Below are 57,671 nucleotides of genomic sequence, written 5' to 3'. Positions count from 1 at the left end.
GGCGCAGATAATCCAGACGCTCACGCAACTCATCCTTGATGGCATCAACTGCTTGCAATAGGGTTTCACGCGGGGTCACATAGTGGGACTTGGGATAGATGGTGTAGCGCGGTACCTTGCGCAGTACCTTGCCCGTGAGAGGATCAAACAGGCTGATCTGCTCGATTTCATCATCGAACAGCTCTACGCGTACCGCTTCGTTTTCTGACTCTGCCGGAAAGATATCAATGACATCACCACGAACACGAAAGGTAGCACGGCGAAAATCCAGATCGTTGCGCGTATATTGCAACTCAGCCATACGACGCAGCAGTTCACGCTGATTCATCGGCTCACCACGATCAAGATGCACCACCATCTTCAGGTAGGCAGCAGGATCACCCAAACCATAGATCGAAGACACAGTGGCGACAATGATCGCATCATCCCTTTCCAGCAGGGCCTTGGTCGCGGAGAGGCGCATCTGCTCGATATGCTCATTGATCGAGGCATCCTTTTCAATAAAGGTATCGCTCGAAGGCACATAGGCTTCTGGCTGATAATAGTCATAGTAGGAGACAAAATACTCAACGGCGTTGTCTGGAAAAAACTGCTTAAACTCGCCATAGAGTTGCGCGGCCAAGGTTTTATTATGCGCCAGAATCAAGGTTGGGCGCTGAACCGCCTCAATCACCTTCGCCATGGTGAAGGTTTTACCTGATCCCGTCACACCCAGCAGTGTCTGATGCGCCAGCCCTTGCTCTAATCCATCGACCAGCTGCGCAATCGCCTGAGGCTGATCCCCCGCAGGCTGATAGTTAGACTGGACTCGTAGCACCTGCTTCATCGCCATACCTCAGTCGTGCGGGTTTTCTCGCCAGCCTGCCGCCCTACACCATAGTAGGTAAAACCTATCGACTGTAAATACTGGGGATCATAGATATTGCGGCCATCAAAGATCACGGGCGTACGCAACTGGCGGCGCAACTGCTCAAAATCCGGGCTCCAATAGGTTTTCCACTCGGTCAGCAGCATCAAGGCATCGGCTCCATCAGCCGCTTCGGCCGCTGTTGCACAAAGGCGCAGATCATCGCGTTTGCCTGCCCAAGCCGCCAGCGCATCCAGTGCCTTGGGATCATGCACCTGTACGCTTGCCCCTTGTGCCCATAAGGCCTGTAGAAGGCGCAGCACAGGCGCGTTATCAATCCGATCGCTCCCGGGTTTAAAGGCCGCGCCCCAAATGGCAAAGGTCTTGCCTTGCAAGCGGGTCTCAAAGTGCTGCCACGCCTTACGAAAGAGGATTTCTTTTTGGCGCTCATTGATCACCAGCACCTCTTCCAGCAGCTCAGAACCCACGCCCGAGTCTTCGAGGGTGGTCGCCAGGCTCATCACATCGCGTGAAAAGCTGAGCCCACCAAAACCGCAGCCAGGATAGAGGTATTGATCGCCGATGCGTGGATCACTCCCCACCCCCTGACGCACAGCCTCGATATCCACCTGCAAAGCATCGGCGAGATTTGCCATATCGTTCATAAAGCTTAAACGTGTTGCCAGCATCCCAGTGATCGCGAGCTTGGTAAACTCAGCTTCACGCGGGCTCATCACCATAAAATGATCTTGGCGACGATTAAAAGGCCGCAGAATTTCTCTAAGACGCTCTTCTGCCCAAGCTGTCTTGCACCCCAGCAAAATCCGCTCTGGCCGCGTCCAGCCCGCTAAAGCGGCCCCTTCTTGCAACAAGTCGGGTAGGCAGACTGTCGCTTGATGCTGCGCATCTGGCAGCAAGGCTTGCAAGGCTTCGGTTGATCCCACAGGGAAGGTACTTTGATTGACGAGCAGAAAATCGGGCAGCATCTGACCAAGACGCAGGGTGATCGACTCAGCCAGCGACCATTGATTAGGTGCAAGTGCAAGAAAGACTGCCGCATAAGACTGGCTGCGCAGAGAGGGCCAGGCCTCCAAACTGCTCAGTGCCAACAGACCTTGATGCTGGACTTCCTGCAGTAAGCTGTCCAAGCCAGGTTCACGCCACAAGGATCGCCCCTGCTCTAAAGCCTGGTAATGAGCGATTTCATCGACAACAAGACAAACCTGATGCCCAGTTGAAGCCAAAGCCACAGCCGTGACCTGCGCCCCTAAACTCGAACCCACCACAAGTAGTTGCATATCCCTCTACCCTTGCTGAAGAAGACTCTGACGCAAATAGGCCGCAAAATCGGCCCCCACCTGAGGATGGCGCAGACCATAGGCCAAGGTGGCTTGCAAATAGCCCAGCTTATCGCCGCAATCATAGGTCACTCCCTGCATCCGATAGGCTTCAGCACCTTGCTCGCTCAGCAGTTGATCCAGTGCATCGGTCAGCTGAATCTCGTTGCCAGCACCTGGCTGGGTTTTTTCCAGCAGATGAAAAATACGGGCAGGTAAGACATAACGACCCACGACCGCCAAACGTGATGGTGCGGCTTCAGCACTGGGCTTCTCGACCATGGCCTGCATCGCTGCAAAATCACCTGCGGCCAGTGTCTGCCCCTGTTGCAAGGCCACAATGCCATATTGATGCACTCGCTCACGCGCCACTTCATCGACCAGAATCTGCGCCTGACCCGTCTGGGCAAAACGCTGGTTCATCAAAGCCAAATCCGTCTGATCCTGCTGATGGTTATCGACCAGCACATCCGGCAAGAGCACCGCAAAGGGCTGATCGCCGACCACTTCACGCGCACACAAGATTGCATGGCCTAAGCCCAAGGGTTGACCTTGACGCACACTGATCACACGCACATCGGAAGGCAAAAGTTCACGCAGGGTCTGCAACAGCTCCGTTTTACCCCGCTGGGCAAGGGTGTGCTCCAGCTCATAATGGGTATCAAAGTGATCTTCTATGGCTTTTTTAGCCGCATGGGTCACCAAAATGATCTCTTTGATACCCGCGGCGATAGCCTCTTCGACCACCAGTTGAATCACTGGCTTATCCACTACGCTCAGCATTTCTTTAGGAATGGCTTTACTGGCTGGGAGAAAACGAGTGCCTAAACCAGCAACAGGGAGTACAGCTTTACGGATCATCTTGCTTCCTTTAGTGTTCGCCGTGATCAAAAGGCCCAGTATGCCAGATCTCGGCCTTTTGGGCATGTTGGAGTTGATCCTGCAGCCTCTATTCAAACCACGACACTATGTTAAAATAGGTTAACTTTTGCACCTAAAAATTCTAATGTGCTGCTATTGATTGCCTTAAAGAATCTCTGATCAACGTCACGAGCGCAGGTCAGGGCGGCATTCATTCCAGACGAATTGCTGCACTTCCTACATCCATGTAGGTCGCAGGCGAAATTGATCGAAAAAGCGGAGTTTACACAGAGTAAATGAGTATTTTGAGACCAATTTAAACGCAGCATCACCAAGCGCAGTAGTTAATCAGAGACTTCTTAAAAAAAGAGTGTAATAAAGGATGCTTGCTCAGCCCCAGTACCAGAAGGTTGCCGTTCAGGACCTGCAAGTCGGCATGTGGATCTGCCGGATGGATGTCGACACTCAAGATCAACCCTTTGAAACCTGCGCCTTGCGTTATCAGCACGCCAGTCAGCTGCCAATGGCCTGTCGGCATGTCTATATTGATCTTCAACGCAGCGAAGCAGCAAAGACCAGCACTCAGCCACCGCAACGCAAGTTCTATTTAAATTTGCGTAATGAAATGAAGCGGGTGATGGGCGATATTCGGCTCGGTCATGCTTTGGAAAAAAAGCGCCTCCGTTACCTACTTGAGGAGATCATGCAATCAGTGGTGCACGACAGCCAGAACATGGTTTATCTGGCTATGCTGCATGATCATCAGGATGAGCTGGTCAGTAAATCACTGAACGTCGCTATCCTCAGTCTGGTGTTTGCCAAGCATATTGGCCTGCGCCAAGACCAGCTTTTTCCACTAGGTCAAGGCGCGTTGCTACACAGCATGGGGCTGTTGCAAGTTCCGGCTCAGGTGCTCAATAAAACCGCACCACTGACCGAAGCTGAGAAAGAACTGATTCGCGAATATCCACGCCGCGGCTACCAGTATCTACTCGAGCAAGGCGGCTTTGATGAACAAACGCTGGATATTGTGCTTCATCACCAAGAACGAACCAATGGCGAAGGCTATCCGGATAAGCTAAAAGGTCGCCAGATCGGCTTCTTGGCCAGAATGGTCGCCATCACCTCAGTTTATGAGGCCCTAACTCGAACGCGGAGTTATCGCCATGCCTTAACACCGACCCAGGCACTGGGTCAGCTTTACCGCTGGCGCTTTCATGATTTTGATGCGCGCCTGGTTGAAAAATTCATCCATAGCCTTGGTGTCTACCCTCCAGGCTGCCTGGTTGAACTCAATGATGGTGCTCTGGCCGTGGTGCATGCCACCCATGCTGAACAACGCCTGAACCCGCAGGTGCGTCTTCTTACCCGGCAGGATTTAGAACCGCTAGAAGTCCAGCATCTGATTGATCTAGCTACTGACCCTCAACGTAGCATCAAGAAAACCCTTGATCCTACTGACCCACGCCTAACACCACTGCTTGAGCGGATTATGGCCAAGCACCCAGGTTTTCCTCTTTAATAGGAAAACTAAGAACAGAAGCATCAATGCGTTCGAGGCTTCTGTTCTTACTAAAAAATATTCTGCAGCCAAACCATTATTACTCTAAGCGCACTCCGGTTTGGTTCTGAACTTCGATATAGGCTTCGCGCAGCATTTCATAACCTGGCAGAGTCGAAAGCTTGACGCGGCCTTCAGCACAGCGGGCTTCAAAATCAATAAACTTGTAGCCGAGTTCAAAACAAGCGGTGGGAATGTTTTGTATGCACTCAGGCCAGAAGACTTCACGAAAATCACGATACAGAGCTTCATGCACTTCCCAAACGGCATCGGCAACGGCCACAAACTGAGGATAAAAAGCAATGGCGTGATTCAGGCTCAGCAGACTGGCGTAGAGTGCACCCGGTTGACGTTTAAACCGATTAGCCAAAGTTTTTGCCTCATTCGCAAAATACTCGCTGGCAGGCCCGCGTTCGGCCAGATGTTCATGAAAGTAGGCTCCTGGCAGGAAAACCCCAACGCCGAGGGAGTTCATTTGACAGTTAATAATATGCTCATACTCACCACCAATACTCAACTGATAGACAAGCTCCCGATCAGCCTCTAATAGCTCGACATGATCCAAAGCTGGTCCCATCCCTCCCCAGTGAGGCCCGTACTGCATCAGATCATGGGTATAGTTGGGCGGAGGTACAGGCTCAGGAGGTGACTCTTCGTACCAGTCATCGTCATCATGCCAATCATCACTACCACTGCTGGATGAGCCATCGCAGCCCCCCTGCAGCATCAGCAAACAGAGCAATATAAAGCAACACAAAAAGTTTCTTCGCGCTAACATGATCAGCTTCCTGCAATCAATGAGGAAGCCTCTGATTAACTGTTGCGCTTGGTGATGCTACGTTGATCAGAGGTTCCTTAGGCTTTATTCCATAAAGAACGGATTGGAAAGCTGACTGAGCAACTCTAGAGATTGGCGCTTTTGCTGATCGGACATGCAGCGATCGAGCAAATCACCTTCGGGATATTCTTCAGCAAAAGTTAAGCCAAAGCCGGGGTTCTGCTGTGCTTCACGCTCTAGCATTTCTTTATTAACTTGATAAATGGGCCAGAACAGCATTCTGCTAAAAGCAAAATAGTCAGCCGGTGTCATACCATGCCTTTCCACCAGCTGCTGAAAATCTTCTAAGTGTAGAGGCGCTTCTTCTCGACTGAACTCCTGCTGATAGTAACGAGACCAATCACAGTGACCTTGATAACTGAGTTCAGTCTCATTTCCCCAGTCATCATCATCCCCCTCATCATTGAGAATATCAGAGGGAAGGTATGCGGCTGCTTCCTGATTGATCTGTATAAAGCGGGTAAAATTCTCTTGGCTCATCGCCAATGATGATCCAGCAACCAGCGGTGTACTGAATAGCTGCGCACTGAGCAGCAGTGGTAAAGCAAGGCGAATAGACGAGGATGCAGTGCGTTGTTTCGAGGCCATCAGCGGGTTTCCTTAGGTTAATCGCTCCTTTGTGTACCGAATCGTAACGAAAAGTAAATTTTAGGCCTTGATCTGTATCAAAAGCCACTTAGAGTGACAATAAAAAGACCAGCACTCAGGCTGGTCTTTTGCGATCGAGCATCACTTCACAGTGGCTTCTTAGCGATCTGGCTGCGCATTCCATTGCTGCCCCGTGATACCACGGCTGGCTGATCCCATCAGATACAGATAGGTTCCCATGACTTCCTCGGGTGAGCGCAGGCTGGCTGGGTTTTCAGCTGGATAGGCTGTGGCGCGCATCTGAGTCCGGACAGCGCCTGGATTCAAGCTATTGACGCGAATCGCACTGATCTGCTCTAGCTCCTGCGCCAGAGTTTGCATCAGCCCTTCCAAAGCAAATTTGGAACAGGCATAAGCCCCCCAAAAAGCACGGCCCTGACGCCCAACACTGGACGAGGTCAGAATCACCGAGGCATCTTCAGACTGCTGCAGCAGTGCAATCAGAGCCTGCAGCATCATGGCAGGACCACTGAAGTTCACCTGCATGACCTGCTGAAAAAGCTCTGGATTGTAGGACTGCATCGGCGTTAAACGGCCAAGCAATCCAGCGCTGTGTAGCACACCATCAAGACGACCAAACTCTTCATGGAGGCGATCCGCCATTTGCAGGTAGTCATTCCAGGTCGCTCCTTCAAAATTTAACGGATAGATCGCCGGCTCAGGGCCACCTGCGGCAAGAATCTCATCATAGACGCTTTCGAGCTTGCTGATAGTACGGCCAAGCAGAATCACCGTCGCGCCCTGCTGAGCATAGGCCTTGGCCGCCGCTCGACCCAAGCCAGCGCCCGCGCCTGTGACCAGAATAATCCGATCTTTCAGTGAGTCAGCTTCAGGCTGAAAATCAAAATAATGAGGATAAGAAGATGTCGATGAAGTATGCATAGCTCAGCCTTAACACGAGAAGATCAGTCACATCACAGGATCAATAAAACGACGAGATCGATAAAAGAAGAAAAGCCGGATTGATGCATCTTGCCTCAAGGCGCATCAAAGCTGCGCGCTTGAAGCAGGCACCAAAATCAGGATTGGCGTTCGAGATAGGCTCGGGCCAAAGCTGCGGCGGGTTCTTGTGGATGATCGGCAATAATGGCGCGCATCATGTCACGCGCACGACGCTGATCGCCATAACGGGCATAAATCAAACCCAACTTGTACTTAGAATCGGCCACTTTAAAGCTATCCGGATGGTTACGGACAACAATATCAAACATCCGCTCCGCATCTTGGGTACGGTTTTGTGCCATATAAATCTCGCCGATCCAGTAATAACCATTACCGACCAGACGGGATTCAGGGAAATCGAGAATAAAACGATTAAAAGCCGTAATGGCTTCATCAAAGCGCCGCTCTGGCACGAGAGCATAGGCTTCGGCATAGGCATCGCGTGCACTGCGATTTTGATCCTGTGCGACCTGTTGCTGCTCTTGGCGCTGGGCACTGGTAGGCGTGGGCAATAAAACAGGGGGATCGGCTTCTTCAAGCGCATTCAGGCGCTGAGTCTGATCTTGCAGGCGCTGATCCAAATCAAGATAGCGATTGCGTTGATCAGTTTGCATCCGCTGGATCGTATTGCCTTGCTGCTCAACCAGATTACGCAAGGCCTGCAATTCTTGTTGCATCTGCTCCATCTGCATAAAAAGCTCAGCCTGAATCACTGGGGTCGAGCGCTCATTTGCAGACAGGCTCGGCACCAACACGCTTCCCTGCAAAGCAAGGACACACAAACAAGAAACAAAACGGGGGGCTCTAAGAGCCCCCACAGGTTCTTGCTGCGCGATCTTCTGTTTGATCAGCTTCACGCTTCAGAACTCCGTTATTAGCGGTACATCATTTCAACACGACGGTTACGGGCATGGTCTTCGCTGGTACGTGCTGCACGCACAACAGGACGCTCTTCACCATAGCTCACGACTTCCATTTGTGCGGCACGAACACCCTGGCTTGCTAGGTAACGCTGTACAGCGGCACCACGACGCTCACCCAGTGCCATGTTGTACTCACGCGTACCACGCTCATCCGTGTGGCCTTGCAGCACAACGCGTGCATTGGGGTTGGCTTGCAGGTAAACCGCATGGGCGTTCAGCACATCACGGAACTCGCTGCGAATGGTTGATTGGTCAAAATCGAAATAGATGGTGCGGATATCTGGCAGTGCTGCAGCACGATCCTGTAAGGCTTGAGCTTCAGCCGCTGCGGCATCTTCTAAAGCCTGTGCTTCTGCAGCAGCCAGTTCAGCAGCGGCATCATCAACAAGCACTTCTTCTGCAACCACTTCATCTTCTGCATCTGTTTGTGTTGCCGCGCCACCACCACAACCAGCTACCAAAGCCAGAACGGCCGCTAATGCAAAAACCTTGCTGTGTTTCATCAGGTCCATAGTCTTCTCCCAAATCAGACATTTATTGTGCGCCTCAGACCCAGCGTCAGAGACCAGTACTTTAACTTTTTTGCACTCTAGGCTGAAAGTTAAAATCAATCAAGACAGAGAAAAAATCTCATATCTTTTAATTTAAATAAGGAGACCAAGCCGGTTCGCGCACATCTCCTCGTGCCGCAGGCAGCTCATACTGTATCCGCCCATCGGTTGAAACTACGCCCAGCACACCTTGCGTACCCTGTGTTAACGCATAAATCACCATCGAACCATTCGGGGCAACACTCGGTGACTCATCCAAGGGTGAAGTGGTGAGTATTCTTAACCGCCCTGTTTCCAAATGCAAGGCCGCGATACTGAACAGGCCACCCCCTTCTGCGCGATGCACCATAAAGACTTCACTGCCATCCGGTGAGTAGCGACCCCGTGCATTATAGTTGCCTTCAAAAGTCAGACGCGCAATCTGCCCACTTTCTAAATCAACTTGATACAGCTGCGGACCACCACTGCGACTTGAAGTAAAGATAAGGTTTTTTCCATCCGGCGACCATGCAGGTTCAGTATCGATCGCGTAATGATGCGTCACTCGCGTTAACCTGCGTTGCTCCAGATCATAGATATAGATTTCAGGGCTCGAATCACGCGACAAGGTCATCGCAATACGCTGCCCATCTGGCGACCAAGCAGGCGAGCCATTTAGGCCACGGAAGTTAGTGAGCTGAAAGCGCGATCCTGTTGCTAACTCTTGCACAAAAATCGCTGGCCGCCCCTGCTCAAAAGAGACATAGGCGAGGCGTCGACCATCAGGCGACCAGTCAGGCGAGAGGATCGGCTGCTCAGAGGTCAGAATAGTCCGCGCACGCTGACCATCCGCATCAGCGACATGCAGGCGATAACGGTATTCAGCTCGCCCTGCCAGGGGTTCGGCAGTGACGTAAGCGATACGCGTAGAGAAGACGCCACGTTGCCCAGTCAGGCTTTGATAAATACGGTCGGAAATAAAATGGGCGCGTGTACGCAGATCGGCTTGAGTGGCCATCACACTCTCGCCGAGCAGCCGCTCACCAGCCTGCACATCAAAAACCTCATAGGTGATGCGCAGGCGCTCACCTTCTGAGGCCATACGACCCAGAATCAAATACTGTGCTTGCAGGCGTTGCCAATCGCGAAAAACCACTTCAGATCTTTGTGAAGGCAAGCTGATCAAATTTTCACGCGGGATGGGATTAAAAAGCCCTGTTCGTTCCAGGTTATCGCTGATAATCCGCGCGACATCTTCAGGCAAACGCGCGCCCTGCCAAGCAAAAGGAATCACCGCTATTGGGGCGGCCTGATCATTCCCCTGTGTAATGCGGATCGTTAGATTAGCCTGCGCCGCCATCCCCCAGAAAAGCGTCACACAGAAGACCAGCAGCACAAGAGCAAAAGGCGTGCGTTTTACCATACTAAATCCTCAGGCTTGAATAATAGATTGACCACACGAAAAGCGTCGCGTTGGCGCGGTTCGAGCTGCAACAGCGGGAAGGGAGCAGCTCTTTCAATCGCTTGTAAAGTCGAGCGATCAAAGGCGGCATGGCCACTCGAACGCAACAGGCGCAGACCACCAGGAGCCAGCTCACCCGTACTAAGCAGGCGCACCTCGACCAGTGCTTCTAGATCCGCCGTGACACCTGGCGGACGTGTCCACTGCTGAGCCACCAGGGTAAAAATCACAGCTTCCATATCGGCAACCGCCTGAGCATCCTGCCGCGCCCGCTCAGCACGAGCTTCTTCTCTAGCGCGCTGAGATTCACGCAGGATTCGCTCTTCTTCGGCTCTTTGCGCGGCGGCTTCAGCAGCACGACGGGCTTCGACTTCGCGCCGAATGGCGTCTTCTTGAGCACGCACACGCTCAGCCTCGGTGCGCTGCCGCTCCTGCTCCTCACGCTGACGGCGCAATTGGAGCTGGCGTTCAGCTTCTTGTCTTTGCGCTTCTTGGCGCGCTTGTTCTTGTCTCTGTGCTTCTTGGCGGGCCTGTTCCTGTCGCCGCACTTCTTCTTGACGCGCCTGCTCTTGACGCCGAGCTTCTGCCGCTTGACGCTCAGCCTCCTGCTGCTGACGCCGCGCTTCTTCTTGGCGTCTTTGCTCACGCAAACGGGCTTGCTCTGCCTCGCGCTGGCGTTGTAACTCCTGCTGACGCAGACGCTCTTGCTCGGCAGCACGACGCGCAGCTGGATCTTGATCCACCACCTGCGCACGAATGATCTGCGGGGTTTCTGGCTGGGGTAAGGCGCGCGGGCTGATGCCATTCCAGGCCAGCAGACCCAAGGCCAGCAGATGCACGCCCAGCGCCAGCAGAACCGAGAGCGTCAGATTTTCAGCTTTCACAGCCTGAGTTCTCCATCGCCTAGGGCTGCTCGGGAGGACGCGAAATCAAGCCCACTTGCGTGACGCCAGCGCCTTGCAAACGACTCATCAAAATCACCACCTCGCCATAGGGCACGCGACGATCACCGCGCACCAACACTGGAATATCAGGGTTCTGACGCTTAAAGCGCGCCACCTGTTCGATCACTTGATCAAGTGGCAGAGCCTGATCACTATCGGCACCAAGTTCTATAAAATACTCGCCCTGCGCGTTTAAAGAGACCACCAGCGGCTCCTGCTCAGGCTGCGTCTCGATCGGCTCAGAAGTCACCTCTGGCAGTTCCACATCAACGCCTTGAGTCAAGATGGGAGCGGTAACCATAAAGATCACCAACAGCACCAGCATTACGTCAATGTAGGGCAGAACATTGACCTCAGCGATTGGCATTTTAGGCAGACGACGGCGCAATCTGGGTTTCGGCATACTGCCTCCTAGTCTGCTTTACGCACGATCAAGCTGCGATGCAAGATGCCTGAGAATTCATCGGCAAAATTCTCATAGTGATTCAGCAGGCTTTCGCTGGAAGCGACATAGCGGTTATAGGCAATCACTGAAGGAATCGCGACAAACAAGCCCAGCGCCGTTGTCATCAGGGCTTCGGCCATACCCGGTGCAACCACGGCAAAGGTGGCTTGCTGCACACCGGCAAGGCTCTTAAAGGCTTCCATAATCCCCCAGACAGTCCCAAAAAGACCAATATGCGGACTCACTGAGCCGATGGTCGCCAGCAGCGACAAACCTGAGTGGAGGCGATCCTGCTCCTCAGCCAGCGCTATGCGCATAGAGCGCTCGACGCCTTCTAAAATAGGCTCGGGTTCGGCTGTTTTTTGGCGGATACGATTGAAGGTTTTGAAGCCAGAGTAGACCACACGCTCTGCACCTTGCACTTCATAGGGATCGGTATCACGAAAGAGCTCGCTGAGTTCGATCCCTGACCAGAAACGCTCTTTGAAGGTTTCATGCTCTTGACGGGCCAAACGAAAAACCTGCCAGCGTTGGAAAATGGCCACCCAGGACAGGATCGAGGCCGCCAGCAGCACCAGCATTAAAAACTGAATAAAGAAACTGGCCCCAAAGACCATGTTCCAAAAAGTAAGCTCTTGCAAGGTTTCACTCCTTCACGACTCAAGCTTGACGACTCAAAGAATCAGATTCCACACTCTGTAGATCACGTTTGGCTACCCTGCGCTTTACAAGGCTTAGTGACAAAACGCTTTATTCAGGCAAGCATCATGCTGACTTCGGCTGTAAGGCCGCGCGTAGTTCAGCCGGTAAGCGACAGGGCTGATGGGTCTGCGCATCAATACAGGCCACCTGGATCTCAGCACGACAGAGGCAGACCTCATCGCGCCAGATTTGTTGCACAAAATGCAAGCGCGCTCCCTGCTGGTGGGTCAGCTGTACGTCTACCTTCAGCGCATCGTCCAGCAGTGCAGGCGCAACATAATCAATCTGCGCTTGGCGGACAACAAACAGCACAGGGAGTACAGACTGCTCCCAACCGAGGTCGCGTAGCCATTCAGTCCGCGCCCTTTCCATAAACTTCAAATAATTCACATAATAAACACGGCCACCAGCGTCAGTATCTTCGTAATACACACGCACTGGCCAGACGAATGACTGCGACAGCACAGAAGGCATAAAGGTTCCTTTAATTTGATCCCGACACAACAGGCGTCAGCCCAAAATGCGACCAAGCCAAATCTGTCACTTGGCGACCTCGTGCGGTGCGCATCATCAAACCCTGCTGAATCAGATAAGGCTCGAGCACATCTTCAATGGTGTCGCGAGATTCTGCAATGGCGGCTGCTAAACTTTCAACCCCAACAGGGCCACCGGCAAACTTTTCCATCATCGCCAACAGCAAGCGGCGATCCATATGATCAAGGCCGTGGGTATCCACATGCAGCATATTCAGCGCGGCATCGGCCATTTGTGCATCAATGCGACCATTGGATTTGACCTGCGCATAGTCACGTACACGGCGCAACAAGCGATTGGCAATACGCGGCGTCCCTCGCGAGCGACGGGCAATTTCCTCAACCCCAGCCCGGTCGGCATCCAAACCCAGCAAACGGGCTGAACGCGCCAAAATGGTGGTTAAGTCTTCAACGGAATAGAATTCCAAGCGCTGCACGATGCCAAAGCGATCACGCAAGGGCGCGGTCAACATACCTGAGCGGGTGGTCGCCCCGACCAGCGTAAAAGGTGGCAGGTCGAGCTTAATCGAGCGTGCCGCAGGGCCTTCACCGATCATGATATCCAGCTGATAGTCTTCCATCGCTGGATAAAGAATTTCTTCCACCGCGGGGCTCAGGCGATGGATTTCATCGACAAACAGCACATCCCCTGCATTCAGGTTGGTCAGCATTGCGGCCAAATCGCCTGCCTTTTCAATGACCGGACCTGAGGTACTCTTGATCGATACACCCATTTCTTCGGCAATAATATTGGCGAGTGTGGTTTTGCCTAAGCCGGGGGGGCCAAAAATCAAGGTGTGATCGAGGGCCTCATGACGAGCTTGCGCGGCACGAATAAAAATCTCCATCTGCTCTTTCACCTGCGGCTGCCCCGTATAGTCGGCTAAGGAACGGGGGCGGATCGCATGGTCTTGATGTAGCTCTGGGCCTTGCACCGTCGCGGCAACAAGACGATCGCTTTCTATCATAACGGCCTCTTTGCTGATGTCATACGGGCTCAGTGACAGCCGCCAAGAGCGCCTGTTCCCGCTGTGTGAGACGCAGGATCGCCGCCTCTCGCCAGAGTGCAAGAGGGCGCTGCCAAGCCACACACAGGGCCTCCAGCAGCTGACCTAAGCGCAGCGGCATAGGCTCCTGCCCTTCCAGCAGCCTTCTTGTCTGCTGGTGCACGGCCAGCTCAAAGGCGCGCGTATCGCCGGGGTCACCAGAAAGGTTATCCGCACTGATCCGAAAAGGACGCCCCAGCGCGAGCGTTAAACACTGCTCAAAAGCCTGAGGACGGATCTCCACCTGCTCAAAAGCACGCTGCTGCGTCGAGGAGCGACCATCGGGACAGTACCAGTAACCATAATCTTCGAGCAGACGCCGCTCAGGACCAGCAACGCACCAGTGCGCAATCTCATGCAGGGCGCTATTTAAAAAACCACGCGCATAGATGATCTGATGATCCTCATCGGCGCTGGCCGCGGGGAGATACAAGGGCTCATCGCCTCCACGGACCAAACGCGTGCGGTAGGTGGGATAAAAAACAGCTTCAAACACCGACTTGAGCTGTCGACAGGCTTGCTGTTCAGCCGCTTCAGCATCCCTCGCGCTGGCAGTTTCCAAAGACATGCCTCTTCTCTTTTTCTGATCCATCAAGGCAGCAGTTCAAAGACCAAACGCACGCGCGCCTGAGCTTCCAACTGACCTGCATCCAGCTCAGGCGGACTAGACAAGGTATCCGCCGCCATCATCACCTCGGCCCGCATCAAGGCAGCAGGCTGCGGGCTGGTGATTTCTTCTAACTGCAAGGGCGCACCCAAGCGCGCACCCAGACTCGTGGCCATCAATTCCGCCTTGGCACGGGCATCTTCGATCGCGGCTTGCAAAGCAGGGTGCTGCTGCGCAGACATCAGGCTAGAGCGATACTCGAAAGGGCCGAGCTGATGTGGCTCAGCCGCCACCAGCGCTTCAATCCAAGGCCCAGCCTCGGTGACATCAAGATTCAGCAAACGGATTTCACGCGTGGCGACATAACCGCTGATGACCCACTGATCCTGACGCCGTGCATGACGTGGCTGAATACTGATCTGGCTGGCCTCAAGACGCACGCCTTCAGGCAGCTGACGACGCAAACGGCGCTGCACTTCTTGAACACGGCGCTCCAAATCCTGTAAGGCCAAACGTGATTCACGATGCTCTGCGGTAAAGGTTGCACGCAGATCGACCCGATCGGCCTCCAGCAACAAGGTGGCCTGCCCTTCTACCTGCACGTGCGGCACAGGCGCCCACTGCTGCGCCGAGGCCGACATCCACACCACACTCAAACTCAAGATCAATAACCAACGCATCAGAGACTCCTTATTTTTCGATGAGGCACTCTATCACTGACTCACAGCTTCCAGCTGAGTTCGCCGACTGGTCACATTTAAGCGCCACAGCAAAAAGACCGAGGCGGCTGAAAGACCGGCGATCAAGCCATACCAGAAACCCTGTACACCTTGTGGTCCCCAAGGATTGGCACCAAAAGCCATCCACCAGCCGCCGCCTAAGCCGATCACCCAATAACAAAATAGCGTAATCAACATGACAATTCGGGTGTCTTTATAGCCGCGTAGCGCACCTGCTGCATTGACCTGCAACCCATCAGAGACTTGATAAAAAACCGCCAGCTGGATCAAAGCCGTGGCCAGCTGCTGCACATCCTGATCAGAAGAGTAAAGCTGCACCACCCAAGGCGAGGCGACCCACATCACCAGCGCACCCAGCAAAGACACTAAAAACGCCATCTCAACACCTAAAAAGGCCACTCGACGGGCGGTTGCAGGCCGTTGTTGTCCCAGCGCATGCCCCACCTTCACAGTCAAGGCCATGCCCAGGCTCAGCGGCACCATAAAGAGCAAGGTTGTAAAGTTAAACGCCACCTGATGGCCTGAGACCACCACCTCACCCAACGAACCAATAAACAGCGCAATAGTGGTAAAGAGCGAGGCTTCGACAAAGATAGAGAGGCCGATAGGCAGGCCCACCCACAGTATCTGCTTGATGCCCAACCACTGCGGCCAGCTCCAGCTCTTAAAAATCGCCAAAGGACGATATTCAGCGCGAAAGGTGACATAAAAACCGAGCATGATGGTCATAAACCAGAAACTCAGCGCCGTGGCATAACCACAACCCACCGCGCCCAATTGTGGCATCCCCAACTTGCCATAGATCAGGATGTAGTTTGCCGGAATATTGATCAGCAAGCCCAACACACTGATCAGCAACACAGGTCGGGCCTGATTGGATCCCTCACACAAACAACGCAACACCTGAAAAAAAGCCAGCGCAGGCAGGCCCCAGCTCATTGCGCGCAAGTAGGCCGAAGCCAGATTCGCGACATCCGGCTCCACCTTCATAAAATCAAACACCACCTGGCTGTAATAAAAGGCAAACCAAGCCGGTATCAGCAACAGCGCCCCCACCCAGCTCGCCTGATGAATCAGCGGCGCCATTTCATGATGCCGCTGCCCACCACGGGCATGGGCAACCAAAGGGGTCACCGCCATCAGTGTCCCAAAAATCAGCAGCATCATGGGGCCAAAAATACTGGCCCCAACCGCCACCGCAGCCAAATCCACAGGACTCAAACGTCCTGCCATAATCGTATCGACGACGCCCATCCCAGTTTGTGCCAGCTGCGCTCCCAGAAGCGGCAAGGCCAGTAGCATTAACGGACGGTTATGTAACCAAAACTCTTGATGAAACGACTTCATTTTATGCGCACCAAAAACCGAGAATACTACTCCTTTCGATCGCAGAACGCCAAATGTGTCTGCAAAACACCTTTCTGTCCGCGCAGGGCTTGAGCTCCAAGCCTTTAAAAGCTAAGCTTAGCGCCAAGCTACTGTATAGAAGACTAGGCTGTTTAACCAAACAGCTGTGCAAAAAAACATCTCTGGAGCACTGATGATCAAACTTACCAAACGCCAGCAGCAGGTGCTGGATATCATCAAGGATGCGATGAAAGAAAAAGGCATGCCCCCCACGCGCGCCGAAATTTCGCGCATTCTTGGGTTTCGCTCCGCCAATGCGGCCGAAGAACATCTGCGCGCTCTAGAACGCAAAGGTGCGATTGAGATTCTTGCGGGGACCTCACGCGGCATCCGCCTGACGCAAGAGCAGATCAACGAAGAAGGCCTGCCTGTTTTGGGGCAGGTGGCCGCCGGCAGTCCGCTTTTAGCCCAAGAGAATATCGAACGTCATCTGAATGTTGATGCCTACGCCTTCAGTCAAAAACCTGACTATCTGCTGCGCGTTAAAGGGCTGAGCATGAAAGACATCGGGATTTTTGATGGTGATCTGTTGGCGGTCAAGCGCCTGGATCAAGCCCCGCGTAATGGGCAATTGGTGGTCGCGCGCATCCACGATGAAGTCACCGTCAAGCGCTTTAAGCAAGAAGATCAGATCGTTTGGCTGCTACCAGAAAACGCTGATTTTGAGCCGATCAAGATTAATCTTGAAGAAGAAACTCTGAACATCGAGGGTTTAGCGGTCGGTCTGATTCGCGATCAGTTCAATCATAGCCTGCATTAAGCTCATCCAGTGCCGAGTGCCTTCTCGGCCTCAGCACGGATGATCAACTGAAGTTCTGCTCCAGCTTACTCCTCCAACAGACCAGAGCGCAGCATATCAACCTGCGCTTTGAGCTGCTGATAAAGCCGCTCCAGCTCCTCAAGCGGCTTGAGTTCTTCACGCTGCACCGCAATCTGCCCCGCAGGAACAGCGACCGCGACCTCTGCTGAACGAGGCAACCCCTGTTGGGCCGCCAGCATGTTCAAACGTGAACAGATTCCCAGACGATCAGCCCGCCAGACCTCCAGCTCATACAAACGCTGGTCACGCTGCTGCGCCTGCTGCTGTAGATCTGCCAGCGCGTGAACTCGCTGTGGCTGTAGACGATAGGCTTCAGCCAGCTCACGCAAAAAGCTCAACTCAATTTTTAACAGTGCGCCCAAGGCCGCCTCGTAGCAGGTTTCCTGCCAAGCCACCTCCACCAATGGATCATGCGGCTGATGGGCGGCATCCAGCAATAAGCGCACCTGATAAAAAAGTTGCCGCGTTCTGTGTGCCGCATCAGCCATGCTCTTCTCCTTCTCTGACCTCAGATCGATACTGGCACATTCGACTAGCCCTTGGATTTATCTTCTATCTGCCAGCGCCCATCCTTCCAGAAGGCACGAAATCCCGTCGGTTTACCCTCTTGCTCTGCCTGCACATACTGTTCTTTGGTTTTACGTGAAAAGCGAATCACTGTTGGATGACCTGCTGGGTCCTGCTCAGGTGCATCAAGCAGATAATGATGCTTAGGATCAATCTGCGCACGGTGTGGCTTGATCTCACGCACCTGCGGTGGACGCGTTTCACGGTTTTTCGGGAATTGGCTGGCTGCCAAAAACAAACCACTGGCCCCATCGCGCAGCACATAGTGATCATCCACCTTTAAGCAACGCAGCTCTGGCATTGGCACTGGGTCCATCTTGGGTGGTGCCGCCTCGCCACTGCGCAGCAGCTTACGCGTGTTTTTGCATTCAGTGTTGGTGCAGCCAAAATACTTGCCAAAACGGCCTGTTTTGAGCTGCATCTCACTGCCACACTTATCACAATCCAGTGTTGGGCCTTCATAGCCTTTCAAGCGGAATTGGCCCTCTTCGATCTGATAACCATCACAATCAGGGCTATTCCCGCACACATGCAGTTTGCGCTTTTCATCAATGATCAGGCTTTCCATCGCGGTGCCGCACTTCTGGCAACGTCGCTTGGCACGCAGAGCATCAACTTCGGCATTTTCATCAGCATCTTCGGCCACAAATTCATCACCGGGCACCAGATTGATGGTGGTTTTGCAGCGCTCCTTAGGTGGCAGCGCATAGCCTGAACAACCTAAGAAGGTTCCAGTGGAAGCGATGCGAATTTGCATCGGCCGCGAACAGGTTGGGCAGCTGATATGGGTTTCGACTGGCTGATTGGGACGCATACCCTGCTCAGACTGGGCCTGATCCAGCTGACGGCGAAAATCGCTGTAGAAGTGATTCAGCAGATCCTTCCAATCCGCCCCCCCTTCAGCGACGGCATCCAGTCCATCCTCCATCCGTGCCGTAAAGCTGTAATCGAGCAGATCATGGAAGCTCTCGACCAGACGATCGGTGACGATATCGCCCATCTTTTCTGCATAGAAGCGACGGCTTTCGAGCTTGACATAGCCCCGCTCTTGAATCGTCGAGATAATCGCCGCATAGGTGGACGGACGGCCGATACCGCGCTTTTCCAGCTCCTTCACTAATGCAGCTTCGGTAAAGCGCGCCGGTGGTTTGGTGAAATGCTGCTTGGGGTCCAGCGCCAGCAAATCCAGCTGCGTCCCCTTTTGCAAATCAGGCAAGACCTGGTCTTCGCCCTGCTTCCCTGCTGGCGGCTGAATCCGCGTATAACCATCAAATTGCAGCACACGACCCTTGGCCTTCAGTTCAAAATCAGCCGCCTGAACCGTCAGCGTCGAAGACAAATAGCGCGCGGGTGGCATCTGACAGGCCACAAACTGACGCCAAATCAGCTCATACAAACGCTGGGCATCCCGCTCCATATTTTTAAGATCTTCACCCTTCACTTTGACTTGTGAGGGACGGATCGCTTCGTGGGCTTCTTGTGCGCCTTCTTTGCTGGAGTAGGACACTGGCTGCTCTGGCAGATAGGCCGCACCCAGGGCTTCAGCAATCCACTCACGGCAGCTGGCAACCGCCTCTTGCGATAGGTTGGTCGAATCCGTACGCATATAGGTGATATGACCCGCTTCATAGAGGCGCTGAGCCAGCGTCATGGTTTTCTTGACTGAAAAACCAAGGCGTGTACTGGCCGCCTGCTGCAAAGTCGAGGTAATAAACGGCGCACCTGGACGGCTTTGGGTGGGCTTGTCTTCACGATCAATCAGCTGATATTGGGCTGTTTGCAAAATGGCCAGAGCGGCGTCTGTTTGCTGCTGATTCACGGGACGAAAAGCCTGACCGGCCTGACTGACCACCTGACAACGCAGCGGATGTTGATCCGAACGCAAATCCGCGTGCACATCCCAGTATTCTTCGGGCACAAAAGCACGAATCGCGCGTTCACGCTCTACGATCAAGCGCACCGCAACCGATTGCACACGACCAGCAGACAAGCCCCGAGCCACCTTCGCCCACAATAAGGGCGACACCATATAACCCACCACACGATCGAGGAAGCGTCGCGCTTGCTGCGCCTGTACACGGTGCAGATCCAGCTCACCTGGCTGCTCAAAGGCCTGGGTAATGGCTTTTTTGGTAATCTCGTTAAACACCACGCGACGATAACGCTGCGGATCACCGCCCAAGGTCTCGCGCAGGTGCCAAGCTATGGCCTCTCCCTCGCGGTCCAAATCCGTCGCCAGATAAATGGCATCGGCTTCTTTCGCTAGCTTTTTCAGCTCGCTGACCACCTTTTCCTTGCCGGGCAAGATTTCATAATGCGCTTTCCAGCCATGCTCTGGATCGACCCCCATGCGGGCGATCAACTGATCCTGAGCGCGCTGCTTTTTCTCGGCCGCTGTCAGCGCTTTTTTCGTCGCGCGCGCGGTGGAGCTCTTCCCGCCACCGCTGACAGGTAAATCTCTGATATGGCCTACGCTCGATTTGACGATAAAGTCGCTACCCAAGTACTTATTAATCGTCTTGGCTTTGGCCGGGGACTCGACAATAACCAGTGATTTACCCATTCCGTTCGCTATCCTGTTGACTTAAATAAAAATTTCTATATTTGAAAAGACAAAAGCTGTCTCAGACGATGAGATTTGCCGCATACAGTAACCCAGTGCTGGATGGGATGCCACCCTGATCACTGAGCAACGCGCCCTGCTGGCGATCTCAGCAGCCAGACCTTGGGCATCACTGGCATTCTATGCAGCAGATGCCTTATCCTGTCTTTTTTTCGCTGCTAAGGATCTATCTCATGCGTCGTTTGATCTTCTTTCCCTGCGCCCTGCTACTCAGCTGCGCTGCACTCGCTCATGATGAGCAACTGCTGGTCGGTCAATGGACCTGCGAGCACCACTTTCCCACTGAGCAAGGCCTGACTCTGCACTTTAACTACCATCAGCTTTTTACGGCTCAAGGCCATTTTAGCGTTGAAGGCGATATTCAAATGCGCCTACCAGGGCAAGAACTGGCCTATGCACTGGATGCCGCTGGCAACTGGTCACTAGAAGGCGATCAGCTGTCTCTGCGCACTGAGACGAGTCAGTTCCGCCCGAACAATCCAACAGCGCAACAACTCCATGACGCAGGTATCTTGAACGCCAGTGACTTTGACAATATGCAAGGTGATGACGTCTTTCAAGTGCTGGCACTAAGCGCTTCACGGATGCAGCTTGAATATCATGACGCCGAAATCGGTGATCGGATTCAGGTTGAGTGCTTTAAAAACTAAGCCGCTCGCGCGTTAATCTTCGGCGGCATGACGCCGCCACTCAACAAACTGATCAATCAAGCGTCTGGCAATCGACGCCGGCGGTGGCAAAAGTGGCAGATCCTGCCAATGAAACCAGCGTGCGTCTACCAACTCTGTCGGGTCCACCTGGATCTCGCCTTGGTGATATTCAGCCCAGTAGCCCAGCATCAATGAATGAGGAAAGGGCCAAGACTGACTGCCCAGATAGTGCAGCCGCTGAATCTCTATGCCGACTTCTTCCTTCACCTCTCGATGCACGGCTTCTTCGACGCTTTCTCCAGCTTCAACAAAACCCGCCAGCAGACTATACATCCCATTTTGGAAACGCGGGCTCTGCGCCAGCAGCAACTCTTCTTCACGCCACACCAGACAAATCATGCTTGGCGAAATACGCGGATACTGACGCAAGCGGCAACGCGGACACTCCTTGGCATACTCATCATAGCGCGCCTGGGTTGCAGCGCCACAGCGTCCACAAAACTGATGCTGCTCTTCCCACGCGGCCAAACTGACGGCGGTGATCAAAAGATCCAACTCAGGTGAATCGGCTTGCAACAACCAATGACGCGTGCCGGGCCAGCCTGCCGCCTTGGCCTGAGCATGGCGCACCAAAGACAAGAGCACCGAGCGACCCTGCCAGCGCCCAATCACCGGACAGCGCCGATGCACCTTGCTGGAATAAAGATCGGCCTCCGCCCAAGCCGGTCCATCTGAGTGACGACTCGGTGCAATCATGCCAGGGCTCAGGCGTATCACCCAGATAGGCTCTCCCTCGCTAGGTTGATGCAAACCCCGCTCAAAAACAGGCTGGAGCGCCCCACCCAGCGCAGGCGACTGAGCAGCAGAGAAGGGATGCAAGCTTGGCAAGGGGGGATTCACGACTGGGACTCCTGCGCCAGCCACACACAGCTACCCGCCTGTGCCTCTAGCTGCGCCAGTTTGGCTTGATGGGCGGCCAGTTCTTCAGCCTGCGCATAATAGATAGGTAGCGCCCCTTGGCGCTTTACAGGACGGCGACTCAGGTGCACATCCACTAAAGCGTCTTGCTGCTCTTCTTCATCCTGACCTAAGGAGAGAGCGGTTTGCCCACCGGTCATGCGCAGATAAACATCGGCCAGAATTTCCGAATCGAGCAAAGCGCCGTGCAGCGTTCGTCCAGTGTTATCAACATGGTAGCGCTTGCACAAGGCATCCAGGCTATTGCGCTGCCCAGGATGGCGACGACGCGCATAGGCCAGCGTATCAAAAATCTGGCAATAGTCTTCTAAACGCCCATAGCGTGCCTGACCCAGCTGCTGGTTTAACCTCTCTAACTCAGCATTGATAAAGCCAACATCAAACGGTGCGTTATGAATCAGCAGCTCGCTACCTTGCACAAAAGCCAGAAAATCATCGGCCACTTGGGCAAATAAAGGCTGATCTTTCAGGCCGTCCCAGGTCATCCCATGCACCTGAGTCGCTTCGATATCGATCTCGCGCTCAGGGTTGAGATAAACATGGTAATGGCGTTGAGTGAGCTGACGACGGACCAGCTCCACACACCCAATCTCAATAATCCGGTGACCTTCGCGTGGTTCAATACCGGTGGTTTCTGTATCCAGAACGATTTGACGCATAGTGAATCTCTTTTTGATCGGATTCAGGGCTTCAGGCCAGGCCGCCCTCTGGCTGTTCAACGCCACGATTGGCAAGTTGATCGGCCATTTCATTGCCTGGGTCACCGGCATGGCCCTTCACCCAAAACCATTCTATTTGATGCTGCTGCGCTAAGGCATCCAGCGCTTGCCAAAGGTCTTTGTTTTTCACTGGCTGACCTGCTGCCGTTTTCCAGTTTTTCTTTTTCCAGTTCACCATCCACTGGGTAATACCCTGACGCACATACTGGGAATCGGTATGCAGCTCAACCTGGCAAGGGCGCTTTAAAGCCTGCAAAGCTTGAATCGCGGCCATCAGCTCCATCCGATTATTGGTGGTCTGGGCTTCGCCACCCCAGAGGCTTTTTTGATGCTCGCCGCAGCGCAACCAAGCGCCCCAACCGCCGCGCCCCGGATTCCCCTTGCACGCACCATCGGTATAGATCACCACTGGGGGTTGATCGCTCATCGGCTTCCTCTCTTTCATTCTTTATGCTTTATGACTGGCCCTCTTGACCAACCGGACGACTCGATTCACTGACGATCTTTGGCTGACTGAGGGTTGAAGCCCCCACCGCCGCCTCTGGCATCCACGCCTGACGCCGCCAGGTGGGTCGAGGTCTCAGCGGACAGCCTACATTTTTACCCAAACGCATAAAATAAGCACCCTGCCAGGGATCGAGCCAAGGGCCGAGATGATAGCAGCTTCTGTTGCGGCCATAAGGGCGAATTTCAATACAATGGAGATCCAGCAGTTCACACCAGTCCTTTAAACGCGCCGGACTGATCCAATCACTCCCTGCCAGCGCGCGCAAGGATTTAGGCTGCATCCAGCGTGGCGTAAAACGCAACAGCGCCTGCCAGCTCCAAGGGTTGAGTGCACACACCCAGATCTCGCCTTGCGACAAGACCACCCGCGCCGCTTCTTTCAGCAGCTGATGCGGGCGATGATAGAGGGCTAGGCTATGGTGCAGAAAAACCCGATCCATCGATTCATCGGGGAGCGGCAGATAGGCTGGATCGGCAATCAGGCTACTTGGGCTGGTTGCCAGCGCCTGCTGCGGCCGCCATTCAATCACATGACGAATACTGCCACTGCGCAGCAGCCCCCCCAGAGGAGTAGTGCCCAGGTGAAGTAAATGGTAACCTCTGGCCTGCTCCAGCAGGGGCGTGAGCAAACGTGTCTCCTGCTCTAAAAGATGCTGCGCAAAGGCCGTCTCCCAAAAAATCTGCCACTGAGCCCAACAGGCCTCAGGAGAAGCCATGACGGTCTGGGAATCTTGCTGCCCTCGTTTCACCGCTCCCCCTTGTGCACGCTTGGCATCTTTTTGTCTCCCATTGCTTGCTTGATTGAGGTTAAGGCCATGTATTCAGTTCACCCTCTACCCGCCTTCAAAGATAATTATATCTGGGTCATCCAACAGGATCAGGACCCACGCTGCTGGGTGGTTGATCCAGGAGATGCCGCACCAGTGCGCGCCTACTTAGACGCCACGCAACGCCAGCTTGAAGGCATCCTGATCACGCACCACCATCCCGATCACATAGGGGGTGTGGCTGCGCTGAGTGCGGCCTATTCTTGTGCTGTGATCGGCAGTGCCGCAGATCAGGCCCGCTTGCCGCCACTGACTCAGGCCGTGCAGCAGGGTGATCGCTTTCAGCTGCTCGATTGGCAGGTGGAGGTGCTGGCGGTCCCTGGGCATACAGATCACCATCTTGCGTTTTCCTGCACCGACCAACAAGGTCAGCAGCATATTTTTTGTGGCGATACGCTTTTTGCGGCGGGCTGCGGCCGACTTTTTGAAGGCACCGCACAACAGATGTATCAATCGCTCCAAGCTCTGGCAGCTTTTCCTGATGCCACCCTCTACTACCCAGCCCATGAGTACACCCTTGCCAACCTGAATTTTGCCTGCAAGGTGGAACCCAGCTCCTTCGCCTTACAACAACGCCTTGCCCAATGTATGGCGTTGCGTGCGGCCCAGCGCCCTACGCTCCCCACCAGCCGCGAGCAAGAGGCCGCGACCAACCCCTATTGGCGCCTGAATCAGCCTGAGGTGCAGGCCTCGATCAGCCAGTTTGTGGCACAACAGGGCGAACCCCAACCTGAGACCCCAGCAGCCTGGCTACACTTTTTACGCCTCTGGAAAAACGCTTCCTAGCAAGCGTACAACAAGGCAGCCTGCTGATCTTGACGGCTGATTCGATCCAGCCTGAGTGAGCCTCAGCGGCCAGCCGCGCGGGCCAGTGGCAGCGCGCTTCTCTAGGCGCGTACTGAAAAAATAGTGTAAATTACTGCCCCAAGAGCCGAGTTATCCATTTTTCTGACCAACACGATCCTATTCTATGCCTTTATTTCAATCGATTTGCCAATGGTTTCCTCCCCTGCATTCGACCCCTTCTTTTTTCCTGCGCCGCTGGGGTCGCCCTTTCACTGCAGTCACTCTAGGGAGTGTTTTTTTAGCCGGTTGTTCCGCTTTTCCTCTTCAGCAGGCCTCTCAGGACCCCGCCACCAGTGATCCTGAATATCTGCTGGCCCAGCTACAGCAGCAGCAACAGCTGTTTCACTATTTAAAGGCCGAAGAAGCCAACGGCCTTGGGCAGCTGCTCCCCTTGCAGCAGCAGGCCGATTGGCGCTCTTGGGATGAACCCAGCCTCCCACCCTATGATCTCTGGGATCGCCTGCGCGCCAATATGCGTATGGATAACACCAGCCATGACCCGCGCGTACAAGCCGAGATCAACTGGCTGCTGCGCCATCCCAGCTATTTAGATCGGGTGGCCCAGCGCGCCAACCGCTATATGTTCCATATTCTTGAAGAGATCGAGCGTCGTGATCTCCCCAGTGAACTGGCCCTGCTGCCGATTATTGAATCTGCCTATGATCCCTTTGCTTACTCCCACGGTCGTGCTTCGGGCATGTGGCAGTTTATCCCCGGCACTGGGCGGCATTTTGGCCTAGAAAACAACTGGTGGTATGACGGCCGACGCGATGTCCTGGCCTCAACAGATGCTGCGCTGACCTATCTCACCCAACTGCATCGCCGTTTTGACGACTGGCACCTGGCCTTAGCCGCTTACAATGCTGGTGGCGGTAATGTGAACCGCGCCTTGCGACATAACCGTCAAGCAGGTGGCAATGGTACCTTCTGGGAGCTGAACCTACCGGCTGAGACCCGCGCCTATGTGCCGAAGATGGTCGCTCTGGCAAGGGTCATCGGTGATCCAGAAGCCTATGGCATCACCTTGAGCAGCCTGCCGAATGAGCCTTATTTTGCTGTTGTGCCCACTGGCGGGCAGATCGATCTGGCCTTGGCCGCCCAGATGGCTGAAATCAGCATCAATGAGCTTTATCTGCTCAATCCAGGCTATAGCCAATGGGCCACCGACCCTAACGGCCCCCATCGCCTTCTGGTGCCGATCGAGCAAGCCGATGTCTTTGCCCAAGCACTCGAAGCCCTCCCAGCCCAGCAGCGCATGAGCTGGCAGCGCTATCGCGTGGCCTCAGGCGACAGCCTGCTGACCATCTCACGCCGCTTTAACACCACGCCCAGCATGATCCGTGACGCCAACCAGCTCAATGGCGACATTATTCGTGCCGGACGCGAACTCTTGATCCCGATTCCCAGCCAAGGCGCAGGCCAGTATGCCCTCAGCGAAGATCAGCGCCTACAGCGCCGCCAAAATGTGCAGCGCAATGGCCAGCGCGTGGATCATCGCGTACAAAGTGGTGATAGCTTCTGGCTGCTCGCCCGCCGCCATAATGTCAGCGTGCGCGAACTGGCCGCTTGGAACAACATGGCCCCCGGTGATCCATTAATCGCCGGACAAAGTCTGGTGATCTGGTCACGCAATGCCCAGTCTGCCAACAGCCCAGCCCAGCGCAGTGTCGTGCGGCGTGTGAACTATCAAGTCCGCCGTGGCGATAATCTGGCCAGCATCGCCCAGCGCTTTCAAGTCAGCGTCAGTGATATCGCGCGCTGGAACAATATCAACCCCAACCGCTACTTGCAGCCAGGACAAAACCTGACGCTGCATGTGGATGTCACACGTAACTAAGCACAAGACCAAGGAGATACGGATGCCAAAAAAATGGGAGTGCGTCATGATTCGTCCAGCTGCCTACTGCGCGCTGTTGCTCAGCAGCAGCCTGCTCTGGAGCGCAAGCGCAAGTGCCGTGGAATGTCGCCATGCGCTGAGTATCTATGACGAAGCACCGCGCTATGCAGCGGACTTCTCCCATTTTGATTATGTCAATCCAGAAGCGCCCAAGGGCGGCCGCCTGCGCCAAACACCGCCCGGCGGCAGCTTCGATAGTCTGAATCCTTTTATTATTCAAGGCACACCCGCAGCGGGCCTGGGCCTGATCTATGACAGTCTGGCCGAATCCAGTGCCGATGAACCCTTCACCGAATATGGCCTGCTGGCCGAGTGTATGCGCGTTGATCCAGATGGCGGCTGGATCGAGTTCCAACTGCGCCCCGAAGCTCGCTTTCATGATGGTCAGCCGGTCACCAGTGCCGATGTTGCCTTTACCTTCGAAACACTCAAAACTCAGGGACGTCCCTTTTATCGCGCCTACTATGCCGATATCCTACGCATAGAAACCCCTGATCCTCTGCGGGTGCGCTTTTATCTCGGCAACCCAGAAAACCGCGAGCTTCCGCTGATTATTGGCCAGGTGCCGATTCTGCCTGCGCACTTCTGGGCCGAGCGCGACTTCACTCGCCCAGGTCTGGAGCGACCACTGGGCAGCGGGCCGTATCGTATTGCAGAAGTGGATGCCGGACGACGCATCGTCTATCAGCGTGTTGACAACTACTGGGGGGCCGATCTGCCCATCAACCGTGGCCGTCATAATATTGATCAGATGATCTATGACTACTTTCGCGATAGCAGCGTTGCCTTGGAGGCCTTTAAAGCCGGACGTCTGGATGTGCGCCTTGAGCATATCGCCCGCCACTGGGCAACGGGCTACAGCGGTCCAGCACTGAACTCAGGCGAGATCCTGCTGGAATCCATCCCCCATCAAAATTCCTCTGGCATGCAGGGCTTTTTCTATAACACTCGTCGCCCCGTGCTGGCTGATGCCCGAGTGCGTCAGGCGCTGACGCTGATGTTTGATTTTGAATGGACGAACCAGCAGCTCTTTCATGGCGCTTACACCCGCACCACCAGCTATTTCAGCAACTCAGAGCTGGCCAGTGCTGACCTGCCAAGCGGCTTAGAGCTGGAGATCCTCAATCGCTTTGCAGATCAACTACCGGCAAGCTTGTTCACCACCCCCTATCGCCTGCCTGTCACTGATGGCAGTGGCCAGCTGCGGCGTGAAATGCGCGAGGCGCTGAATCTACTGCGTGAAGCCGGTTGGACACTCGATGGCCGTCGTCTGGTCAATGCACAAGGCCAGCAACTGCGTGTTGAGCTGCTGATGCATGACAGCGCCTTTGAGCGGGTTGTGCTGCCGTGGCGGCAGAATCTGGAGCGCTTGGGCATCCGCCTTGATGTACGCCTTGTCGATACCACTCAGTTTTTGAATCGTGTGCGCCAGTTTGACTATGACATGATCATCTCCACCCTGCCGCAAAGCCTGTCACCGGGGAATGAGCAGCGTGATTACTTTCATTCTGCCTTTGCCCAGGCAGCAGATGGGCGCAATTTATCTGGCATTCAAGATCCAGTAGTGGATGCGCTGGTTGAACAGCTGATTGCCGCACCCGATCGCACCACACTGGTTGCTACCGCGCGTGCGCTGGATCGCGTTTTGCTGCATGGCCACTATGTGCTCCCCCATTGGCACCTGCCTGAGCACCGTGTCGCCCGCCATCGTCGTGTGCAGATCCCTGAAGTGCACCCACCCTTTGGTTTGGCGATGGACAGCTGGTGGATTGCTGAAGAATGACGCGTTATCTGCTCCAGCGCCTACTGCTGATTCCACCCACGCTGCTGGGTATTTTGCTGCTGAATTTCATCATTATTCAAGCTGCACCCGGTGGTCCCATCGAACAGATGATGGCGCAGATGCAGGATCTGGGCAGCATGAGCAGCACCCGCTTGGGAGGCGGTGGCGAACTGGCAGAATCGGCCCATCGCGGCAGCCAGGGTATGGAGGCGCGCCTGATCGCGGAGCTTGAAGCCCAGTTCGGTTTTGATCGCCCAGCGCATGAGCGCTTCTTGCTGATGGTGCGCCAGTATCTCACCTTTGATCTTGGCGAAAGCTTTTTTCGTGGCCGCCCAGTCAGTGAGTTGATCCTTGAAAAAATGCCCGTGTCCATCTCGCTCGGGCTCTGGTCAACGCTGTTGATCTATCTGATCTCGATTCCTCTTGGTATCCGCAAAGCCCTGCATCATGGCAGCCGCTTTGATGTGTGGACTTCTTCAGTGGTGGTGATTGGCTATGCCATTCCTGGCTTTTTGTTTGCACTGCTGTTGATCGTGCTCTTTGCTGGCGGCAGCTACTTAAGCTGGTTTCCACTGCGCGGCCTGACTTCTGATGATTTTGATCAGCTCAGCCTTGGCGGCAAGCTTCTCGATTACTTCTGGCATCTGACTCTGCCCGTACTGGCGATGACCATCTCTGGCTTTGCCACGCTGACGCTACTGACCAAAAACTCCTTTTTAGAAGAAATCCACAAGCAGTATGTGCTCACCGCGCGCGCCAAGGGGCTCAGTGCCTCACGCGTGCTGTACGGCCATGTCTTTCGCAATGCGATGCTGATTATTATTGCGGGCATGCCAGCGGCCTTGATCAGCATCTTCTTCACTGGCGCCCTGCTGATTGAAGTGATCTTCTCGCTGGATGGCTTGGGGCTGCTTGGCTTTGAGGCGGTGGTGCAGCGTGATTATCCGGTGGTGTTTGGCACCCTTTATCTTTTTACACTGATAGGCCTGCTGCTTAAGCTGATCAGTGATCTCACCTATATGCTGATTGATCCACGTATTGATTTTGCTTCACGGGAGCAGGGATGAACACCAGTTGGCTCCATCGACTTCAAGCTGGCTGGCGCGCACCGCTGAATCAACGCCGCTGGCAGATATTCAAAGCCAACCGCCGTGCTTGGTGGTCTTTATGGCTGTTTCTCGGCCTGTTTGGGATCACCCTGATGGCGGAGCTGATCGCCCATGAACGTCCCTTGGTGGTGCGCTACGAAGGCCAACTCTACTGGCCCTTATGGCAGCAGTATGATGAAACCACCTTTGGCGGCGACCTGCCCTTTCCAGCGGATTATCGTGATCCCTTTCTGCAAGAAAATATTGCCGCTGGTGACGGCTGGATGCTCTGGCCGCTGATTCCCTTTCATCATGCCACCATCAACTATCAACTCACTCAACCTGCCCCCACACCACCCAGCCGTGAAAACTGGCTCGGGACAGATGATCAAGGGCGTGATGTGCTGGCGCGTGTGATCTACAGCCTACGTCTCTCAATCCTGTTTGCCCTGCTGCTCACGCTAGGCAGCAGCGTGATCGGTGTGCTGATCGGCGCGATGCAGGGCTACTATGGTGGCCGCCTTGATCTCTGGGGCCAGCGGCTGATCGAAATCTGGTCTGGCCTGCCCACGCTGTTTGTGCTGATTATTCTCGCCAGCCTGATCACCCCCGGCTTTTGGTGGCTGTTGGGCATCCTGCTGCTCTTTAGCTGGCCTGCGCTGGTCGATCTTGTGCGTGCTGAATGCTTAAAAGCCCGTAATTTAGAATATGTACGCGCGGCCCGCGCCTTGGGCCTCTCCAACACCCGTCTGCTGCTGCGCCATGTGCTGCCTAATGCACTGGTTGCCACGCTGACCTTTTTGCCCTTTCTGTTTACTGGTGCGGTGACCACGCTGACCGCACTGGATTTTCTCGGTTTTGGCCTGCCGCCGGGTACCCCCTCTTTAGGCGAACTGGTCGCACAAGGTAAAAACAATCTGCAAGCCCCTTGGCTTGGCATCACCGCCTTTATGACTCTGGCGATCCTGCTCACCCTGCTGGTCTTTATTGGTGAAGGGGTGCGCGATGCCTTTGATCCACGCAAAGCCTTCACCCCCTCGACCGAGAAGACACCGCCACCATGACTTCTGGCCCTTTATTGCAACTGAAAGAGCTGACCATTCGCTTCGGCTCCACCCCTGTCGTGCAACAACTGGATCTGCAACTCAACGCAGGAGAAACCCTGGCTCTGGTCGGTGAAAGTGGCTCGGGCAAATCCTTGACGGCGCTTGCTTGCCTTGGCCTGTTGCCCGATACAGCCCAAGTCAGCGGCCAGATTCAGCTGGGTGATCAATGCCTTAGTGACTATAGCGAACGCCAGTGGCGCGGCCTGCGCGGACAAAAGATCGCGATGATTTTTCAAGAGCCGATGACCTCGCTCAACCCACTGCATCGTGTTGGCCGCCAAATCAACGAAACCTTGATCCTGCATCAAGGACTGAGCCAGCGCGAGGCCGCCGAACGCAGCCGTGAACTCCTGCAAGAAGTCCAGCTCGATCCGCAACTGGCTCAAGCCTGGCCCCATCAGCTCTCTGGTGGCCAACGCCAAAGGGTGATGATCGCGATGGCCTTGGCCAACAACCCCCAAGTGCTGCTCGCGGATGAACCCACCACCGCGCTGGATGTGACGGTACAGCAAACAATTCTTGATCTGCTGCGCCGCCTGCAAGCCCGCTATGGCATGGCGATGCTGCTGATCTCCCATGATCTGCATCTGGTGCGACGCTATAGTGATCAGGTTGCCGTGATGCATCAGGGCCAGCTGGTCGAGACCCAAGCTACAGCGGCTCTTTTTGCTCAGCCACAAGCCGATTACACCCGTCATCTGCTCGCCAGCGAACCCAGTGGACAGCCGACTCCTCTGGCAGCACAAGCCGAAGAGATCCTCAGCCTTGATCAACTCAGGGTTGAATATGCCCGCCCGCGCACCCGTCTCTGGCAAAAAGCGCCACCGCCCTTGGTGGCTGTTGCGGAGCAAAGCTGGTCCTTGCGTGCAGGGGAGACACTGGGCCTGGTTGGAGAAAGCGGCTCGGGCAAAACCTCGCTGGCCTTGGCGATCCTGAGACTACTGCCCAGTGCAGGCGGTGAAGTGCAGCTGCTCGGTCAAACGCTGACAGGTCTCACACAACGCGCACTACTGCCCCACCGTCGCCAGATGCAACTGGTGTTTCAAGATCCCTATGGCAGCCTGAGCCCACGTATGAGCGTGATGGAGATTATCGGCGAGGGGCTGGCGCTGCATCAGCCACAACTGCGCCATGATGAGCAAGAAGCGCAGATTATTCAGGTCATGCAAGAAGTCGGGCTGGACCCTGCCACGCGCTTTCGTTATCCGCATGAGTTTTCAGGCGGACAACGCCAGCGTATCGCCCTCGCCCGCGCGCTGATTCTCAAACCTCGCCTGCTGATTCTCGATGAACCCACCTCGGCGCTGGATCGCAGTATTCAGGCGCAGATTCTTGATCTCTTGCGCCAGCTGCAAGCCAAGTATCAGCTCGCTTATCTGCTGATCAGTCATGATCTGCGTGTGGTGCAAGCACTGAGCCACCGGATACTGGTCATGCGCCACGGCGAACAAATCGAACTCGCCCCCACCCATCAGCTGATCACCCAGCCGCAAGCCGACTACACGCGCCAACTACTACAAGCCGCGGGCTTGTGGCACGCCAACACCAATGCGGGGTAGGGAGGTGGCCCCTCCCCACAACCCACTGATGTCTTTTCAGCTCGTAATCTCTGAATAATGCGAGTAATACCACGCAATGGTCGACAACCAAAGTGTAGTGGTCAAGTAAAACTGGCCACGGGTTTATAGTTAATCCAGTATTTTTCCTCTGCCTGATTCGGACTCATGCCACCGTTATGCTGATGCGGCCAAAGCTGGCTGGTGTCTCTTTAAGCCGAATAATGGCTGAAGGTGTTGTTGTCTGCGGTCATGAGCTGAATCAGCTTAGGGTGCACAAAGAGCTTCTCTTTGCCCGACTGGATTTCGTTGAGCACGCCTATTGCGACAAGCTGTTTTAGGTAGGCCGATGCGGTTTGGCGCTTGGCGATCTGCTTTTCAGTGAGGTTGCTGATGCGGCAATAGGGTTGCTCAAAGATCACCTGTACCAGTTCATAGCTGTATATTTTGGGTAGTTGCTGCTGAATATAGGCGCTGGTGTGTTCGATCAGCTCCCGCACGGCGGCTATTTTAGCGGTTGTCCAGCGAGAAGTCTGCTCAACTGCTTGAAGCATATAGATAATCCATGCCTCCCAGTTCTGGTCGCTGGTGACCTGGGTGAGCAAACGATAATAGTCGGCGCGGTGTTGCAGAATGTAGCGGCTTAAATAGAGGATAGGCAGCGTGAGTAATTTTTGCTCTATCAGGTAAAGCGTATTGAGCACCCGGCCAGTGCGCCCGTTGCCATCGGTAAAGGGGTGAATGGCTTCAAACTGATAGTGGCTGACGGCCATTTTAATCAACGGGTCGATGCCATCGACATGAGTTGAATATAGGTTGATTGCATCAACATGAGAAGGTTACGTGTCGAAATTCTATGAAAATATCGACACGTCCAGCGTTTGTGTATAAATTCTCGCTTTTTTTACACACTAGGCGCTTTGGGGTGGCCAAATGGCCTCGCTGAGTTCATCCAATGCTATCGAGTTGGTTGCCCAGCAACTTGTCGAGCTGTTTGGCTAGAACCCTGTTTACCAAAGCGCTTAGCCTTCAAAAAGCGATATATCAAGCTTGTCCCCAACCCACCTGAGCGGGCTGGGGGTGCAGCGTTTCCCTAGATTTGATAACGCTGGTAGCTGGCATCCAAAGTGGCTGCTGTGCTGGCATTGGTAACCAGTGCACAACTGGCCAGCTCGGGGCGCAGGTAGGTGGCGGCCACACGCTGCAGATCAGCAAAGCGCACTTCCAGCAAGCGCTGGCGGAAGGCGCGCCGCTGCTCAGGTGTGCGACCAAACAAGCTGGCTTGATAGGTTTGACGCGCATCCCCCGCGGGTGAACCTGGCTTATCAATGCTGGAGATCACACCCAACACGGCTTCCTCAAGCTTTTGTGGATCTTCCTGCTGGGCCAATAGCCACGCCACTGCAGCATGAAAATCAGCCAGGGTGGCCTCAGTGCGCGGATCGCGGTAAGAGAAGAAGCGGAAGACAGCCTCAGCATGGTCCTGAGCCGCGCCAGCGCCATAGGCACCACCCTGCTCGCGGATAGCGCGGTGCAGATAACCATTGCGCAGGTATTCACCCAACAAGGTGAGCGCGGGGGCATCGGCATGCTCACCCACAACCGTCGGGAAGGCCAGCGCGCAGAAGTTGACCTGTGTATTGGTCACCCAGACCTGCTTCACGGCTTCACGCTGCTGCGGCAGGCTCAGCGCTTGAATGGCTTCGGCTGGGCAGGCTTGCCATTGCTGGTTCAGCGCCGCCAGAGCAGACTGCTGCTGTTCGGCCTCGCCCACCAACATAAACTGACGCGGTGCCAAGGCCAGTTTGCGGTGTAAGGCGGCCAGATCCGCCGCCAGCTTCTCTAGCTCGGCCTGATCTTGGGTGCGTTTTTCCAGTGCCAAACTGGCTTGCACGCCAGCCAAACCACGCGTGGCATGGGCAAAGGCACCTACTGGGCTCAGCGCTGAGCCAGCAGCTGTCATCGCCAGACTATGGCCGCGCCCAGTAATCGACTGCACACGGCGCGAGGCCTGCTGGGCAATCAACTCACGAATCCGGCTGGTTTCATCAAAGCGCAATTGGGTCAGCGTGGTGTAGAGCAGCTCTTGCAGCGCCAGATGCTTGCTGGCCAAGGCCTTACCAGATAAAACCAGATAGCCACGCACCTGCTGTTCACTGCTCAGCAGACTGCGTACTAGCACGCTGGCACTGACACCACCACTGACGGCACTCTGGTGGGCCTGCTGCTGGCGGTAATCCCGCTCACCGCATCCTAGCTCGGTCACACACTGGGTGTAGAGCGGCAGCAGCTGCTGTTCAGCTGCACTCAGTTGCGGTAATTCGATAAAAATCTGCTGATAGATCAATCCATTGGTGCCTGCGGTATACCAATCCACTGGCAGCGGTGCCTGGTGTTGGGCGCTGGGCTCTGGCAATGCCAGATGCGCGGGGATATCGTCAACCGTGACCTTGGGCAGCAGGCTGAGATCATCCTGCTGGGCCTGACGCTCTTGCAGCGCCAGCGTTTGCGCAATAATCTGCTGCTGCTCTTCTGGCGTTAAGCTGGCTTGACGCTTGGCGAGGCGGGCTTGCTCCATCGCCTGCTGACGAGCCGCCAGCTGATCATCAGGGCGCAGCGTCAGGCGCACACGGTGGGGGTTATCCAGCAGCCATGTCTGAATTAAATCGGGAATAAAGCGCGGATCTTGGACGGCTTCTCGCAGACGCAATAAGGCAGGATCGATATTCAGCAGCTCGACCGGATCACCATGATGAACCGCAGCAGAGAGGCTACCGATCAACAGCTGCAAACCAAAGGGCATACCATCGCCAGTGATCTCGCGCTGACTGAGCTCAAGTTGATGAAGCTGGGCTTCTACCGCTTGTTGATCGATCCCCTCTGCAACGACTTTTTGCAGTGTCTCGATCACCAGCGCTTCAAAATCAGCGGCCTGTTCAGGGTTTGATCCTTCCAGCGCACATAAAAAGCTCATCTCACGGTTAGAATCTTCAACACCACACAAGGGCGCAGGGCCAGTGCCCAGATCGGTTGATTCCAGTGCAGCCATCAGCGGTGAGCTGGAATTATCGAGCAGCACGCGGCTCAATAAATGGGCTTTGAGCAGATCATCCACCTGATAAGAAGGCGGCAGCAGCCAACCCAGTACATGGTAGGTGTGACGCGCCAGATCGTCCTGCTCCAGCGCATAGGCTTCTTCAACTCGCACTGGGGCGGCATAGCGTTTTTCATCCGGCACACTGAGGCGCTCTGGCAGGGCTTCAAAGCGGCTCAGGGCCTGCTGATGCATCTTGTGCTGTAGCTGCTCTAGCTCCAGCGCACCAAAGCTCATCAAAATCGCATTTGATGGATGATAGTGGCGCTGATAAAAGGCGCGCAGATCGGCATAGCTTAGATCAGGAATCGATTCTGGCTCTCCCCCTGAGTTATGGTGATAGGTGATGCTAGGGAAGAGATACTTGGTCAGGCTTTGATACAGGCGCGAGACAGGCGAACTCATCGCGCCCTTCATCTCATTAAAAACGACGCCCTTGTAAACCAGTGGCGTGCTGGGGTTCTCTGGCTCAGTAAATTCGACTCGATGCCCTTCCTGCGCAAAATCTAGTGGATCTAAGCGTGAAAAAAACGCCGCATCAAGATACACATCGAGCAGATTATCAAAGTCCTTGGGATTGAGCGTAGCAAAGGGATAGGCAGTCCAATCGCTGCTGGTCAGCGCGTTCATAAAGGTGTTTAACGAGCGGCGCAGCATCATAAAGAAGGGATCACGCACGGGATAGCGCTCGCTGCCACACAAGGCAGTATGCTCCAGAATATGAGCCACACCGGTGGAATCTTGGGGGAAGGTACGAAAGGCCACCATAAACACCAGCTCAGGCTGGTTGGTCTCAAGGTGATAATGCAGGGCACCGGTTTGCTGGTGGACAAAAGAATGGACAGTGACTTTTAACGAAGCCACTTCCTGGCTGGCTAACCAACGAAAACTGTCATGATGTGCGGGGGTATTGGACATCCACTTGACTCCTGCTCAGGGCCGGATGGGCGCGAGCTGATAAGAAATAAAAATAACGGCGGGGTTGCGCCCATTCTACCTAACTTCTTCTCATTCAACAAAAAGCCTTGGCGGGCGCGGCTCAAAGCTCGTGGTTTAATTCATCAATCAAGGCTTCATGGCGCTTTAAGCGCAACAAGGCCGAGCGCCCCAACTGACTGGCGACCAGTGCCATCCAGCCTTCAATCAACACCAAAAAAGCCGCCATCGAGTTGCTATACCAACTGCCCGATGTGGGCGCAATAAAGGTGTAGTTGGCTTCAGCAGCCAACGGAGAGCCATGCGAGTCCGTCAAGGCAATCACCTGCACTTGATGATTGGCGGCCATGCGCGCCGCTGCAATGGTGGCACGGGTATAGGGCGCCGCGCCGATCACCACCAGCACGTCTTCGGCTTCCATTTCAGTCAGCCCGTGTGCGATACCATGATGCGGATGTCCAAGCAGACTGACATCATCCCGCAGCATACCCAGCGCATAGGTCAGATAGTTCGCCATCGCATGGGCTTGGCGCAGGCCATAGACGCGCACACGCGGTGCACGAATCAACAAGGCGACCGTCTGCTCCACCACCTGAGCATCAAGATGTTGCAGCATCTGCGCAATATTCTGGCTCTCCTCCTGAGCCAACTGCCCCATCACCAGCTGTGGGCTGCGGGCTGGCTCGGCCTCCTGCTGCGGTTGATCGCTCAAGAACTGCCCAGCCAGATCGCTATAAAAGCGGGTGCGATCCCGCCGTGCCATCTGTTTGCGAAACAGCAGCTGAAATTCAGCAAAGTGGGCAAATCCCAGCTTTCTGACCAGACGACTGAGGGTCGAGGCGTTCACGCCTGTGCGCTCTGCCAAGCTGGAAATAGACGCCACCGCCACTTCTTCTGGCTGATCCATCAGCTGACTCAGGGCAGCCAGTGCACGCTGGCCGATTTTGATCTCGCTTCCAGAGGCCTGGGCAAGATGCAGGCGACGTTTGAGTTCTTCTAGCGTTCTGGGGGTATTCATCTTGGGTTCTCAAAAGATCAAAAAAAGGGCGTGATCGGGTGCCAGCGCGATGACATTCAGGCTGCAAGCCGTGTCTTGATCTGGCAGAATAGTCTGCATTCTGGTGCAGGCGTTGTTTTGTCCAACGTCGGCCTTGTTTCTACTCTTCTTTTTGCAGGTTTTTCATGTCCCAGCAACGTCAGATTCTTGTTACCAGTGCCCTGCCCTATGCCAATGGTCCGATCCATCTCGGCCATCTATTGGAATACATTCAAACCGATATCTGGACTCGCTTTCAAAAAAGCCGTGGCCACCAGTGCACCTATGTGTGTGCTGATGACGCCCACGGCACGGCTATTATGCTCCGCGCCGAGCAAGAAGGCATCACCCCGCAGCAGTTGATTGATCGCGTTCGCGCTGAGCATTATGCTGATTTTCAAGGCTTTCAGGTTCAGTTTGATCACTATCATTCAACCCATTCAGAAGAAAACCGCACTCTTTCTGAGCTGATCTATACGCGTCTGCGTGAACAAGGGCATATTGCCTCGCGCGAAATCGAGCAGATGTATGATCCTGAGAAGGGGCTGTTTCTTGCCGATCGCTTTATCAAGGGCACCTGCCCCAAGTGCGGCGCTGAAGATCAGTACGGCGATAACTGCGAAAAATGTGCCGCTACCTATACGCCCGCAGAACTCATCAATCCTCGCTCCGCCATCTCTGGCGCGACACCGGTGATGAAAAAATCTGAGCACTTCTTCTTCAAGCTGCCTGATTTTGCGACCTTTCTGGAAAACTGGACCCAAGATGGCCGCTTACAAGAGCAGATCGCCAATAAGCTCAAGGAATGGTTCAGCGCTGGCTTACAGGAATGGGATATCTCGCGCGATGCGCCCTACTTTGGTTTTGAAATCCCAGATGCACCGGGTAAGTATTTTTATGTCTGGCTGGATGCCCCTATAGGCTATCTGGCCAGCTTCAAGCACCTGTGTGAACAGCGTGCGGATCTGAATTTTGATGACTACTGGCGCGCAGATTCTGAGGCTGAGGTCTATCACTTTATTGGCAAGGATATTGTCTACTTCCATGCCCTCTTCTGGCCGGCGATGCTCGAAGGCGCAGGGTTTCGTACCCCAAACAGCGTGTTCTGCCACGGCTTTGTCACCGTCAATGGGGCCAAGATGTCTAAATCGCGCGGTACCTTTATCAAGGCGCGCACCTATTTGGATCACCTGAACCCTGAAGCACTGCGTTACTACTTTGCTGCCAAACTGACCAGCCGCGTTGATGATCTGGATCTCAATCTGGATGATTTTCTGCAAAGAGTGAACTCGGATCTGGTTGGCAAGCTGGTCAATATTGCGAGCCGTTGTGCTGGTTTTGTGAAAAAAGGCGGCGGCCAGCTGGCACCAATGAGCGCCCCTGAGTTGTATCAGCGTTTTGTGGAGGCAGGCGAAGCGATTGCCGCAGATTATGAGCGCCGTGAGTTTGGCCGTGCCCTGCGCCAGATTATGGAGCTGGCTGATGAAGCCAATACTTGGATCAACGATCAAGCGCCTTGGGTCTTAGCCAAGCAGGAAGATCAGGCCGCGCAGGTGCAAGCCATCTGCTCCACCGGCATCAACCTCTTTCGTGTGCTGATGGTCTATCTCGCTCCTGTCTTACCTGAAATGGCCGACAAAACAGCCCAGTTCCTGCGTCTGGACAAGCTGGATTGGGAGAGCCGTCACCAGCCACTAGAAAACCACGCCATAGAAGGCTTCAAGCCGATGATGGCGCGGATCGAGGCCAGCCAGATCGAGGCACTGCTCGCTGCCAGCCGTGAAGATATCGAACAGGAAGCCGCACTCAAAGCCGGCACCAACACCAGCACTGACCCCAGCCCGCTGGAAGCAGAGCCACTGGCCGCTGAAATCAATTTTGATGACTTTATCAAGGTGGATCTGCGTGTTGCGCGCATCGTGCAGTGTGAAGCCGTTCCCAAGGCCAATAAGCTGCTCAAGCTGACCTTGGATCTTGGCGGTGAAACGCGCACTGTCTTTTCTGGCATCAAAAGCGCCTATCAGCCAGAGGATCTGGAAGGCAAGCTGACGGTGATGGTGGCCAATCTGGCGCCACGCCAGATGAAGTTCGGCCTTTCTGAAGGCATGGTGTTGGCGGCAGGTGATGGCGAAGGCATCTATCTGCTCGAACCCCATTCAGGCGCTCAGCCTGGTATGCGCGTGGTTTGATCGATTAGGCCAACATCAAGGATGCCTTCTTAAAATGAAAGGATGCTATCGACGCCTGATGATAGATCGCTCTTTGTGGGTAGGCTGGCTAGTGCTGCTGTGCTGGGCGGCCAGCCCACTCCTTGCGGATCAAGGCGAGCTGGAGCCAGATTCACCAGAGGAGGCCCCCTACTGGGTCGCAGCCGAATCACGCTGGTCCATCGGCAGTCGCTTGGTCTATCAAGATTACCGTTTGGATTTTGCCGCCGATGATGATCTGCCCAGCTTGGCCTATCAGCCCAATAGTCCCTGGGGCTTAGAACTGAGTCTTGGCTATAACGGCTACAACCTCAGCTGGATTGTCTATGAGTACGCCGATCGCGATAAGGCCGATTATGTCAGCACCACGCGTCGTGATATTCAGTTTCGTTCCTATAAAAACCACTGGGGCTACGAAGTCTACTTTCAGGATTATCGTGGCTTCTATGGCGAATCAGAAGATCTGATCATTCAGCGTGATGATATTCGCAGCCGCAAGATCGGAGCGAGCGGCTTTTATCTTTTTAATGCTGAGCACTATAGTTTGCAGGCCGCATTTGAGGTCAATGAGCGCCAGCTTCGCTCAGCAGGCAGCTGGCTGCTCTTTGCTCATGCCGCCCAGTATCAACTTTCTGCCGAGCATCCCTTTATACCGCCTGAACTTCAGAAGATAGATAAGGCTTTTGTTGAGCTGAATGGTTTGAACCACTTCAGTAGTGAACATCTCAGCCTTGGCGCTGGCTATTCCCATACTTGGGTGCGTGAGGGCTGGTTCCTCAATACCACGCTGATGGGTGGTCCTGCCATACAAAGGCAGCGCTTTGAATGGCACAAGGATCAGCGTGATACTTGGGAGCTGGGCTATGATGTCGGTTTTAAACTGGGCGTCGGCTGGCAGCAGGAGCAGCTCAGAACCGCGCTCACCATGCATCTGCATCAGAGTACCTTTCGTTTACCCAAGGGGGAGCTCAATATACAAAGTGGCGCCATTGCCCTTGAGTTAGGTTATTTATTTTAAGCCTAAGAAGCAGCACCACGCTTTCAACTATCAGACCTTGTCACCCCAAAAGCGCCGCAGTTGACCTTGCCAGATCAAGCAGATCTGGCTCTTTGACCCTGTTCTTTGTTGAGACTTTCGTGTGTTTACTTTGCTTTCCCCATCACGTCGCCAAGAGATTCTGACACTCTGGTCCCGCGCCTGGCCGATTATTCTCTCTAATGCCAGCATTCCGCTGCTGGGCCTAGTCGATACTGCTGTGCTCGGCCATACCCCCGATAGTCGCTATCTGGCGGGGGTAGCCTTGGGTGCGGTGGTGTTCAGCTTTCTTTACTGGGGGCTGGGCTTTTTGCGCATGGGCACCACCGGCTTGATGGCCTTGGCCTCGGGTCGACAAGATTCAGCGGCGATGAGTCGTCTGCTGCTACAAAGCCTCACCCTTGCACTGGTGCTCGGTCTCTTGCTGCAGGGTGTGCGTCCTTGGCTAGGTGAGATCATCAGTTGGCTGGATGGATCGGCTGAGGCGCAACAACTTGCGACTGACTATGCCAGCCTGCGCCTATGGAGTGCACCGGCCGTGCTGATTCAGTATGTGGTTCTGGGCTGTGCGCTGGGGCTGGGCAAGACACGGATTGTGCTTCTGCTACTGGTGGTCGCCAACAGTCTCAATATTCTGTTGGATCTGATCTTTGTGCTTGGGCTGGGTATGGCCAGCCAAGGCGTGGCTTTGGCAACCTTGATTGCGGAGGTGAGTGCTGCGCTGCTAGGCAGCCTGTGGCTTGTGCGCCAAACCAAACAACTCGGCTTAGGCTGGCCAGCGTCCTGGTCGGAAGCCAGTCAAGGCTGGGTCCAGCTTGTGCGTGTCAATCGTGATTTGATGCTGCGCACCCTGACCTTGTTGCTGGCGCTGGCTTTTTTCACCCGCCAGGGAGCCCAGCAGGGCAATGTCGTGCTGGCGGCCAATGCCTTGCTGATGCAAATCATTATGCTCTCCAGCTATCTTCTCGATGGTTTAGCCCAAGCTATTGAAGGCCGCTTTGGTCAGGCCTATGCGCGTGATCAGCAGGAGGCTGTGCGCGTGGTCCAAGCTGGCATCCTGCTCTCTTTTGGTACTGGCTTCGCGATCACCTTAATGATTGGCTTGGGTGGTGAGAGCCTGATCCAGCTGCTGACTCAACTGCCTGAAGTGCAGGAGACAGCGCGTCAGTACCTACCTTGGCTATGGCTGATCCTGCCCCTCTCGGTGGCGTCTTATCTCTTTGACGGCGTGTTTATCGGCGCGACCTGGACACAGGCCATGCGCGATACGCTGTTCTTCTCTGCACTGGGCTATCTGCTGATCTGGTGGCTCTTGACCCCTTGGGGAAATCATGGGCTGTGGATGGCCTTTTTATGGCTCAACACCCTGCGCGGCCTCAGCCTTGGCTGGCTGCTGTATCGACGCCTACCGGCTATTTTTGTTTGGCGCTCAACCCCGTCATGAAATGAAAAATCCCCGCCAAAGCGGGGATCTGAACAACCAAGACAGCAACCCAGTGTTAACCCAGTTTACGGCCTTTTTGTGCGGCAATACGCAGACGCAAGGCATTCAGCTTGATAAAGCCAGCCGCATCTTTTTGATCATAAGCACCGGCATCGTCTTCAAAAGTCGCGATATTCTCATCAAACAAGGTATCCTCTGAGGCACGACCGACAGGAATCACATTGCCCTTATAGAGTTTGACACGTACCTTGCCGTTCACCACTTCCTGCGATTCATCAATCATGTTTTGCAGCAATTGACGCTCAGGACTCCACCAATAGCCGTTGTAAATCATCTCGGCATAGCGGGGCATCAGCTCATCTTTTAAATGCGCAACCTCACGATCTAGAGTAATCGATTCAATTGCACGGTGCGCCTTCAGCATAATCGTGCCGCCGGGTGTTTCATAAGCGCCGCGCGATTTCATACCAACATAGCGGTTTTCAACGATATCTAAGCGACCGATACCATTGGCACCACCCAGCTTGTTGAGCTTTTCCAGTACTTCATGCGGCTTCAGACGCTCGCCATCAATTGCCACGATATCGCCCTTCTCATAGGTCAGATCGATATAGGTGGGGGTATCAGGGGCGGCTTCTGGACTGACGCTCCAACGCCACATTTCTTCCTCTGGCTCGGCCCAAGGATCTTCCAGCAAACCACCTTCGTAAGAGATATGCAGCAGGTTGGCATCCATTGAGTAAGGCGATTTTTTACCCTGCTTGGCAAAATCGACTGGAATATTGTGTTCTTTGGCATAGGCCATCAACTTCTCGCGTGAGAGCAGATCCCACTCACGCCAGGGGGCAATCACCTTGACACCCGGTTTCAAGGCATAGGCACCTAGCTCAAAGCGCACCTGATCATTTCCTTTACCTGTCGCGCCGTGAGAAATGGCATCGGCACCGGTGGCATTGGCAATTTCAACCAGACGCTTGGCAATCAGTGGACGCGCAATCGATGTGCCGAGCAGGTATTCGCCTTCATAAATCGTGTTAGCGCGAAACATCGGGAAGACGTAATCACGTACGAACTCTTCGCGCAGATCTTCGATGTAAATTTCTTTAACACCCATCTGCTCAGCCTTGGCGCGCGCTGGCTCTAATTCTTCACCCTGACCTAAATCGGCGGTAAAAGTTACCACCTCACAGCCATAAGTATCTTCTAACCATTTCAAAATAATCGAGGTATCGAGGCCACCAGAATAGGCCAAGACGACCTTTTTGACTTCAGACATAAGGACTCCTGTTCACTGCCTGCTCTCAAGCAGTCGGCTGGGGTAAAGGCCCAGTATAACCTAAAACCCCCTCGCCTTTCCTAGCTCCCTAGAACAAAGGTTGTATCTCAAGTTCAGGCTCAAGCTGGATATGCACACGGCGGTTTAAGGAACGGCCCTCAGCCGTGCGATTATCAGCCATCGGGAAGCGCTGACCATGATACTGCACCGTCAATAGGCGCTCAGGTAAGCCACGCGCCACCAGATAGGCGCGCACGGCTTCCGCTCGCTCAAAAGAAAGTTGCCGATTCAGGCGGCGTGTACCTGTTGTATCCGAATGACCATCGACACTAATCCCCACAATCTGTGGATCGGCATAGACATAGCGCACAATCAGATCCAGCTGATCTTTATCCGCCTGAGTCAACACCGCACCACCGGTTCTGAAATGAATCATCACTTCGCGAATCTGATCAAAGTTGACCGGTAACAACTGAGCCTGACACTGCTGGAAGGAGGAATAGGCTTGATGAAAGGCAATCGGCGTCATGCTGGCGCGGCGGCGTTCGATCTGCGGATCAGCATCTTCTTGAACCAGTGAGGGCATCAGCCCTTGGCGCAGACTGGCCAACATGCGCTCTGTTTCTGGCGTTGCAATTCTGACTGGCTGATCAGTGGTTTCAAGATGATACTCACCCAGATGCTGGGTGCCTAAACCTGGCTGCCAAGCTGGTGCCAATGCAACCAAATGAACAGGGCCAGGCTGCAAAGCATGACGAAAAGGCTGGACTTCAAAGCGCACACTCTCACCTGCACGATGAATAAAACGCCCAACACCAAAATCTGGAATCACATGGATCAGTTCACAATTGAGGGCAGAAGGAGCCGTGGCTTCCCAGGCACCCGGCGTATAGCCAGCTTGCCAAGTGGTCGCCAGTGCCGATACTGACCAGCACAGGCTCAGGCCCAGTAGACCTGCAAGACCACGACGCACAGCCTGAGGATGAGGTGAAGAAGTTAAATGATTCAACATGTTAGTCCGACTCAGCTAGGCAAAGGGTGTGCACAAAAACACAGAGGGTTTCAGCTTAACTATTCGGCTCCAGCAGAGCAAACTTTAGCTGTCCTCGCGCGATGCCAGTGATGGAAGGTGTGGCAAAAAGCCCCCACGCCTGTGTTAAACTGCGCCACCAAAAACTTTTTGATGATTGATCAACCCCTAGGAGTCGAGCGTGAGCAGTCCTTCCGGCCCGAAACACCCTATGTCACAGCGTTTTCGCGGATACCTTCCTGTTGTCGTGGATGTCGAAACGGCTGGGTTTCATAGTGCGACCGACGCCTTGCTTGAGGTCGCCGCCACAACGCTGACGATGGATGAGCATGGGATGATCTTGCCAGATCAAACCATCTCACGCCATTTGATTCCTTTTGAGGGTGCGAACATCGAACAGGCGGCACTCGATTTTACCCAGATCGATCTCGACAGCCCATTTCGCCAAAGTATCGCAATTGCTGAACACCAGGCATTGAGCGAGATCTTTAAAGTCGTGCGTGCCGCAGTGAAAGCCCATGACTGCAATCGCGCCATCCTGGTTGGACATAATGCCCATTTTGATCTGGGATTTGTGCATGCAGCCGCCCAACGCTGCAACATCAAACGCAATCCCTTTCATCCCTTTTCAAGCCTTGACACGGCCACCCTCGCCGCGCTGGCTTTCGGCCAAACGGTCTTGGCCAAGGCCTGTAAAGCTGCTGGTATCGAATTTGATCATCAGGCTGCGCATTCTGCAGGCTATGATACAGAAAAAACCGCTGAGCTTTTTTGTGCCATCGTCAACACCTGGAACGAACTCGGTGGTTGGAATCTAACGCAAAAAACTCTCTAGCGCGCTGATGGCATCCACACAAAAAAAGCCCCAATCAACGGGGCTTTTTTCTTGAGCACATTTCTTGGCAAGATCAGAATTAGGCTGTTGCTTGGCCTTGTGCTGCGGCTTCAACCATCGCCAGCAGCTCGCCCTGCTGATGCAGATCCATAATGATATCGCAGCCACCCACCAGCTCACCGCTCAACCACAGCTGAGGAAAAGTTGGCCAGTTAGCATACTTCGGCAGTTCAGCACGAATATCGGGATGCTCAAGAATATTCACGAAAGCAAACTTCTGACCGCAGGCCATCAGTGCTTGTACCGCCTGTGAAGAAAAACCACACTGAGGCATCTGGGGCGTGCCCTTCATGTACAGCAGCACAGGATTAGTGCTAATTTGATCTTTAATCGTTTCCAGAGTTGAAGACATAATAGAGCCACCTTTTGTTAGTCTTACAGAACACGCTATCTGAAGTAGACACGAGCCAAGACTCGCGACACTCCACCTTGGGAGACCGACAGGCAGATAAAACCTGACTAAGTTAGTCAATTTTAACTGGCCGTTGCTAGGCAAAACAAGGGCCATACAAAAAAACAGCCTTATCTTGCCAGCCATCACACAAGTGCTTAGACTGATTTCTTTTTTTCGCTTGCCCTGCATCCAAGCGCAAGGCCTCGTTGATCGGGGTCAACCAGACTGATGCTGATTTTATTGATCGTTTATTTGGAGGATCTCGCACCATGGCCACTTCTGCCCTGATGCACACCTACGGCCGTTTACCCGTCGCTTTTGCTGAGGGCCAAGGCGCTTGGCTTACCGACACAGCTGGCCGACGCTATTTGGATGCATTAAGCGGCATAGCGGTCTGCGGGCTGGGCCATGCACACCCAGCGGTCACCCAAGCCATCAGCGAGCAGGCAGCGCGTTTAGTGCACACCTCCAACCTTTATCAAGTGCCGCTGCAAGAAGCCGCCGGAGCCAAGCTCACCCAGCTTAGTGGTATGGAGAAGGTGTTCTTCTGCAACTCCGGTGCGGAGGCCAACGAGGGGGCCATTAAGCTGGCGCGCCTCTATGGTCATAGCAAGGGCATCGATGTACCCCATATCATCGTCATGGAACAGGCTTTTCATGGCCGCACGCTGGCCACGCTGACCGCCACCGGTAATCGCAAAGTCCAGGCAGGCTTTGAGCCACTGGTCTCTGGCTTTATTCGTTGCGCTTACAATGATCTGCAATCGATCGAGCAGATTATGCAGCAACGTACGGATATTGCTGCGATTCTGATCGAGCCGGTGCAAGGTGAAGGTGGCTTGCGTGCAGCCGACGACGCCTATCTGACCCAGCTGCGCCAACTCTGTGATGCTCATCAGGTACTGTTGATGTTTGATGAAGTGCAGACCGGCAATGGACGCACAGGCCAGTATTTTGCCTTCCAACACTATGACTGGAAGCCAGATGTCGTCACAACAGCCAAAGGCCTCGGCAACGGCTTTCCTATTGGTGCGGTGATGGCCCAAGGCCAAGCCGCCGCCCTGTTCCAGCCTGGACATCATGGCTCGACCTATGGCGGTACACCACTGGGCTGTGCTGTCGTCCTCGCTGTGCTGGAAACACTCGAGCAGGACAAGCTTTGCCAGCGCGCCAACCAGCTCAGCGAACTGCTGCGTGCTGGTTTTGAACGCGAGCTGGCCAGTATCGATGGCGTTGTAGGCCTGCGTGGCCGTGGCCTGATGCTTGGTATCGAACTCGACCGCCCCTGTGCTGAACTGGTCGAACTGGCTCTTGAGCGCGGTCTTTTGATTAACGTGACCGCAGGGCAGGTGATTCGTCTGCTGCCACCGCTGATCCTGAGCGATGAAGAAGCCCAACAAATTATTGCTATCCTGAGCCAGCTGATTAAAGACTGGCTCGGGCAGCCTTTGCCTTCCCACTAAATTTTGAGCCTATTATGAGCGTTAGACACTTTCTTACCTTAACTGATCTTTCTCCACAGGAGCTGGAGCGTCTTATCCAACGTGCGATCGAACTCAAGCGCCGCCATCAGGCGGGGCTGATCGATGAGCCACTCAAAAACAAAGTGCTGGCGATGATCTTTGAAAAATCATCGACCAGAACACGCGTCTCTTTTGAAGCTGGGATGATTCAGCTCGGCGGTGGCGCGATCTTTTTATCGCCTCGTGACACCCAGCTAGGCCGTGGTGAGCCCATCGAAGATACCGGCCGCGTTCTCTCTGAAATGGTTGATGCCATTATGGTGCGCACTTATTCACACCAAGAACTCGAAAAGCTTGCCGCCTACTCCAGCGTCCCAGTCATTAACGCGCTGACCGATGATTACCACCCCTGCCAGCTGCTGGCGGATGTACAAACCTTTGTTGAAAATCGTGGCAGCCTGCAAGGCAAAACCGTGACTTGGATAGGTGACGGCAACAATATGTGCAACTCCTATATCAAGGCGGCACGCCAATTTGATTTCCAACTGCGCATCTGCTGCCCAGAAGGCTATGAGCCTGCGGCCAGCCTACTCGAAGAACATGCTGATCGCGTCACGCTGGTGCGCGATCCACGCGAGGCGGTTGATCAAGTGCATCTTGTCAGCACTGATGTCTGGGCTTCTATGGGGCAAGAAGAAGAACAGGCCAAACGCAAACGCGACTTTGCTGGTTATCAGGTCAGCCCAGCGCTGATGAATCTGGCTGCCAAGGATGCACTCTTTATGCACTGCCTGCCTGCCCACCGAGGTGAAGAAATCAGCCACGATATGCTGGATGATGATCGTGCCGTGGTCTGGCAAGAGGCTGGTAACCGCCTGCATGCACAAAAAGCGCTGCTTGAGTTTTTGATGGCACGCCGCGGCTAAACAACACCTTCGTTTCGTAGCATAAAAAAACGGCACCCTTGAGAGTGCCGTTTTTTTACTGCTGATCTTGCTGTCTTAGACTAGGTTTTGCACATCATCTGTGCTGAGATCACGCCCTCTGGCTGGGCTGGCCGGTTCAGCGGCTTCGCTGGCTGCCTGCTCAGTCTGCTGACGCTCTTGCGCAACACGCTCACTTTCTTGTGCCTGCTGGTTCACTGGAGCCGCTTGCTGTGCTAGCTCGATCGCCGGACGAATAATGCTGCCTGCGGGACGATTGCTTTCATAAAGCGGCACCTGCTCCGTGGTTTCACCTAAACGGGTCACCACATCAGCAGGCTGAGCCGACACAGGTGCCGCTGCTGCGCCTTCATTCGCGGCGGCCATAGGCTGGCTTGAGGCGGCGTCTTCAACCGCCTGATCATTGCGCGCCTCAATAGCCTGCTGGCTACGAACATCCTGACTCTGAACCTGGCGTAACGCAGCAGACACCTGATTATTCACATTGGATTCGATCATGATACACCTCGCTTGGCGATTTTCTCATCTCTTCTAGCTTAGATAATCGGCTGCGGCTTGGCAATCTTAAGCCTAGACAAAGGAGATAAAAAACCCCGACGCCTAAAAGACGCCGAGGTGAAGGGAGATCTTACTGACTTGATCGATGGCGATTTCTATCAGTGAGGGTGCGCTAAATCACCTTCATGCGCGTGACCATGCTGCACTTCTTCTTCGCTTGCAGCACGGACAGTTTCAACCTGACCTTTGAAATTCAGCTCAACACCTGCCAGCGGATGGTTGGCATCAATCGTCACTTCGCTTTCGCTGACATCCACCACGGTCACAACCATGGGGCCACCTGGGCCTTGAGTTTGAAACTGCATGCCGACTTCAATGCTATCCACACCTTGGAAAGCTGAACGCTGAACCTGTTGAACCAGGTTGTCATCACGCTCTCCATAGGCCTCTGCAGGAGCAACAACCACTTCAAACTCATCACCCGCTTGCTTACCTACGAGGGCATTTTCTAAACCTGGGATGATATTGCTGTGGCCATGCAGGTAGGCCAAGGGTGCACCGCCCTGAGAGGAATCCAACACCTGACCTTCTGGGTTGGTCAGCGTGTAGTGAATCGCGACGACTGTGTTGGCTGCAACTTGCATAAAAAATCCTATAACAAATGAATTGATCTTTCATTCTAGCGATTCCCTGCCCCAGTGCCAAATCTTCACTGAATTTTTCTGTGTTTTTATGGCCCAAACTTGTTCCTGATCTGGCAAAAAAGCTATGCTCAACAAAAACCATGCTCAACAAAAGCGATACTCAACAAGAAGCACCAGCCTCAGCAAGACAGCTCACCCACTCAACAGGAAGTCAAGTGCTGTGATTTTTTTGACTCTTTTGATCCATCCCTACCTATCTGCCATCAAAACTGGCGCGCTGGGCCTGTCTCTGCTGCTTGTCTTGCAAGGCTGTAGTCTGACCGCCCTCGATCAGCCACCCGCTGGACACCAGCCCTTTTATCAACCTCAAGCCAATCAAACCCTAGCGCAGATTGCACGCCAGCAGGGCATCCCCACTGAGGTGCTGGCGCGCTATAACCCACGCAGCCACCCCTTGCGTCCAGAGCCACAACACCGACTGAGAATCCCTGAACGGGCCAGCGATGTTCCTCTAGAAGGCCCCTATTTTTATCGCATTCAGGCTGGAGATACACTGAGCCAGCTGGCGCAGCACTTTCACATTTCTGTACTCAGCCTACAGCGAGCCAATCCGCACCTGGTTCCTGAAAGACTGATGATTGGCGAACGTATCCAACTACCTATTTATCGAGCGACACCGCTACGCTGGCCAAGCGCGAATCCTGAGGTCAAAATTCGCTACTCTCATCAGCCTTGGGGATTACACCAGGGCCTAGCAATTCGTACGGCAGCACGTGAAGAAATCTTCCCGATTGCGCCTGGCAGAGTGGTTTTTGCGGGTGAGCTGCGCGGCTTTGGGCGGGTCGTCATCGTGCAACACACGAATGAGATGCAATCGATCTATGCCTATTGTCGCGCGCTTTTTGTTGATCAGGGGGCGCAGGTCTCTGGTCGCCACCCCCTGTGTTCTGCTGGACAACAAAGACGACTGGACGAGCCTGGCATCTATTTTGAACTGCGCGTGGATGGGCAGGCTGTGCCACCAGAAAACTATCTCCCCGCACTAGGATGGTAAGCCGCTTCTCTGGGAAGCCAGGCATTCGCCCTTAAGCGCTGATCGGCAAGCTGCATCCTTGCTTTTAACCAGTGCTCTAGTTGCGAGCGGTGAGCAGGCAAGGCAGCAAGATCACCCTCACTGCGCACACGGCCTTGAGGATCAACAGAAAGCCACCCCAAAGGGGATAGCCAATAACTCCACTCGCCTCGTTGCACGACCACCCCTTCAGGCCCACTCAAAGGTCTGAGCAGAGAGCGCCCATAACTGGCAATAGACTCATCACGCCCCATCAACGTCATCAGCGTTGGCAGCAGATCATACTGGGAGGCATAACGTGTTTCACGACCGGGAGCAAGACGGCCATCTGGAGTGTAAATCACCAAGGGAATCCGAAAAGAAGCGTGCAGATCCTGTGCCTGCGCCCGCAACACATGATCAGCCATAAAAACAAAAATCGTATTCTGATAGCTTGGCAAGGCTTCTAGGCGCTGCATCATTTCGCTGAGTGCCCAGTCGCTGTATCTCAAGGTATTCAAATACGCGCCTTCACTTCCTGCATCATGGGGATAAAGATGGAACTCAGCACCTGGATCAGGAAAGGGCTCATGGGTTGTCCCAGTAAACAAGAAGGCCACACTCGGTCTTGCCTCTTCTGCACGGGCAGCCAAGTAATCAGCCAGAAACATCATTCCTTCGTAATCCCAGCCAAAGCGCGGCACCTCACCAGGGTAATCGCGTAGCAGTGGCAAATCTTCTTGACCAAAGTAGGCATCAAAGCCCAAGGCCGCAGCAATACCATCTAGGTAAAAAGAGCGTCTTTTGGAAGTCTGCACCATCACTGACTGATAGCCTGTATCATCCAGTAAGGTCGCTAGGCGTGTCATGCGATTTTGCTCCATCCCCCACCCCATAACAGGATGCTGAGGCAAGAGAGGCACAGAGGTGAGGCTAGCTTGTATTCCCTCAATACTGCGCTGCCCAGCAGCAAAAGCCTGAGGCCAGACACGCCCTGATGCCACTAACTGATCAAAGAAGGGTGTCGCACCATAGCTGGAGCCAGAGAGGCTATCGATATAATCCGCGCTCCAGCTTTCAAGCAAGACAATAACCAGATTCGGCTGGCTGGCGGGATAGGTGTCATCCAGCCAAGAGCGTACGAAAGGATCTCCTGCAGACTGGGCCTCAAGCTGACTCAAGGCTTCATCCCAATCAGCAGCAGTAAAATAAGCCAGTGGCTGAGGCTGCTGTTGGCCACGACGCCAGGTATGGACCAGCGCAAAAGCACCATTCAACGCCAGCGCGGCCTGACGCTCATCACCAGCAGCATAGGCATCCACTAGGCCAAGGGGTTTACCTGAAAGCACCAAGCCTCGCCCTGAAATCAGCAACAGCAAGAGGACCGCCAGCGCAAAGCCAGCCTGTTTGAATACGCCTCGATTTAGCGATGTTCTTGCACTAGGTTGAACAACCCAGTGCCACCAGAGCCAAGCAAAAGCAGACATCACCAAAAGTGCACTCAAACTGATTAGCCAACGCGATCCCAGTGCCAACTCCACCAACAAGCCATAGTCTTGCGTTAACAGCAGTAATTCCCGCCCAGCATGGCGATAAACCTCGCCAAAATACACTGTATCCGCCAGCTGTAAGGCCCACAAAAGCCCAACAGCAATCAAGCTCATCAGCAAGCATAGCCGAGCGATGCTTTGACGCCTTGCATAGTCCCAAGGCCACAACAAGGGGCATAAGAAAACAGCCATACCCAAGACTGCAATCGCCATATCAAAGCGCCAACCGTAGAGCCAAGCAGAAAAAGCTTGATCCCATGACAAGGAGGCAAAGTAATCAGGATAGAGGAATAATAATAGCCCGCGCGTTAACGCAAAAAAGCTGGCCGCCAACACCAGAGCACGCACAGGCAGCCACAGAGGGTTAAGCATAAAAGCGCTCCCACAAGACACTGATCCACAGAGTGCCAGCAATCACCAGACTCAAAAAAACAGCGGCAGAGCCCATATCCTTGGCTTTACCTGAGAGCTCATGTACCTCAAAACCGATACGATCGACGACGGATTCAATCGCCGAGTTCATCAGTTCAACCAAGAGAACCAGCAACAAACTCGACACCAGAAGAGCTCTTTCCAGCATGGTATGCCCTAACCACCAAGCCAAAGGAACGCCGACGACCAAAAGCATCACTTCTTGGCGAAAAGCAGACTCACCTCGCCAAGCCGCACAGAAACCCCGCCACGAATAACCTGCAGCAGCCACAAAATGCGCCAAACCTGTTTTTTTCATATTTCAAGCCTGCCAACAAAAAAGAGAGAAAGAAAAACCAAGGGTGGAAAAAAAGCTGGCGCAGCTTAGGCGTTTTGTTTGAAAAAACCAAGCCACCTCGATGAGCACTGCTCGCAATGCAGATGCAAGATCGTTAAAATAGAATGAAACTTTGATAAAAAGAGCGTGAAGATGCAGCCAAAAAGCTTTGAATGGCAATTTTATAAACCAGCCGCGGCCACCCAAGGCTTCATTGATTTTCTCAATCAGCAAACCAGTATCGCGATCACACCCGGCATCACTGATCGACATCAGGTGATCAGCTGTGACTTTGAGGGCCAGGGCTATATCATCAAGCGTTTTAGCCCAAGCGATAATCGCCGCTGGGATCGCAAGATCGAGCTAACATTGAAAAGCTACTGGATTTCTGGCGCTGAAAAGAGCTTTCGTGGTGCGCGCTGGCTATGGGAAGCGGGGATTCCCGGCATCAAACCCACGGCTTGGGCCGTACATGGTCGCGGCTACCATCAGGTCAGCTACTTTGTTTACGAGCGCATTGAAGCACAGGGTGAAGTGCAGGATTTACTTGAGCAGGATTCGCTGAGTGTGCAGCAAGAGCGCCAATTGATTCAGGATATGGCAAAGATTTCACACCAAGTCCATCAAGCTGGCTATCGTCATACAGATATTGTTCCGCATAATTTTCTGGCACAACAACAACCACAAGGCCAGATCAAGCTGCTGCTGATTGATACTGATAAGGTTGAAAAGGCCTCAGCTCTTGGGAAAATCTTCAAGCGCACCAAGCTATTTTTTGATCTGCGTTGTTTAAGAAGGCTCAGGTTCTCTCCTGAACAGCTCAGCCTCTTTTTCCATCAATATTTTCAAGGTGGCACACGTCTGCGCTATCTACAACAATGGTACTTTTGGGTCAGAGGTGGCTTTAACCTCTATAAAAGAAAAAAGATGAGAAAGCGTCTTCCTCGCCATCTGCTCAAGCTCAATCTCACACTTTTACTCGGACAGCAAAGCAAGAAAAACTAATCCAGCAAAGATCGTGAGAATGCCTGAGGGTCTGACTGAGTGCAGTTTCAGGCATCAGCTCAAAAAGGCCTTAGCAAACCCAAGTCGATCTTATCTAAAGCAGGCTTTGATAAAGACGCAGATAACGCTGCGCCATCTGATCTGGCGTAAAATCAGCAAGCTGTTGATATGCCTTGTGCGTCAACGCCTGCGCCAAGGCCTGATCTTCCAGCAAACGCACTATTTGCTGATACAAGGCTGCACTGGCATCACTTGGCACCAGCAACCCCGTCACTTCATGCTCGATCAAATCAGGAATACCATCTACAGCAGTAGCCACGATAGGCACCTTGGCATCCATCACATCGAGCAAAGTCGAACCGAGACCCTCATGACGAGAGGGAAAAGCAAACACATCCATGACCGCCAAATAGTTACCCAGATCCGGCTGAAAGCCCAGCCAGTGCACCTGAGATAGATCCTGACTTTCAGCCTGCAAGGCTGCTGCATCAACACCCTCACCTAAAAACCAGAAGGCCACATCTGGGTGTGTTGTCTGCATTTTACGCGCCACGTCGAGCAACACCCGCTGCCCCTTATGCTTATCGACCAAGGCACCAGCATGTCCAATCACTCGCTGAGATCCCTTCTGTTGCTTGAGTTGCGCTATTTTGTGCTCATCTTGTGGCAGGTGGGCCAATGCACTGGGAATCAAGGAAGTTTGAGTCCAACCTCGCTGTTGTAAGTGCGCCTGAATAGGGCGTGCTATGGCGACAGCACAGGCTGCAGCACCATAGGTTAAGCGATTAAACCACTTGTCTTTAACAGGTTGCGGTACTCTGCGTGTGAGAATATAAGGCACACCTTTAAGCTGATGGTGTACCCAGGCCCAATGCACCGCCTTAGCCTCATGTGCATGAACGAGATCAGCAGCAAAACGACAGGCATGTCCAGCGAGCTGATGCCGAGCCGTGACAAAGCTGAGGCGATCAAGATCAGCCAAGCGCTCACGCAGTGGAGAATCGATACGGCAGACCAGCCCCTGCTCAAGATCCTGATTCTGCTTGGCAAGATGACGAATCAGCAGCTCCGTCTGGCGCTCTCCACCACGAAAGCCCTTCGCTAAATTCACATGTAATATACGCACACAAGGCCTCAAAAATAATTTTCTGGTAAACTCGCTACTTTAGAGTTCGATACTTGGATTAACTTGTATTTATGAAGAAGACGGCTGATTTCTCACCGCATATCCTGGCTGTAACAGGATTTAGCGATATTGCCGAAGCCCATATGTTTATTGGGCTGGCTCAGCGAGGCTGCAAGATTAGCATAATCAGCGAACCCGGAGCCAAGTTCAATGAAGCCTTTGCCGCTGCGGGTATGGATGTGATACCACTCAAAATCAAAGGCCGTTTTGATCGCGCAGCCCGGACACGCATTCGCGCGCTCTGTATTGAAAAAAAGATTCAGCTTGTCCACGCAATGAATAATCGTGCCGTGGCCAATGCCTTGGCTGCCACCCGAGGTTTAAAGGTGCGTTTTATTGCTTACCGTGGTATCGAAGGCAATGATAGCTATTGGGATCCTTTATCTTGGCAGACCTATCTTCATCCGCGCGTTGATCGAGTGATCTGTGTGGCAGATGCCATTCGCCGCTTCCTTGTGGGTCTTTCTCTTTTGGGTTATCGCCAACCCGCGAGCAAGTTTATCACCATCTATAAAGGGCATGATTTAGCCTGGTACAATCAACCACGCACTGATCTCACTGAATTTGGGATTCCTCAAGAGGCATTTGTGATCGGCTCTGTGGCCAATGATCGGCCACGTAAGGGCATTCCGCTGCTGGTTGAAGCTTTTAATCAGCTCAGCGCCCTACCCCAAGCCCATCTCGTTCTTGTTGGCAGCATGGAGAGCCCAGCATTACAACAGCAGATCACGGCCAGCCCTGTTGCAGAGCGCATTCATTATCTGGGACAACGCCAAGATGCGCCCTCGCTGATGAGCGCCTGTGATGTTTATGTGTTACCGGCGATCAAACGTGAAGGCTTGCCCAAAACAGTCATCGAAGCCATGGCCTATGGCCGAGTGCCTGTTGTCACTGCCAGCGGCGGTAGCCCAGAACTCATCGAAGAAGGTATCTCAGGCTTGATTGTGCCGCCAGGAGATGTGCATGCACTCAGCCAGAGTCTGCTGAAATTGGCCTCAATGAGTGCCAATGAACGTGAACAGATGGGCCTGGCCGCGCAACAAAGGCTCGTCAAGTGCTTTCACACTCAGGATACCGTCACCAAAACACGCCAAGTCTACCAAGAGCTTTTGGCTCTTTAACTCATCGAAAGAAAAGAATATGACACCAGAACTTGAACTCCCAAAACGTATTATGATCACTGGTGGCGCTGGCTTTTTAGGCTCTCATCTATGTGACCGTCTGATCCAGCAAGGCCATGAAATCCTCTGCGTGGATAATTTCTTTACAGGTAGCAAGCGCAATATCGAGCATCTGATGGATCATCCGCGTTTTGAACTGATGCGCCATGATGTCACCTTCCCGCTGTATGTCGAAGTTGACGAAATCTACAACCTCGCCTGCCCAGCCTCGCCAGTGCACTATCAGTTTGATCCCGTACAGACTACCAAGACCAGCGTACATGGCGCCATCAATATGCTTGGGCTGGCAAAACGTACGCGAGCAAAGATTTTTCAAGCGTCCACCAGCGAAGTCTACGGTGACCCTGAAGAGCACCCACAAAAAGAAAGCTACTGGGGCAAGGTCAATCCCATCGGCATACGCTCCTGCTATGACGAGGGCAAGCGCTGCGCTGAAACCCTGTTCTTTGACTATCATCGCCAGCATCAGGTCGAAATCAAGGTTGCCCGTATTTTCAACACCTACGGCCCACGTATGCACCCCAATGATGGTCGCGTAGTCAGCAACTTTATTGTGCAAGCCTTGCAAGGCCAATCAATTACCCTATATGGCGATGGCGAGCAAACACGCAGTTTTTGCTACTGTGATGATCTGATCGAGGGTTTTATCCGTCTGATGAACACCCCAAGCCAAGTCACTGGCCCTCTCAATCTTGGCAATCCTCACGAATTCACCATTCGTCAGCTGGCTGAGCTGGTGATTGAACTCACAGGCTCACAGTCTGATTTAATCTTTAAACCCCTGCCACAGGATGACCCCAAGCAGCGCCGCCCGGATATTACGCTGGCACAAACACATCTTGACTGGACGCCCAGCGTGCAATTGCGCGAGGGACTTGAAAAAACGATTCGCTACTTTGATCAGCTCCTGCGTGATCTGAAAACAGTGCAGGGTTAATCGGCATGGCAAGCAAAAAATCTTTAAGTGTCGCGATCATTACACTGAATGAAGAAAACAACCTAGAGCGCTGCCTACAAAGCGTGCAAGCCATTGCCGATGAAATACTGGTGATAGACTCAGGCTCCACTGATGCCACGCAAGAGATTGCTGCACGCTACGGTGCTCGCTTTGAATTCAACGCCTGGCCTGGGCATGTTGCACAGAAAAATCTAGCGCTAGAACGCGCCTCCCATGAGTGGGTGCTCTCGCTTGATGCGGACGAGTGCCTCACACCTGAGCTGGCACAAGAAATACAAGCGCTGCTGCACTCGAAAGAAATAGAAAGTGCATCTGGCTATCAACTGAACCGGCGCACCTTCTATTTGGGTGACTGGGTACGTCATGCCTGGTATCCAGAATGGCGACTCAGACTGGTGAAGAAGCAGCTAGCACGCTGGGAAGGCACCGACCCCCACGACAAGCTGGTGGTCAATGGCAGCGAAAAGAAACTGAAAAGCGGCGACTTCTTGCACTACTCTTATCGAGACTTGCAGCACCACTTTGAGGTTTCACTCAAGTATGCACGCATTGGAGCAGAGGCCGCCTACAAAAAAGGCAAGCGATTTAAAGCCCATAAGCTCTTCACCTCGCCACTTGGACGCCTATTTAAGTTTCTATTTATTAAAATGGCCTGGCGAGATGGCTGGCGTGGCTGGATCATTTTAGGCTCAAGCATGATGACAGCTTTTATGAAACAGGCTTATCTGCTGGAACGAGAGCTCAACAAGAAAGAA

General features: G+C 53.9%; 54 protein-coding genes (1 of these 54 running past the window's edge). 20 read left to right on the top strand and 34 right to left on the bottom strand.

What is annotated here, in order from left to right; all coding sequences use genetic code 11:
* The 3 genes in view from uvrB to galU are tightly spaced (at most 6 nt apart) and all read right to left on the bottom strand, a layout consistent with a single transcriptional unit that may run on beyond the window.
* Positions 1 to 826: the 5' portion of an excinuclease ABC subunit UvrB gene (gene uvrB / locus V6U78_RS10480; RefSeq protein ID WP_405340317.1), read on the bottom strand. 1,193 nt of this gene lie to the left of the window's left edge; the window shows 826 of its 2,019 coding nt (coding positions 1-826); its start codon is at positions 824 to 826; its stop codon lies off the left edge, out of view.
* On the bottom strand, positions 823 to 2,145 hold the full coding sequence (locus V6U78_RS10475) for a UDP-glucose dehydrogenase family protein (RefSeq protein WP_405340314.1): 1,323 nt from the start codon (positions 2,143 to 2,145) through the stop codon (positions 823 to 825). The genes uvrB and V6U78_RS10475 overlap by 4 nt, the downstream gene beginning before the upstream one ends.
* Before the next feature lie 6 nt (positions 2,146 to 2,151).
* Positions 2,152 to 3,045: a UTP--glucose-1-phosphate uridylyltransferase GalU gene (gene galU / locus V6U78_RS10470; RefSeq protein ID WP_405340311.1), complete on the bottom strand. Its 894-nt coding sequence runs from the start codon at positions 3,043 to 3,045 to the stop codon at positions 2,152 to 2,154.
* A gap of 382 nt (positions 3,046 to 3,427) precedes the next feature.
* Between galU and V6U78_RS10465 the strand changes: the two genes are divergently transcribed.
* Complete coding sequence (locus V6U78_RS10465; RefSeq protein ID WP_405340308.1) at positions 3,428 to 4,567, top strand: HD domain-containing phosphohydrolase; 1,140 nt, start codon at positions 3,428 to 3,430, stop codon at positions 4,565 to 4,567.
* 79 nt (positions 4,568 to 4,646) lie between these two features.
* Here V6U78_RS10465 and V6U78_RS10460 read toward each other — a convergent pair whose 3' ends face one another.
* The 14 genes from V6U78_RS10460 to V6U78_RS10395 all read right to left on the bottom strand — a co-directional run bounded on the left by V6U78_RS10460 (position 4,647) and on the right by V6U78_RS10395 (position 16,313).
* Positions 4,647 to 5,384: a hypothetical protein gene (locus tag V6U78_RS10460; protein ID WP_405340305.1), complete on the bottom strand. Its 738-nt coding sequence runs from the start codon at positions 5,382 to 5,384 to the stop codon at positions 4,647 to 4,649.
* 84 nt (positions 5,385 to 5,468) lie between these two features.
* Positions 5,469 to 6,032 carry a hypothetical protein gene (locus V6U78_RS10455; protein ID WP_405340302.1) on the bottom strand — a complete coding sequence of 188 codons (564 nt, stop codon included), beginning with the start codon at positions 6,030 to 6,032 and terminating at the stop codon, positions 5,469 to 5,471.
* Between the two features lie 159 nt (positions 6,033 to 6,191).
* Positions 6,192 to 6,974: a YciK family oxidoreductase gene (locus tag V6U78_RS10450; RefSeq protein WP_405340300.1), complete on the bottom strand. Its 783-nt coding sequence runs from the start codon at positions 6,972 to 6,974 to the stop codon at positions 6,192 to 6,194.
* Positions 6,975 to 7,111: 137 nt separating this feature from the next.
* Positions 7,112 to 7,783 (bottom strand): tol-pal system protein YbgF, encoded by a 672-nt coding sequence (gene ybgF / locus V6U78_RS10445; RefSeq protein ID WP_405340297.1) that lies wholly within the window; start codon positions 7,781 to 7,783, stop codon positions 7,112 to 7,114.
* 125 nt (positions 7,784 to 7,908) lie between these two features.
* Positions 7,909 to 8,469 (bottom strand): peptidoglycan-associated lipoprotein Pal, encoded by a 561-nt coding sequence (gene pal, locus V6U78_RS10440; protein WP_405340294.1) that lies wholly within the window; start codon positions 8,467 to 8,469, stop codon positions 7,909 to 7,911.
* Positions 8,470 to 8,596: 127 nt separating this feature from the next.
* Entirely contained in the window at positions 8,597 to 9,910 is a 1,314-nt protein-coding gene (gene tolB, locus V6U78_RS10435; protein ID WP_405340291.1) for a Tol-Pal system beta propeller repeat protein TolB, read from the bottom strand.
* Complete coding sequence (locus V6U78_RS10430; RefSeq protein WP_405340288.1) at positions 9,904 to 10,833, bottom strand: energy transducer TonB; 930 nt, start codon at positions 10,831 to 10,833, stop codon at positions 9,904 to 9,906. Before V6U78_RS10430 ends, tolB begins: the two co-directional genes overlap by 7 nt.
* A 19-nt stretch (positions 10,834 to 10,852) precedes the next feature.
* Positions 10,853 to 11,296, bottom strand: a complete 444-nt coding sequence (gene tolR / locus V6U78_RS10425; RefSeq protein WP_405340285.1) for a protein TolR — start codon at positions 11,294 to 11,296, stop codon at positions 10,853 to 10,855.
* Between the two features lie 8 nt (positions 11,297 to 11,304).
* Positions 11,305 to 11,979, bottom strand: a complete 675-nt coding sequence (gene tolQ, locus V6U78_RS10420; RefSeq protein ID WP_405340282.1) for a protein TolQ — start codon at positions 11,977 to 11,979, stop codon at positions 11,305 to 11,307.
* Positions 11,980 to 12,103: 124 nt separating this feature from the next.
* Positions 12,104 to 12,514, bottom strand: a complete 411-nt coding sequence (ybgC, locus tag V6U78_RS10415) for a tol-pal system-associated acyl-CoA thioesterase (protein WP_405340279.1) — start codon at positions 12,512 to 12,514, stop codon at positions 12,104 to 12,106.
* A 10-nt stretch (positions 12,515 to 12,524) separates the two neighbouring features.
* Entirely contained in the window at positions 12,525 to 13,541 is a 1,017-nt protein-coding gene (gene ruvB, locus V6U78_RS10410) for a Holliday junction branch migration DNA helicase RuvB (protein ID WP_405340276.1), read from the bottom strand.
* Between the two features lie 19 nt (positions 13,542 to 13,560).
* Complete coding sequence (locus tag V6U78_RS10405; protein WP_405340273.1) at positions 13,561 to 14,187, bottom strand: elongation factor P hydroxylase; 627 nt, start codon at positions 14,185 to 14,187, stop codon at positions 13,561 to 13,563.
* A 23-nt stretch (positions 14,188 to 14,210) separates the two neighbouring features.
* Entirely contained in the window at positions 14,211 to 14,906 is a 696-nt protein-coding gene (locus tag V6U78_RS10400) for an SIMPL domain-containing protein (RefSeq protein ID WP_405340270.1), read from the bottom strand.
* 33 nt (positions 14,907 to 14,939) lie between these two features.
* On the bottom strand, positions 14,940 to 16,313 hold the full coding sequence (locus V6U78_RS10395; protein ID WP_405340267.1) for an MATE family efflux transporter: 1,374 nt from the start codon (positions 16,311 to 16,313) through the stop codon (positions 14,940 to 14,942).
* 193 nt (positions 16,314 to 16,506) lie between these two features.
* On the opposite strand from V6U78_RS10395, the gene lexA reads away from it, so the two are divergent.
* Positions 16,507 to 17,133 carry a transcriptional repressor LexA gene (gene lexA, locus V6U78_RS10390; protein WP_405340264.1) on the top strand — a complete coding sequence of 209 codons (627 nt, stop codon included), beginning with the start codon at positions 16,507 to 16,509 and terminating at the stop codon, positions 17,131 to 17,133.
* A gap of 65 nt (positions 17,134 to 17,198) precedes the next feature.
* Here lexA and V6U78_RS10385 read toward each other — a convergent pair whose 3' ends face one another.
* Positions 17,199 to 17,681: a DUF6586 family protein gene (locus V6U78_RS10385; RefSeq protein WP_405340261.1), complete on the bottom strand. Its 483-nt coding sequence runs from the start codon at positions 17,679 to 17,681 to the stop codon at positions 17,199 to 17,201.
* A gap of 44 nt (positions 17,682 to 17,725) precedes the next feature.
* Positions 17,726 to 20,323 carry a type I DNA topoisomerase gene (topA, locus tag V6U78_RS10380; protein ID WP_405340258.1) on the bottom strand — a complete coding sequence of 866 codons (2,598 nt, stop codon included), beginning with the start codon at positions 20,321 to 20,323 and terminating at the stop codon, positions 17,726 to 17,728.
* A 233-nt stretch (positions 20,324 to 20,556) separates the two neighbouring features.
* Between topA and V6U78_RS10375 the strand changes: the two genes are divergently transcribed.
* Complete coding sequence (locus tag V6U78_RS10375) at positions 20,557 to 21,033, top strand: hypothetical protein (protein WP_405340255.1); 477 nt, start codon at positions 20,557 to 20,559, stop codon at positions 21,031 to 21,033.
* 12 nt (positions 21,034 to 21,045) lie between these two features.
* On the opposite strand, the gene nudC is transcribed toward V6U78_RS10375, so the two are convergent.
* Genes nudC through V6U78_RS10355 form a run of 4 tightly spaced genes read right to left on the bottom strand, consistent with a single transcriptional unit; the run spans position 21,046 to position 23,953 of the window.
* Positions 21,046 to 21,933, bottom strand: coding sequence for an NAD(+) diphosphatase (nudC, locus tag V6U78_RS10370; protein WP_405340252.1), 888 nt, complete (start codon positions 21,931 to 21,933; stop codon positions 21,046 to 21,048).
* Complete coding sequence (gene dnaQ, locus V6U78_RS10365; protein ID WP_405340249.1) at positions 21,930 to 22,670, bottom strand: DNA polymerase III subunit epsilon; 741 nt, start codon at positions 22,668 to 22,670, stop codon at positions 21,930 to 21,932. The genes nudC and dnaQ overlap by 4 nt, the downstream gene beginning before the upstream one ends.
* Before the next feature lie 31 nt (positions 22,671 to 22,701).
* Positions 22,702 to 23,157 carry a ribonuclease HI gene (gene rnhA, locus V6U78_RS10360; protein ID WP_405340246.1) on the bottom strand — a complete coding sequence of 152 codons (456 nt, stop codon included), beginning with the start codon at positions 23,155 to 23,157 and terminating at the stop codon, positions 22,702 to 22,704.
* Positions 23,158 to 23,185: 28 nt separating this feature from the next.
* Positions 23,186 to 23,953 (bottom strand): methyltransferase domain-containing protein, encoded by a 768-nt coding sequence (locus V6U78_RS10355; protein WP_405340243.1) that lies wholly within the window; start codon positions 23,951 to 23,953, stop codon positions 23,186 to 23,188.
* Positions 23,954 to 24,052: 99 nt separating this feature from the next.
* Between V6U78_RS10355 and gloB the strand changes: the two genes are divergently transcribed.
* The 6 genes from gloB to V6U78_RS10325 all read left to right on the top strand — a co-directional run bounded on the left by gloB (position 24,053) and on the right by V6U78_RS10325 (position 32,343).
* Positions 24,053 to 24,850: a hydroxyacylglutathione hydrolase gene (gene gloB / locus V6U78_RS10350; RefSeq protein WP_405340240.1), complete on the top strand. Its 798-nt coding sequence runs from the start codon at positions 24,053 to 24,055 to the stop codon at positions 24,848 to 24,850.
* A 184-nt stretch (positions 24,851 to 25,034) separates the two neighbouring features.
* Positions 25,035 to 26,747 carry a LysM peptidoglycan-binding domain-containing protein gene (locus V6U78_RS10345; RefSeq protein WP_405340237.1) on the top strand — a complete coding sequence of 571 codons (1,713 nt, stop codon included), beginning with the start codon at positions 25,035 to 25,037 and terminating at the stop codon, positions 26,745 to 26,747.
* 22 nt (positions 26,748 to 26,769) lie between these two features.
* Positions 26,770 to 28,590 carry an extracellular solute-binding protein gene (locus V6U78_RS10340; protein WP_405340234.1) on the top strand — a complete coding sequence of 607 codons (1,821 nt, stop codon included), beginning with the start codon at positions 26,770 to 26,772 and terminating at the stop codon, positions 28,588 to 28,590.
* Entirely contained in the window at positions 28,587 to 29,657 is a 1,071-nt protein-coding gene (locus V6U78_RS10335) for a microcin C ABC transporter permease YejB (protein ID WP_405340231.1), read from the top strand. The genes V6U78_RS10340 and V6U78_RS10335 overlap by 4 nt, the downstream gene beginning before the upstream one ends.
* Positions 29,654 to 30,742, top strand: coding sequence for an ABC transporter permease (locus V6U78_RS10330; protein ID WP_405340228.1), 1,089 nt, complete (start codon positions 29,654 to 29,656; stop codon positions 30,740 to 30,742). Before V6U78_RS10335 ends, V6U78_RS10330 begins: the two co-directional genes overlap by 4 nt.
* Complete coding sequence (locus V6U78_RS10325; protein ID WP_405340225.1) at positions 30,739 to 32,343, top strand: ABC transporter ATP-binding protein; 1,605 nt, start codon at positions 30,739 to 30,741, stop codon at positions 32,341 to 32,343. Before V6U78_RS10330 ends, V6U78_RS10325 begins: the two co-directional genes overlap by 4 nt.
* Before the next feature lie 209 nt (positions 32,344 to 32,552).
* Here V6U78_RS10325 and V6U78_RS10320 read toward each other — a convergent pair whose 3' ends face one another.
* The 3 genes from V6U78_RS10320 to V6U78_RS10310 form a co-directional block, all read right to left on the bottom strand.
* Entirely contained in the window at positions 32,553 to 33,161 is a 609-nt protein-coding gene (locus V6U78_RS10320) for a Fic family protein (RefSeq protein ID WP_405340557.1), read from the bottom strand.
* Positions 33,162 to 33,433: 272 nt separating this feature from the next.
* Positions 33,434 to 36,352 (bottom strand): insulinase family protein, encoded by a 2,919-nt coding sequence (locus V6U78_RS10315; protein WP_405340222.1) that lies wholly within the window; start codon positions 36,350 to 36,352, stop codon positions 33,434 to 33,436.
* Positions 36,353 to 36,473: 121 nt separating this feature from the next.
* A complete protein-coding gene (locus V6U78_RS10310; RefSeq protein ID WP_405340219.1) occupies positions 36,474 to 37,388 on the bottom strand; it encodes a MurR/RpiR family transcriptional regulator in 915 nt (304 codons plus the stop codon).
* Between the two features lie 164 nt (positions 37,389 to 37,552).
* On the opposite strand from V6U78_RS10310, the gene metG reads away from it, so the two are divergent.
* The 3 genes from metG (at position 37,553) to V6U78_RS10295 (ending at position 42,093) form a co-directional block, all read left to right on the top strand.
* On the top strand, positions 37,553 to 39,595 hold the full coding sequence (gene metG, locus V6U78_RS10305) for a methionine--tRNA ligase (RefSeq protein ID WP_405340216.1): 2,043 nt from the start codon (positions 37,553 to 37,555) through the stop codon (positions 39,593 to 39,595).
* Positions 39,596 to 39,653: 58 nt separating this feature from the next.
* Positions 39,654 to 40,631, top strand: a complete 978-nt coding sequence (locus V6U78_RS10300; RefSeq protein WP_405340213.1) for a DUF4421 family protein — start codon at positions 39,654 to 39,656, stop codon at positions 40,629 to 40,631.
* 121 nt (positions 40,632 to 40,752) lie between these two features.
* Positions 40,753 to 42,093 (top strand): MATE family efflux transporter, encoded by a 1,341-nt coding sequence (locus V6U78_RS10295; protein ID WP_405340210.1) that lies wholly within the window; start codon positions 40,753 to 40,755, stop codon positions 42,091 to 42,093.
* Positions 42,094 to 42,148: 55 nt separating this feature from the next.
* Here V6U78_RS10295 and V6U78_RS10290 read toward each other — a convergent pair whose 3' ends face one another.
* The gene (locus V6U78_RS10290) at positions 42,149 to 43,369 is read right to left on the bottom strand and encodes an argininosuccinate synthase (RefSeq protein WP_405340207.1); all 1,221 of its coding nucleotides are present in this window, start codon (positions 43,367 to 43,369) and stop codon (positions 42,149 to 42,151) included.
* An 88-nt stretch (positions 43,370 to 43,457) separates the two neighbouring features.
* Positions 43,458 to 44,381 (bottom strand): OmpA family protein, encoded by a 924-nt coding sequence (locus tag V6U78_RS10285; protein WP_405340204.1) that lies wholly within the window; start codon positions 44,379 to 44,381, stop codon positions 43,458 to 43,460.
* A gap of 229 nt (positions 44,382 to 44,610) precedes the next feature.
* Between V6U78_RS10285 and rnt the strand changes: the two genes are divergently transcribed.
* Positions 44,611 to 45,234: a ribonuclease T gene (rnt, locus tag V6U78_RS10280; RefSeq protein ID WP_405340554.1), complete on the top strand. Its 624-nt coding sequence runs from the start codon at positions 44,611 to 44,613 to the stop codon at positions 45,232 to 45,234.
* A gap of 79 nt (positions 45,235 to 45,313) precedes the next feature.
* Here rnt and grxD read toward each other — a convergent pair whose 3' ends face one another.
* On the bottom strand, positions 45,314 to 45,646 hold the full coding sequence (grxD, locus tag V6U78_RS10275; protein WP_405340201.1) for a Grx4 family monothiol glutaredoxin: 333 nt from the start codon (positions 45,644 to 45,646) through the stop codon (positions 45,314 to 45,316).
* A gap of 311 nt (positions 45,647 to 45,957) precedes the next feature.
* Between grxD and V6U78_RS10270 the strand changes: the two genes are divergently transcribed.
* Together V6U78_RS10270 and argF are read left to right on the top strand one after the other, a co-directional pair.
* Positions 45,958 to 47,151, top strand: a complete 1,194-nt coding sequence (locus V6U78_RS10270; protein WP_405340198.1) for an aspartate aminotransferase family protein — start codon at positions 45,958 to 45,960, stop codon at positions 47,149 to 47,151.
* Between the two features lie 14 nt (positions 47,152 to 47,165).
* Positions 47,166 to 48,077, top strand: coding sequence for an ornithine carbamoyltransferase (argF, locus tag V6U78_RS10265; protein WP_405340195.1), 912 nt, complete (start codon positions 47,166 to 47,168; stop codon positions 48,075 to 48,077).
* 75 nt (positions 48,078 to 48,152) lie between these two features.
* On the opposite strand, the gene V6U78_RS10260 is transcribed toward argF, so the two are convergent.
* Together V6U78_RS10260 and V6U78_RS10255 are read right to left on the bottom strand one after the other, a co-directional pair.
* A complete protein-coding gene (locus V6U78_RS10260) occupies positions 48,153 to 48,593 on the bottom strand; it encodes a hypothetical protein (protein WP_405340192.1) in 441 nt (146 codons plus the stop codon).
* Positions 48,594 to 48,751: 158 nt separating this feature from the next.
* Positions 48,752 to 49,237, bottom strand: a complete 486-nt coding sequence (locus tag V6U78_RS10255; RefSeq protein ID WP_405340189.1) for an FKBP-type peptidyl-prolyl cis-trans isomerase — start codon at positions 49,235 to 49,237, stop codon at positions 48,752 to 48,754.
* A 220-nt stretch (positions 49,238 to 49,457) separates the two neighbouring features.
* Between V6U78_RS10255 and V6U78_RS10250 the strand changes: the two genes are divergently transcribed.
* Entirely contained in the window at positions 49,458 to 50,291 is an 834-nt protein-coding gene (locus tag V6U78_RS10250) for a peptidoglycan DD-metalloendopeptidase family protein (RefSeq protein WP_405340186.1), read from the top strand.
* On the opposite strand, the gene V6U78_RS10245 is transcribed toward V6U78_RS10250, so the two are convergent.
* Both V6U78_RS10245 and V6U78_RS10240 read right to left on the bottom strand, forming a co-directional pair.
* Positions 50,267 to 52,210 carry an LTA synthase family protein gene (locus V6U78_RS10245; RefSeq protein WP_405340183.1) on the bottom strand — a complete coding sequence of 648 codons (1,944 nt, stop codon included), beginning with the start codon at positions 52,208 to 52,210 and terminating at the stop codon, positions 50,267 to 50,269. The two genes, V6U78_RS10250 and V6U78_RS10245, sit on opposite strands and share 25 nt — an antisense overlap.
* Positions 52,203 to 52,568: a diacylglycerol kinase gene (locus V6U78_RS10240; RefSeq protein WP_405340180.1), complete on the bottom strand. Its 366-nt coding sequence runs from the start codon at positions 52,566 to 52,568 to the stop codon at positions 52,203 to 52,205. The genes V6U78_RS10245 and V6U78_RS10240 overlap by 8 nt, the downstream gene beginning before the upstream one ends.
* Before the next feature lie 171 nt (positions 52,569 to 52,739).
* Here V6U78_RS10240 and V6U78_RS10235 point away from each other — a divergent pair, with 171 nt between their 5' ends.
* Entirely contained in the window at positions 52,740 to 53,591 is an 852-nt protein-coding gene (locus V6U78_RS10235) for a lipopolysaccharide kinase InaA family protein (protein WP_405340178.1), read from the top strand.
* Positions 53,592 to 53,685: 94 nt separating this feature from the next.
* Here the strand turns inward: V6U78_RS10235 and V6U78_RS10230 are convergent, their stop codons facing one another.
* Complete coding sequence (locus V6U78_RS10230; RefSeq protein ID WP_405340175.1) at positions 53,686 to 54,717, bottom strand: glycosyltransferase family 4 protein; 1,032 nt, start codon at positions 54,715 to 54,717, stop codon at positions 53,686 to 53,688.
* Positions 54,718 to 54,788: 71 nt separating this feature from the next.
* On the opposite strand from V6U78_RS10230, the gene V6U78_RS10225 reads away from it, so the two are divergent.
* From V6U78_RS10225 to V6U78_RS10215, 3 genes are all read left to right on the top strand, one after another.
* On the top strand, positions 54,789 to 55,898 hold the full coding sequence (locus tag V6U78_RS10225) for a glycosyltransferase family 4 protein (RefSeq protein WP_405340172.1): 1,110 nt from the start codon (positions 54,789 to 54,791) through the stop codon (positions 55,896 to 55,898).
* Between the two features lie 19 nt (positions 55,899 to 55,917).
* Entirely contained in the window at positions 55,918 to 56,895 is a 978-nt protein-coding gene (locus V6U78_RS10220; RefSeq protein ID WP_405340169.1) for a UDP-glucuronic acid decarboxylase family protein, read from the top strand.
* A 5-nt stretch (positions 56,896 to 56,900) separates the two neighbouring features.
* Positions 56,901 to 57,671, top strand: a 771-nt coding sequence (locus V6U78_RS10215; RefSeq protein WP_405340166.1) for a glycosyltransferase family 2 protein, incomplete at its 3' end; no start/stop codon positions are given.

Source organism: Marinospirillum alkalitolerans (assembly GCF_045055655.1).
GTDB classification, from domain to species: Bacteria; Pseudomonadota; Gammaproteobacteria; order Pseudomonadales; family Halomonadaceae; genus Marinospirillum; species Marinospirillum alkalitolerans.
This window is presented reverse-complemented; position numbering and strand designations above follow the sequence as displayed.

Coding starts and splice junctions, on each gene's coding strand:
- V6U78_RS10475 (WP_405340314.1), bottom strand. CDS start 2,145: ATGCAACTACTTGTGGTGGGTTCGAGTTTAGGGGCGCAGGTCACGGCT.
- galU (WP_405340311.1), bottom strand. CDS start 3,045: ATGATCCGTAAAGCTGTACTCCCTGTTGCTGGTTTAGGCACTCGTTTT.
- V6U78_RS10465 (WP_405340308.1), top strand. CDS start 3,428: ATGCTTGCTCAGCCCCAGTACCAGAAGGTTGCCGTTCAGGACCTGCAA.
- V6U78_RS10460 (WP_405340305.1), bottom strand. CDS start 5,384: ATGTTAGCGCGAAGAAACTTTTTGTGTTGCTTTATATTGCTCTGTTTG.
- V6U78_RS10455 (WP_405340302.1), bottom strand. CDS start 6,032: ATGGCCTCGAAACAACGCACTGCATCCTCGTCTATTCGCCTTGCTTTA.
- V6U78_RS10450 (WP_405340300.1), bottom strand. CDS start 6,974: ATGCATACTTCATCGACATCTTCTTATCCTCATTATTTTGATTTTCAG.
- pal (WP_405340294.1), bottom strand. CDS start 8,469: ATGGACCTGATGAAACACAGCAAGGTTTTTGCATTAGCGGCCGTTCTG.
- tolB (WP_405340291.1), bottom strand. CDS start 9,910: ATGGTAAAACGCACGCCTTTTGCTCTTGTGCTGCTGGTCTTCTGTGTG.
- tolR (WP_405340285.1), bottom strand. CDS start 11,296: ATGCCGAAACCCAGATTGCGCCGTCGTCTGCCTAAAATGCCAATCGCT.
- ybgC (WP_405340279.1), bottom strand. CDS start 12,514: ATGCCTTCTGTGCTGTCGCAGTCATTCGTCTGGCCAGTGCGTGTGTAT.
- ruvB (WP_405340276.1), bottom strand. CDS start 13,541: ATGATAGAAAGCGATCGTCTTGTTGCCGCGACGGTGCAAGGCCCAGAG.
- V6U78_RS10405 (WP_405340273.1), bottom strand. CDS start 14,187: ATGTCTTTGGAAACTGCCAGCGCGAGGGATGCTGAAGCGGCTGAACAG.
- V6U78_RS10400 (WP_405340270.1), bottom strand. CDS start 14,906: ATGCGTTGGTTATTGATCTTGAGTTTGAGTGTGGTGTGGATGTCGGCC.
- V6U78_RS10395 (WP_405340267.1), bottom strand. CDS start 16,313: ATGAAGTCGTTTCATCAAGAGTTTTGGTTACATAACCGTCCGTTAATG.
- lexA (WP_405340264.1), top strand. CDS start 16,507: ATGATCAAACTTACCAAACGCCAGCAGCAGGTGCTGGATATCATCAAG.
- V6U78_RS10385 (WP_405340261.1), bottom strand. CDS start 17,681: ATGGCTGATGCGGCACACAGAACGCGGCAACTTTTTTATCAGGTGCGC.
- topA (WP_405340258.1), bottom strand. CDS start 20,323: ATGGGTAAATCACTGGTTATTGTCGAGTCCCCGGCCAAAGCCAAGACG.
- V6U78_RS10375 (WP_405340255.1), top strand. CDS start 20,557: ATGCGTCGTTTGATCTTCTTTCCCTGCGCCCTGCTACTCAGCTGCGCT.
- dnaQ (WP_405340249.1), bottom strand. CDS start 22,670: ATGCGTCAAATCGTTCTGGATACAGAAACCACCGGTATTGAACCACGC.
- rnhA (WP_405340246.1), bottom strand. CDS start 23,157: ATGAGCGATCAACCCCCAGTGGTGATCTATACCGATGGTGCGTGCAAG.
- V6U78_RS10355 (WP_405340243.1), bottom strand. CDS start 23,953: ATGGCTTCTCCTGAGGCCTGTTGGGCTCAGTGGCAGATTTTTTGGGAG.
- gloB (WP_405340240.1), top strand. CDS start 24,053: ATGTATTCAGTTCACCCTCTACCCGCCTTCAAAGATAATTATATCTGG.
- V6U78_RS10345 (WP_405340237.1), top strand. CDS start 25,035: ATGCCTTTATTTCAATCGATTTGCCAATGGTTTCCTCCCCTGCATTCG.
- V6U78_RS10340 (WP_405340234.1), top strand. CDS start 26,770: ATGCCAAAAAAATGGGAGTGCGTCATGATTCGTCCAGCTGCCTACTGC.
- V6U78_RS10335 (WP_405340231.1), top strand. CDS start 28,587: ATGACGCGTTATCTGCTCCAGCGCCTACTGCTGATTCCACCCACGCTG.
- V6U78_RS10330 (WP_405340228.1), top strand. CDS start 29,654: ATGAACACCAGTTGGCTCCATCGACTTCAAGCTGGCTGGCGCGCACCG.
- V6U78_RS10325 (WP_405340225.1), top strand. CDS start 30,739: ATGACTTCTGGCCCTTTATTGCAACTGAAAGAGCTGACCATTCGCTTC.
- V6U78_RS10315 (WP_405340222.1), bottom strand. CDS start 36,352: ATGTCCAATACCCCCGCACATCATGACAGTTTTCGTTGGTTAGCCAGC.
- V6U78_RS10310 (WP_405340219.1), bottom strand. CDS start 37,388: ATGAATACCCCCAGAACGCTAGAAGAACTCAAACGTCGCCTGCATCTT.
- metG (WP_405340216.1), top strand. CDS start 37,553: ATGTCCCAGCAACGTCAGATTCTTGTTACCAGTGCCCTGCCCTATGCC.
- V6U78_RS10300 (WP_405340213.1), top strand. CDS start 39,654: ATGATAGATCGCTCTTTGTGGGTAGGCTGGCTAGTGCTGCTGTGCTGG.
- V6U78_RS10290 (WP_405340207.1), bottom strand. CDS start 43,369: ATGTCTGAAGTCAAAAAGGTCGTCTTGGCCTATTCTGGTGGCCTCGAT.
- V6U78_RS10285 (WP_405340204.1), bottom strand. CDS start 44,381: ATGTTGAATCATTTAACTTCTTCACCTCATCCTCAGGCTGTGCGTCGT.
- rnt (WP_405340554.1), top strand. CDS start 44,611: ATGTCACAGCGTTTTCGCGGATACCTTCCTGTTGTCGTGGATGTCGAA.
- grxD (WP_405340201.1), bottom strand. CDS start 45,646: ATGTCTTCAACTCTGGAAACGATTAAAGATCAAATTAGCACTAATCCT.
- V6U78_RS10270 (WP_405340198.1), top strand. CDS start 45,958: ATGGCCACTTCTGCCCTGATGCACACCTACGGCCGTTTACCCGTCGCT.
- argF (WP_405340195.1), top strand. CDS start 47,166: ATGAGCGTTAGACACTTTCTTACCTTAACTGATCTTTCTCCACAGGAG.
- V6U78_RS10260 (WP_405340192.1), bottom strand. CDS start 48,593: ATGATCGAATCCAATGTGAATAATCAGGTGTCTGCTGCGTTACGCCAG.
- V6U78_RS10255 (WP_405340189.1), bottom strand. CDS start 49,237: ATGCAAGTTGCAGCCAACACAGTCGTCGCGATTCACTACACGCTGACC.
- V6U78_RS10245 (WP_405340183.1), bottom strand. CDS start 52,210: ATGCTTAACCCTCTGTGGCTGCCTGTGCGTGCTCTGGTGTTGGCGGCC.
- V6U78_RS10240 (WP_405340180.1), bottom strand. CDS start 52,568: ATGAAAAAAACAGGTTTGGCGCATTTTGTGGCTGCTGCAGGTTATTCG.
- V6U78_RS10235 (WP_405340178.1), top strand. CDS start 52,740: ATGCAGCCAAAAAGCTTTGAATGGCAATTTTATAAACCAGCCGCGGCC.
- V6U78_RS10225 (WP_405340172.1), top strand. CDS start 54,789: ATGAAGAAGACGGCTGATTTCTCACCGCATATCCTGGCTGTAACAGGA.
- V6U78_RS10220 (WP_405340169.1), top strand. CDS start 55,918: ATGACACCAGAACTTGAACTCCCAAAACGTATTATGATCACTGGTGGC.